The following is a 55396-nucleotide window of genomic DNA, read 5'->3' as shown; positions in this document are numbered from 1 at the left end:
AGGGCGTCGGTCTCGTGGGTGGCCGGTCCGCCACCCTGGACATCCACCGATCCCACGGTGCCCGGCGGCGGCAGGACCACCGTCACCCCGCTCAGCCAGCCGTCGCCGTTCTTCTGTACGTGGCCAACCCGGATCCCGGGCACATCGGTGATCGCTCCCATGGCACCCATTGTTCCGTGGAACCTACGGGATGGGCACCGGGGTGACGCCGAGAGGCACCAGGTGCTCCGCGCCGCCGTCGGGCGCTGAGAGGACCCAGATGCCCTTCTCGTGGACGGCCACTGAGTGCTCCCACTGGCAGGAGCGGGCGCCGTCGGTGGTGATGACCGTCCAGTCGTCCTCCAGGACCGCAGTTTCAATGCCGCCGCGGACCAGCATGGGCTCGATCGCCAGGCAGAGGCCCGGGCGGATCTTGGGGCCGCGGTGGCTGGTGCGGTAGTTCAGGACGTCCGGTGCCATGTGCATTTCGGAGCCGATGCCGTGGCCAACGTAGTCCTCGAGGATCCCCAGTGGTTTGCCGGGGACGGACGAGACGTAGTCGTCGATGGCGGCGCCGATATCGCCTACGTGCTTGCCGGTGGCCAGTGTCGCGATCCCCCGCCACAGGGCAGCGTGGGTGACGTCGGAAAGGCGCTTGTCCTCGGGGTCGGGCGTGCCCACAATGACTGTCCGGGCCGAGTCGGAGTGCCAGCCGTTCACGATGGCGCCGCCGTCGATCGAGATGATGTCGCCGTCGTTCAGGACGCGGCTGCCGGGGATGCCGTGGACCACTTCCTCGTTGACGGAGGTGCAGATGGTGGCCGGGAACCCGTGGTAGCCGAGGAAGTTGGACTTCGCGCCTGCCTCGTTCAAAACAGCGGCGAAGACGTCATCCAGGTGCTTGGTAGTGACGCCGGGAACGGCGGCTGCCACTGCGGCATCCAAGGCACGGCTCAGGACCAGTCCTGCCTCGTGCATGGTGCGCATCTGGGCGTTGGTCTTGTATTCGATGCGGGGCTGGCCGAAGGCCATGGTGTTTCCTTTCAAATGGCTGAGGCTCCTCCCGTGTACCGGGAGGAGCCTCGGAAAAGCTTGCCTGGATCAGGCGGCCTGTGCGGCCTTTATGGCCTGCATGACACGGTCCGTTACCTCGTCGATGGGGCCGATGCCGTCCACCTGGGTGAGGATGCCGCGCTCGGCATACTTGGCCACCACGGCTTCGGTCTGCTCGTGGTAGAGGTCAAGGCGGTGGCGGATGACGGCTTCGTTGTCGTCGCTCCGGCCCGTTTCCTTGGCCCGGCCGAGCAGCCGGTGGACCAGCTCCTCGTCGTCGGCAGTGAGCTGCAGGACGACGTCGAGCTTCTCTTCGCCCTTGGCCAGGATCTCATCGAGGTAGTCAACCTGCGCGGTGGTGCGCGGGTAACCGTCGAGCAGGAAGCCGTTTTCGACGTCGGGCTCGCTCAGGCGGTCACGCACCATCTTGTTGGTGACGCTGTCCGGAACGAAGTCCCCGTTGTCCATGTACTTCTTGGCCTCGATGCCAAGCGGGGTCTCGCCCTTTACATTGGCGCGGAAGATATCGCCGGTGGAGATGGCCACAACGCCAAGGCGCTCTGAAATCCGCTCCGCCTGCGTTCCTTTTCCGGAACCGGGAGGTCCAATAATCAGCATTCTCGTCATCGCAAAAGCCCTTCGTAGTGACGTTGTTGTAGCTGCGCATCAATCTGCTTGACGGTCTCCAGGCCAACGCCCACCATGATCAGGATCGAGGTGCCACCGAACGGGAAGTTCTGGTTTGCGTTGATCAGTACCAGTGCCACCAGCGGAATCAGCGCCACGAAGCCCAGGTAAAGGGCACCGGGCAGCGTGATCCGGGAAAGCACATACTGCAGGTAGTCAGCGGTCGGTTTACCGGCGCGGATACCTGGAATGAAGCCGCCGTACTTCTTCATGTTGTCCGAGACCTCTTCAGGGTTGAAGGTGATCGCGACGTAGAAGTAGGTAAAGAACACGATCAGGGCGAAATAGATCGCCATGTAGATCGGGTGGTCACCGCGGGTCAGGTTGTTGTTGATCCATTCGACCCACGGCTGGAACTGCTCGCCCGGCTTTGGCTGATTGAACTGGGAGATCAGTCCAGGCAGGTAAAGCATCGAGGAAGCAAAAATTACGGGGATAACGCCGGCCATGTTGACCTTGATGGGGATGTACGTGCTGGTACCCCCCACGGTGCGGCGGCCGATCATCCGCTTGGCATACTGCACCGGGATACGGCGCTGGGACTGCTCAACGAAGACCACCAGGGCAACCGTCAGCAGGCCCACGCCCAGGACGATGAAGAACGTTCCCGGGCCCTGCGACGTCCAGATGGCACCCAGCGAAGTGGGGAACTGCGCTGCGATCGAGGTGAAGATGAGCAGGGACATGCCGTTACCCACGCCCTTCTCGGTGACGAGCTCGCCCATCCACATGATCAGGCCGGTGCCGGCCGTCAGGGTGATGATGATCAGGATGGTGGTGATCACGCTGTCATCGGGGATGATCGGCAGGTTACAGCCGGGAAGCAGCTGGCCGGACCGCGCCAGGGACACCAGTGTGGTGGCGTTGAGCAGGCCCAGGGCGATTGTGAGGTAGCGGGTGTACTGGGTCAGCTTCGACTGCCCGGCCGCGCCCTCTTCGTAGAGCTCCTGGAACCGGGGAATTACCACCCGGAGCAGCTGGACGATGATGCTGGCCGTAATGTACGGCATAATGCCCAGCGCGAAGATGGACACCTGGAGCAACGCACCGCCGCTGAACAGGTTAACGAGCTGGTACAGGCCGCCTGCGGTCTGACCGTTCTGCAAGCATTGCTGGACATTCTGGTAGTTCACACCGGGCGAGGGAATGAAGGCACCCAAGCGGAAGATGGTGATGATTCCCAGCGTGAACAACAACTTGCGTCGCAGATCAGGCGTGCGAAAGGCCCGGCCAAATGCGCTAAGCAAGCGTCCTCCTGGTGGTGTGGATAAGAGTGTGTGATGGGGATCTAAGAATCCCAACAACCGAGTCTAACGGTTGGATGCGCCATGCGAACAATCCGGGGAAGCCCGCGTGCGCCCGGTGGCGGGAAAAACACGTCCGACGGATGTGAAAAACTCCCGGTACCGGGGCCTGGGCCCCGGTACCGGGAGTTCAACAACGGGCTTGGCGCCCACCGGCTCTAGAGAGCGGTGGTGCTTCCGCCTGCTGCAGCGATCTTTTCAGCAGCGCTGGCCGAGAATGCGTGGGCGGTGACGTCTACCTTGACGGTGATGTCGCCGGTGCCCAGCACCTTGACGGGCTGGTTCTTGCGAACGGCACCCTTTTCGACCAGGTTCTCGACGGTGACAGAGCCACCTTCCGGGAACAGCTCGTTGAGCTTGTCCAGGTTCACAACCTGGAACTCAACGCGGAACGGGTTCTTGAAGCCGCGCAGCTTGGGCAGGCGCATGTGCAGCGGCAGCTGGCCGCCGGCAAAGCCAGCCTTTACCTGGTAACGGGCTGCAGTACCCTTGGTACCGCGACCAGCGGTCTTACCCTTGGATGCTTCACCACGACCAACACGGGTCTTGGCGGTCTTTGCACCCGGGGCGGGACGCAGGTGGTGAACCTTCAGAGCGTTCTGCTTCTCAGCAGCGGCGTCCTGAGCCTTTGCAGGAGTGTTCTCTGCCATTGTTACTTCGCCTCCTCTACCTGAACCAGGTGCGGAACCGTGTTGAGCATTCCAACGGTCACGGCGTCGGCGGTGCGGACAACGGTGTGTCCGATCCGCTTCAGGCCGAGGGACCGCAGGGTGTCGCGCTGGTTCTGCTTGCCGCCAATGGCGGACTTGATCTGAGTGATCTCCAACTGTGCGTCGGAGGGGACCAGGTTCTTAGCCATGACTACGCACCTGCCTTCGGAGCCAGGAGGGCCTTCACCAGTGCCGCCGGAGCGATCTCGTCGAGGGGCAGGCCGCGGCGTGCTGCCACTGCTGCCGGCTCTTCGAGGCGCTTGAGGGCATCAACGGTCGCGTGAACGATGTTGATGGCGTTGGAGGAACCGAGCGACTTGGAGAGGATGTCGTGGATGCCCACGCACTCCAGTACTGCACGGACCGGGCCACCGGCGATAACACCGGTACCGGCGGAAGCCGGGCGCAGCATAACAACGCCTGCGGCGGCCTCACCCTGAACGCGGTGCGGGATGGTGTTGCCAACGCGGGGAACGCGGAAGAAGGACTTCTTGGCCTCTTCTACGCCCTTCGCGATTGCGGCAGGAACTTCCTTAGCCTTGCCGTAGCCAACGCCGACCATGCCGTTGCCGTCACCGACGACGACCAGGGCGGTGAAGCTGAAGCGACGACCACCCTTGACCACCTTGGAGACGCGGTTGATGGTGACAACGCGCTCTACGAACTGGCTCTTCTCGGCTTCGCGGCCGCCGTCGCGGCCACCACGGCCACCACGTTCGCCGCGGCCCTGGCCACGGTCGCCACGCTCGCCGCGACGAGCGCCGCCACGGCGGTCGTCGGCAGCTGCGGGGGCAGTGGTCTCAGCGGCAGCTACGGCTTCAGTAGCCTTCTGATCTGCAGACACAGTGTCCTTTTCCTTGTTTGCTTCCGTCACAGTGACAGCCCACCTTCACGTGCACCGTCAGCGACGGCGGCGATCCGGCCGTGGTACTTGTTACCACCGCGGTCGAAGACAACAGCTTCGATACCGGCAGCCTTGGCACGCTCTGCGACGAGTTCGCCAACGCGCTTGGCCTTGGCGGTCTTGTCGCCGTCGAATGCACGAAGGTCGGCTTCCAGAGTGGAGGCGCTCGCTACGGTCAGGCCCTTGGTGTCATCGACAACCTGGACGAATACGTGGCGTGCGGAACGGTTGACGACCAGACGAGGACGTACAGCCGTACCGGAGATGCGCTTACGGATACGAAGCTGGCGGCGGCTGCGCGAAGCAGACTTGCTCTTGTTCGTACGCTTCTTGTTAATTGAGATGGCCATGGTTACTTACCAGCCTTTCCGACCTTGCGGCGGATGACTTCGCCGGCGTAACGGATGCCCTTGCCCTTGTAGGGGTCCGGCTTCCGCAGCTTGCGAATGTTGGCAGCAACCTCGCCGACCTGCTGCTTGTTGATACCTGAAACAGAGAGCTTGGTCGGGGTCTCAACTGCAAAGGTGATGCCCTCCGGTGCGGAGACATTGACCGGGTGGCTGAAACCGAGAGCGAACTCAAGGTCAGATCCCTTGGCCTGAACGCGGTAACCGGTACCGACGATTTCAAGCTTCTTCTCGTAGCCCTTGGTAACGCCCTCGATCATGTTGGAGATCAGGGTGCGGGTCAGGCCGTGGAGTGAACGGGAGGCGCGCTCGTCGTTCGGGCGGGCGACAGTCAGGGTGTCTGCATCCAGGGTGACCTCGATCGGGCTGGCCACAGTGTGGTTCAGCTCTCCCTTGGATCCCTTGACGCTGACGACAGAGCCGTCAACCTTGACCTCAACGCCGGCAGGAACGGTGATGGGGAGACGTCCAATACGTGACATTATTCTCTTCCTTTCCCGTTACCAGACGTAAGCGAGGACTTCGCCGCCCACGCCCTTCTTGCCGGCCTGCTTGTCAGTCAGGAGGCCGGAAGAGGTGGACAGGATTGCGACACCCAGGCCACCCAGCACGTGCGGCAGGTTGGTGGACTTTGCGTAAACGCGCAGACCGGGCTTGGAAATACGGCGAACACCAGCGATTGAACGCTCGCGGTTCGGTCCGAACTTGAGCTCGATGGTCAGCTTCTTGCCAACCTCAGCGTCTTCTTCCTTCCAGCCGGCGATGAAGCCTTCTGCCTTGAGGATGTCAGCAACGCGTGCCTTGAGCTTGCTGTACGGCATGGACACGGAATCGTGGTATGCCGAGTTTGCATTGCGCAGACGCGTAAGCATGTCTGCGACAGGATCTGTCATTGTCATTGTGGGCTCTTGCCCTTCCTCATAACGGTTTCCGCGGTATCGCTTCGTTGCCGAAGCCGTACCGCCGGACCTTTTACGTAGTTAGATTAGTCTTCGGCCTTGAACGGGAAACCAAGCGCCTTGAGCAGCGCGCGGCCTTCGTCATCGGTCTTTGCAGTGGTAACAACCGTGATATCCATACCGCGGGTGCGGTCGATCTTGTCCTGGTCGATTTCGTGGAACATAACCTGCTCGGTCAGACCGAAGGTGTAGTTTCCGTTACCGTCGAACTGCTTGCCGGAGAGACCACGGAAGTCCCTGATGCGGGGCAGTGCGAGGGTGACCAGGCGGTCCAGGAATTCCCACATGCGGTCGCCACGCAGGGTAGCGTGTGCACCGATGGGCATGCCTTCGCGCAGCTTGAACTGTGCGATCGACTTGCGGGCCTTGGTTACCTGCGGCTTCTGGCCGGTGATCTGGGTGAGGTCGCGGACAGCGCCGTCGATCAGCTTGGAGTCCTTGGCGGCATCTCCAACACCCATGTTCACAACGACCTTCACCAGGCGGGGAACCTGGTTGACGTTTTCGTACTTGAATTCCTCAATGAGCGTGCTCTTGATGGATTCGGCGTACTTGGTCTTCAGACGAGGAACGATCTTCGTTGCCGGAGTCTCGAGAGTCTCAGTCATTAGATGTCCTTCCCTGAGCTCTTGGCCACGCGGATGCGCACTTCGCGCTGCTTGCCGTTGCGCTCAACGGTTTCAGTGCGGAAGCCGACGCGGGTGGGCTTCTTGGTGGAGGGGTCTACCAGAGCCACGTTGGAGATGTGGATCGGAGCTTCAACAACCTCGATGCCACCGGTCTTGGTGCCGCGCTGCGACTGACCGACCTTGGTGTGCTTGGTGACGCGGTTGATACCTTCAACCAGCACGCGGTTGGTGTCGGTGAACACGCGCAGGACCTTGCCCTGCTTGCCGCGGTCGCCGCCGCGCTCAGCCTTGGCGCCAGTGATGACCTGAACGAGGTCACCCTTCTTGATCTTTGCAGCCATGGACTAGAGCACCTCCGGAGCCAGAGAAACGATCTTCATGAACTTCTTGTCACGGAGTTCACGACCAACCGGTCCGAAGATACGGGTACCGCGGGGGTCACCGTCGCCCTTCAGGATCACAGCTGCGTTCTCGTCAAACTTGATGTAGGAACCATCCGCACGGCGGCGTTCCTTCTTGGTACGGACGATGACTGCCTTGACAACATCGCCCTTCTTTACGTTGCCGCCCGGGATTGCGTCCTTGACGGTGGCGACAATGACGTCACCGATGCCTGCGTAGCGACGGCCGGATCCACCGAGAACGCGAATGGTAAGGATTTCCTTAGCACCCGTGTTGTCGGCGACCTTGAGTCGCGACTCCTGCTGAATCACTATTTACTCCTTGCGTCGCGCCGGTTCTCAGACCGAAAATCTTCCTACGGAATGAGCCTTGCGGAACGGTTGATCGGGGTGTCTCTTGACCTGCCTGGATTTTGCCAGACCAGGCCTAAACGCCCGTGCCAGAAGCAGTTGCCTCCATCCGGTCCAGGACAGGTCCTGGGCGCAAGGGGGCACTATGCCGTGGCACGCTTGTTTACGAGTTTGATGACGGCGCGCGGAAGGCGCCATACAAACTCAATATCCTAGCACGTTTTCTGCCCATCCCCATATCACCGCTTGGGGCTCCCCCGCAAGACGGACGACGGCGTCACTGCACTGAAGTCTCCTGGCCCACCTTCGGTGCCACTCCCCCGGAAAGACGCGCCCCCGCCGTCGTCCGCCAGTACCGAACGCGCCCCATCACTTCCCGCACCATGGCACGCTCTCTCACTTAATGTGCCCTTTCTGCAGACGCTCTCTCACTTTCCTAAAAGAAGTGAGAGAGCGTCGGCCGGAAACACGCATTAAGTGAGAGAGCGTCTGAAGGGGGACGACGGCGGGACTGCTTAAACGAGGAAGCCCCCGCTCCGAGGAGCAGGGGCTTCCGGCTAAGCAGCAGCTGCTACTTGGCCTTCTCGAGGATTTCCACGAGCCGCCAGTTTTTGGTGGCGGACAGCGGACGGGTCTCGGCGATGACAACGAGGTCGCCGATGCCGGCGGTGTTCTCTTCGTCGTGTGCCTTGACCTTGGAGGTACGGCGGATGACCTTGCCGTACAGCGCGTGCTTCACGCGGTCTTCAACCTGGACAACGATGGTCTTTTCCATCTTGTCCGAGACCACGTAGCCACGACGCGTCTTGCGGTAACCGCGCTGCTCAGCCGTGGCTGCGGTAGCAGTTTCCGTCACGTTCTGGTCCTTTTCACTCACTTGGCATCCTCCTCGGTCTCAACCGTTTCAGCCTTCTCGGCCTTCTTGGTTGCAGCCTTCTTGGACTTCTTCTCTTCTTTGGCTTCCACAACAGGTGCGGCAACCTCAGCACGAATGCCCAGCTCGCGCTCACGGAGAACGGTGTAGATGCGGGCGATGTCCTTCTTTACCGCGCGCAGCCGACCGTGGTTCTCCAGCTGTCCGGTGGCGGACTGGAAACGCAGGTTGAACAGCTCTTCCTTGGCCTTGCGGAGTTCTTCAACGAGACGCTCGTTGTCGAAACCGTCCAGCTGTGCGGGAGCCAGATCCTTGGATCCTACTGCCATTTCTATTCACCACCTTCGCGACGCAGAATGCGTGCCTTCAACGGGAGCTTGTGGATTGCCAGGCGCAGTGCCTCGCGTGCTACCGATTCTTCGACGCCGGAGATCTCGAAGAGAACCCGGCCCGGCTTGACGTTTGCGACCCACCATTCCGGTGAACCCTTACCGGAACCCATGCGGGTTTCGGCAGGCTTCTTGGTGAGGGGACGGTCCGGGTAAATGTTGATCCAGACCTTACCGCCACGCTTGATGTGGCGGGTCATCGCGATACGGGCGGATTCGATCTGACGGTTGGTGACGTATGCCGGGCTCAGGGCCTGGATGCCGTACTCACCGAAAGTGACCTTAGTGCCGCCCGTGGCAGCGCCGGAACGACCCGGGTGGTGCTGCTTACGGTGCTTGACTCGACGTGGGATAAGCATTTAAGCCTGTCCTCCTTCTGCTGCGGGAGCAGCAGCTTCAGCTGCCGGAGCCTCTGCAGCAGGAGCTGCTTCAGCGGCCGGACGGTCGTTGCGACGGCGGCGGTCACCACGGTCAGCGCCACCCGGACGGCCCGGACGGTCGCCGGAGCGTCCGCGGGACGGGGCGGAAGCGGCCTGCTGGGCCAGTTCCTTGGCGGTGACGTCACCCTTGTAGATCCAGACCTTCACACCGATGCGGCCGAAGGTGGTCTTGGCTTCGTAGAAGCCGTAGTCGATGTTCGCGCGGAGGGTGTGCAGGGGCACACGGCCTTCGCGGTAGAACTCCGAGCGGGACATTTCAGCGCCACCCAGTCGACCCGAGCAGGCGATACGGATGCCCTTGGCACCGGCACGCTGCGCGGACTGCATGGCCTTCTTCATGGCGCGGCGGAATGCCACACGTGAAGTCAGCTGCTCAGCAACGCCCTGGGCAACAAGCTGTGCTTCCATCTCGGGGTTCTTGACCTCGAGGATGTTCAGCTGGACCTGCTTGCCGGTGAGCTTTTCGAGCTCGCCGCGGATGCGGTCTGCTTCTGCTCCACGGCGGCCGATGACGATGCCCGGGCGGGCCGTGTGGATGTCCACGCGGACACGGTCACGGGTGCGCTCGATCTCGACCTTGGCGATGCCGGCGCGCTCCATGCCCGTGGACATGAGCTGGCGGATGCGGATGTCTTCGCGAACGAAGTCCTTGTACCGCTGGCCTGCCTTGGTGCTGTCAGCGAACCAGTGCGATACGTGATCGGTGGTGATGCCGAGTCGGAACCCGTGCGGGTTTACTTTCTGTCCCACTTAGCGAGCCTCCTCTTTCTCCGGGGTAGCGACTACCACGGTGATGTGGCTGGTGCGCTTCTTGATCTGAAATGCACGACCCTGGGCACGCGGCTGGAACCGCTTCATGGTCGGGCCTTCATCAACAAACGCTTCGCTGATGATGAGGTCGCCTTCGTCAAACGCCACGCCGTCGCGGTCCGCGAGGACCCGGGCGTTGGAGATTGCCGACTGAACTACCTTGAATACCGGCTCCGAAGCTGCCTGGGGGGCAAACTTCAGAATTGCCAGAGCCTCATTCGCTTGCAAACCACGAACAAGGTTGACGACGCGCCGGGCCTTCATAGGCGTTACGCGGATGTGGCGCGCAATTGCCTTGGCTTCCATTGCTTTCCTTCTCTCGTCTTTGACGTAAGTGCAGGCGCCTAGCGGCGCTTGCCCTTACGGTCGTCCTTGACATGGCCGCGGAATGTCCGCGTGGGAGCGAATTCGCCGAGCTTGTGCCCGACCATCGACTCAGTGACAAACACCGGGATGTGCTTGCGTCCGTCGTGTACGGCGATCGTGTGCCCGAGCATGTCGGGGATGATCATCGAACGGCGGGACCAGGTCTTGATGACGTTCTTGGTGCCCTTTTCGTTTTCCCTGGCTACCTTCACAAAGAGGTGCTGGTCAACGAAAGGACCTTTTTTCAGGCTGCGTGGCATGTGTCCAGGCTCCTATCGCTTGTTCTTGCCAGTACGACGGCGACGAACAATAAGCTTGTCGCTCTCTTTGTTGGGGCGGCGCGTGCGGCCTTCACGCTGACCGTTCGGGTTGACGGGGTTACGTCCACCGGACGTCTTACCCTCACCACCACCGTGCGGGTGGTCAACCGGGTTCATGGCGACACCACGGACGGTCGGGCGGACGCCCTTCCAGCGCATACGGCCGGCCTTGCCCCAGTTGATGTTCGACTGCTCGGCGTTGCCGACCTCGCCGACGGTTGCGCGGCAGCGCACGTCAACGTTGCGGATTTCACCGGAGGGCAGACGCAGCTGGGCGAAGCGGCCTTCCTTGGCGACGAGCTGGATGGATGCGCCTGCGGAGCGGCCCATCTTGGCACCGCCGCCGGGACGCAGTTCCACCGCGTGAACAACGGTACCCACGGGGATGTTGCGCAGGGGCAGGTTGTTGCCAGGCTTGATGTCAGCGTTGGCGCCGGCCTCTACGAAGTCACCCTGGGACAGCTTGTTCGGGGCGATGATGTAACGCTTGGTGCCATCAACGTAGTGCAGGAGGGCGATGCGAGCCGTACGGTTCGGATCGTACTCAATTTCAGCAACGCGGGCGTCAACGCCGTCCTTGTCGTGGCGACGGAAGTCGATCAGACGGTACTGGCGCTTGTGTCCGCCACCCTTGTGACGGGTGGTGATCTTACCGGTGTTGTTACGGCCGCCCTTTTTGGGCAGTGGACGTACCAACGACTTTTCCGGCGTCGACCGCGTAATTTCGATGAAGTCCGCTACGCTCGAGCCACGACGGCCCGGGGTAGTCGGCTTGTATTTACGGATTCCCATAATTTATTTCCTCGTTAAAGTGGTCTCCGCTACGCGAGCGGACCGCCGAAGATGTCGATAGTGCCTTCTTTGAGGGTGACAATCGCACGCTTGGTGTTCTTGCGGGTACCCCATCCGAATTTGGTGCGCTTGCGCTTACCGGCACGGTTGATGGTGTTGATCGATTCGACCTTGACGGAGAAAATCTTCTCCACGGCCAGCTTGATCTCGGTCTTGTTCGAACGGGGGTCCACCAGGAAGGTGTACTTGCCCTCGTCGATCAGGCCGTAGCTCTTTTCCGACACGACGGGTGCAAGCACGACGTCGCGGGGATCCTTGATGGTGGCTGCACTCACTTGGCATCCTCCTCGTTCTTTGCCACTGCCTTGCCGGCAACGAATGCTTCGTAGGCAGCCTTGGTGAAGACAACGTCATCAGACACGAGAACGTCGTAGGTGTTCAGCTGGTCTGCGTACAGAACGTGAACACCGGCGAGGTTGCGCACGGACAGTGCAGCAACATCGTTGGCGCGCTCGATGACGACCAGCAGGTTCTTGCGGTCGGACACGCCGCGCAGCGTTGCCAGTGCGGTCTTGGCCGACGGCTTGTCGCCATCAACCAGTTCGGCGACAACGTGGATGCGGCCGTTGCGTGCCCGGTCAGACAGTGCGCCGCGCAGTGCAGCAGCAATCATCTTCTTGGGGGTGCGCTGGCTGTAGTCACGCGGGGTGGGACCGTGGACAACGCCACCGCCGGTCATGTGCGGAGCACGGATGGAACCCTGACGGGCGCGGCCGGTGCCCTTCTGCTTGAACGGCTTGCGTCCTGCACCGGAAACTTCAGCGCGGGTCTTGGTCTTGTGGGTACCCTGGCGAGCAGCAGCAAGCTGAGCAACGACAACCTGGTGCAGCAGCGGCACGTTGGTCTGAACGTCGAAGATTTCTGCAGGCAGGTCAACCTGGACAGTGTTAGCCATTGAACTAGGCTCCCTTCACGGCGGTGCGTACGAGGACGACCTGGCCGCGGGCGCCGGGAACGGCACCCTTGATAAGGAGCAGCGACTTCTCGACGTCAACCGCGTGGACCGTCAGGTTCAGCGTGGTGTGACGAACGGCGCCCATGCGGCCGGCCATTTTCATGCCCTTGAAGACGCGGCTCGGGGTGGATGCGCCACCGATTGAACCGGGCTTACGGTGGTTCTTGTGGGCACCGTGGGAAGCTCCAACGCCGTGGAAGCCGTGACGCTTCATAACACCGGCGAAGCCCTTACCCTTGGTGGTGCCGATGACGTCGATCTTCTGGCCGGCTTCGAAGACCTCTACGGAGAGCTCCTGGCCCAGCTCGTACTCAGCAGCATCTGCGGTACGGAGTTCGACGACGTGGCGGCGAGGCGTGACGCCTGCCTTTTCAAAGTGACCAGCCAGCGGCTTGGTGACCTTGCGGGGATCGATCTGGCCGTAGCCGATCTGAACGGCTACGTAGCCATCAGCTTCTGCGTTGCGCAGCTGGGTGATGACGTTCGAATCTGCCTGGACCACAGTGACGGGGATGAGCTTGTTGTTCTCGTCCCAGACCTGGGTCATGCCGAGCTTCGTGCCCAGCAGGCCCTTTACGTTACGGGTTGCGGTCATAGTCTCTCAGCACCTCCCTACAGCTTGATTTCGATGTTCACGTCAGCCGGCAGGTCGAGACGCATGAGCGAGTCAACAGCCTTCGGCGTGGGATCGATGATGTCGATAAGACGCTTGTGCGTGCGCATTTCGAAGTGCTCGCGGCTGTCCTTGTACTTGTGCGGAGAGCGGATCACGCAGTACACGTTCTTCTCCGTCGGCAGCGGCACGGGGCCCACTACCGTTGCGCCTGCGCGCGTGACCGTCTCAACGATCTTCCGTGCTGAAGTGTCAATGACCTCGTGGTCGTATGACTTCAGCCGGATGCGGATTTTTTGTCCCGCCATGTCGCCTGACTCTCTTTCAGTAAATGCTGCTCTGTTTACTTACGTGTTGTATGGCTGCCGAAGCATTTGAAGTCGTAACTACCACCCGCCGCACAAACTGAATCCGGATGAATCCGGGTTCCTCACCTTGCCGGCGCAACCGACCCCCGCGGTCGGGCGTGTCGCGCTTGGCACGCATACAAATCCGCAATTCCATGGGGGTGGGTTATGTTTGGTCTTCCACTTGGACCCTGGCACCCGGCATTATCCGGATCGGGACACGAAGAAGCGCTTGAACAACTCATCTAGTATGCCGGAATTTGGCTCCAGAAGCGAATTGGGCCCTTCCGGGCGGCCTCGGGCGGGATCATTGCCAACGGCTACGCCGGAACGGATGATAGGGGCATGACGCTGGAGAGCACTGAATCCGTGACCGAACTGGCCAGCCGCATGCCGCCGTCGTTCACCCTGGGGGTTGCCGCGGCTGCCTTCCAGATCGAAGGAGCCCTTACCGCAGGAGGCCGGGGACCGTCCGGCTGGGACGCGTTCGCGGAGAAGCCGGGGGCCATCATGGACGGACACTCCCCCGCCGTGGCCTGCGACCACTATAACCGCCTGCCGGAGGACATCGCCCTGCTGCAGGAGCTGGGCGTGGACTCCTACCGCTTTTCCCTGTCCTGGCCGAGGATCCAGCCGGAGGGCCGGGGAAGGTTCAACGCGGAAGGGCTGGATTTCTACGACCGGCTCATCGACCAGCTCCTTGAGGCCGGGATCTCCCCCATGGCCACCCTCTATCACTGGGACACTCCCCTGCCCCTGGAACACCGCGGCGGCTGGATGAACCGCGAAACAGCCGAGCGCTTCGGTGACTACGCGGCCGCCGCAGGGGAACGCTACGGGGACCGCGTGGCCCAGTGGGTCACGCTCAATGAACCGGTCTCCGTCACGTTGAACGGCTACGCGCTGGGAGTCCATGCCCCGGGCCACACCCTGATGTTTGACGCCCTTCCGTCCATCCACCACCAGCTCCTTGCCCACGGGCTCGGGGCGCAGGCCCTCCGTGCTGCCGGGGTCAAGGGGGATGTGGGTGTCACCAACCTGCATTCACCGATCCGGCCCGCCTCAGGGAAGCCCGGGGACAGGTTGGTGGCACGGATGTACGACCTGCTGATGAACAGGATCTATGCCGACCCCGTACTGCTGGGCCGTTACCCCAGCCTTCCGCTGTACGCCCGGCCGTGGCTGCGCTCCATCGGCCGGATCTCCGAAACCGACCTGCGGACCATCCACCAGCCGCTGGACTTCTACGGGCTCAATTACTACTTCCCGGTGAAGGTGGCGCTCGGCCGCGGGGTAACCCCTATTCCGGCGAACACGCATAAGGCCGTAGCCCGGCTGCCCTTCCATGAAGTGGGATATCCCGAATACAGCAGCACAGGGTTCGGCTGGCCGGTGGCACCCGAGCACCTGGGCGTCCTGCTAAAGGAACTGCACGACCGGTACGGGGAGGCGCTGCCGCCGGTATACATCACGGAAGGCGGAGCGAGCTTCCCCGAACCTGAACAGGTGTCCGGCCCCCTCCAGGATGAGGAGCGGGTGAACTACATTTCGTCGCACCTGAGGGCCGCGCTGGACGCAACGTCCCCCGGCGGCCCGGCGTCAGGCGTGGACCTGCGGGGATACTACGTGTGGACCCTGATGGACAATTTCGAATGGGCTGCGGGGTACTCGCAGCGGTTCGGCCTGGTCCATGTGGACTTCGAGACGCTTGAGCGGACGCCCAAGCAGTCGTTCTACTGGTACCAGGAACTGAGCAAGGCGCGGCGGGCACTACAAGGATAGCCGCCGCGCCCTTCTACTGGTTCTTGTTCGCCCGGTTGATCCGCTTTGCGCGGTCAATCTCGTGGCGGAAGTGCTTTTTGGCCCAGAACACGCCGGCCACCACCGCAACCGCGATGATCAGGAAGATAAGCCATCCCATGGTGAACTCCTTTCGGTCCAGCAACCTTATCAGGGGCCGCTTAACGCAAAAACAGCCCCGCTGCAGATGCAGCGGGGCTGTTCTTCAGTTCAACAAGAATTACTTGATGATCTTGGTAACACGTCCTGAACCAACGGTGCGGCCGCCTTCGCGGATTGCGAAGCCGAGGCCCTCTTCCATAGCGATGGGCTGGATGAGCGCAACGGTCATCTCAGTGTTGTCGCCAGGCATAACCATTTCCGTGCCCTCGGGCAGGGTGATAACGCCGGTTACGTCCGTGGTACGGAAGTAGAACTGCGGGCGGTAGTTGGAGTAGAACGGGTTGTGACGTCCGCCTTCGTCCTTGGAGAGGATGTAGACGTTAGCTTCGAAGTCGGTGTGCGGGGTGATGGAACCCGGCTTGACGACAACCTGGCCACGCTCTACGTCATCGCGCTTCAGACCGCGGAGCAGGAGGCCACAGTTCTCGCCGGCCCATGCTTCGTCGAGCTGCTTGTGGAACATCTCGATACCGGTAACCGTGGTCTTCTGGACCGGGCGGATGCCGACGATCTCGACCTCGGAGTTGATGGCGAGGGTTCCACGCTCGGCGCGGCCCGTAACAACGGTGCCACGGCCGGTGATGGTGAAGACGTCCTCGATAGGCATCAGGAACGGCTTGTCACGGTCACGTACGGGGTCCGGAACAGACTCGTCCACAGCAGCCATCAGGTCCTCAACGGACTTGACCCACTCGGGGTCGCCTTCCAGGGCCTTCAGGCCGGAAACGCGGACAACCGGTGCTTCGTCGCCATCGAAGCCCTGCGAGCTCAGGAGCTCACGAACTTCCATTTCAACGAGGTCCAGCAGTTCCTCATCGTCAACCATGTCGGACTTGTTCAGGGCGACCAGCAGGTAGGGAACACCAACCTGGCGGGCGAGCAGAACGTGCTCGCGGGTCTGTGCCATCGGGCCGTCAGTGGCGGCAACCACGAGGATTGCACCGTCCATCTGTGCAGCACCGGTGATCATGTTCTTGATGTAGTCAGCGTGACCCGGAGCGTCTACGTGTGCGTAGTGGCGCTTCTCGGTCTGGTACTCAACGTGGGAGATGTTGATGGTAATGCCGCGCTGACGCTCTTCGGGAGCAGAGTCAATCGACGCGAAGTCACGCTTCTCGTTGAGAGTCGGGTACTTGTCGTACAGCACCTTGGAAATGGCGGCCGTCAACGTCGTCTTACCGTGGTCAACGTGACCAATGGTGCCGATGTTAACGTGCGGCTTAGTCCGCTCGAACTTTGCCTTTGCCACAGGTTCCTCCTAGAACGTTTTCAAATGACATACCCTTCAACCGCGCTTGTCGCGGCAGAAACTCAGGTAAGTCTACTTGGGGGGCTTTGGATTGGTGAAATTGCAGATTCAGGAACTAATACTAGTCCCCAAAGCCTGTTCGTGCAGATGGCAGGAAACCGGCTTGACCGGATGAATCCGACCGTCTCCGGCCACCTGCACCGGCTGTGCTTTCCGAAACCGGCAAGCGCACCCGAATTTGTTCGCTGCGAAAGTCGGAAAGACTATTCGCCGCGGGTCTTCTGGATGATCTCGTCGGCAACAGCCTTCGGGACCTCGGCGTAGCTGTTGAACGTCATGGAGTACACAGCACGGCCCTGGGTCTTCGAACGCAGGTCACCGATGTAGCCGAACATGCCGGACAGCGGGACGTGCGCACGGATGACCTTGACGCCCTGTGCATCTTCCATGGACTGCATCTGGCCACGGCGGGAGTTGAGGTCACCGATAACTTCACCCATGTATTCCTCAGGGGTGCGGACCTCGACATCCATCAGCGGTTCGAGCAGAACCGGGTTCGCCTTGCGTGCGGCTTCCTTGAAAGCCATACGGCCGGCGATCTTGAACGCCATTTCCGAAGAGTCGACATCGTGGTAGGCGCCGTCAATCAGCGTTGCCTTGATGCCCACAACCGGGTAACCGGCTAGGACGCCGTCGTTCAGTGCATCCTGGATACCGGCGTCAACCGACGGGATGTACTCGCGCGGAACGCGGCCACCGGTGACCTTGTTCTCGAACTCGTACAGCTCGCCCTCGGCGGTGTCCAGCGGCTCGATCGCGATCTGGATCTTTGCGAACTGACCCGAACCACCGGTCTGCTTCTTGTGCGTGTAGTCGTGGCGTTCGACGGCGCGCTTGATGGTTTCGCGGTAAGCAACCTGGGGCTTGCCCACGTTGGCTTCGACCTTGAATTCGCGGCGCATGCGGTCCACCAGGATGTCCAGGTGGAGCTCGCCCATGCCGGCGATGATGGTCTGGCCGGTGTCTTCGTTGAGGGACACCTGGAAGGTGGGGTCCTCAGCGGAGAGCTTCTGGATGGCCGTGGAGAGCTTCTCCTGGTCACCCTTGGTGTTCGGCTCGATGGCAACCGAGATCACGGGCTCCGGGAAGCTCATGGACTCGAGCACGATCTGGTTGGCGGAGTCGCACAGGGTGTCACCCGTGGTGGTGTCCTTCAGACCGATGGCTGCGTAGATGTGGCCGGCGGTAGCGCCCTCGACGGGCATTTCCTTGTTGGCGTGCATCTGGAACAGCTTGCCAATGCGCTCCTTCTTGCCCTTGGTGGAGTTGACCACCTGGGCGCCTGCTTCCACGTGACCGGAGTACACGCGGATGAAGGTGAGCTGGCCGAAGAACGGGTGCGCAGCAATCTTGAAGGCCAGTGCGGAGAACGGCTCTTCGGAAGAAGGCTTGCGGGTCAGTTCCTTCTCTTCGTCGCGAGGATCGTGGCCGACCATCGGGGGGACGTCGAGCGGGTTCGGCAGGTAGTCCACAACGGCGTCGAGCATGGGCTGCACGCCGCGGTTCTTGAACGCGGAACCGCAGAAGATCGGGTAGAGCTCGGAGTTGATCGTCATCTTGCGGATGCCGGCCTTGAGCTCGTCGATCGAGATCTCTTCGCCCTCAAGGTACTTCTCCATGAGTTCCTCGGAGGACTCGGCGACCGTCTCAACGAGGTTCGCGCGGTACTCTTCGGCCTTTTCCTGGAGGTCAGCCGGGATCTCGCGGATCTCGTACTTGGCGCCCATGGTCACGTCACCCTTGGCATCGCCGGGCCACACCAGTGCGCGCATGTAGAGCAGGTCCACGACGCCGATGAAGTCGTTCTCGGCACCGATCGGCAGCTGCATAACGAGCGGCTTGGCACCGAGGCGGCTGATGATGGTGTCTACGGTGAAGTAGAAGTCGGCACCGAGCTTGTCCATCTTGTTGACGAAGCAGATGCGCGGAACGTTGTACTTGTCAGCCTGGCGCCAAACGGTCTCAGACTGCGGCTCAACGCCTTCCTTGCCATCGAAGACGGCAACAGCGCCGTCGAGGACGCGCAGGGAGCGCTCAACCTCAACGGTGAAGTCCACGTGGCCGGGGGTGTCGATGATGTTGATCTGGTTGTTTTCCCAGAAGCAGGTCACGGCGGCAGACGTGATGGTGATGCCGCGTTCCTTTTCCTGTTCCATCCAGTCGGTGGTCGAAGCGCCGTCGTGCGTTTCGCCGATCTTGTGGTTCACACCCGTGTAGAACAGGATGCGCTCGGTGGTGGTGGTCTTGCCGGCATCAATGTGGGCCATGATGCCGATGTTGCGGACCTTACTAAGGTCGGTAAGCACGTCCTGTGCCACGGGGTCTCCTTTTGGGATGGACTACACGTTCGCCGCCGGCTCGGTTGAGCCGGCGGCGCCCGGGGAGTATTACCAGCGGTAGTGTGCGAAGGCCTTGTTGGACTCGGCCATCTTGTGGGTGTCTTCGCGACGCTTCACAGCGGCACCGAGACCGTTGGAGGCATCCAGGATTTCGTTCTGGAGGCGCTCGGTCATGGTCTTTTCGCGGCGGGCCTTGGAGTAGCCAACCAGCCAGCGCAGAGCGAGTGCGGTGGAGCGGCCCGGCTTGACCTCAACCGGAACCTGGTAGGTGGCGCCGCCGACGCGGCGTGAGCGGACCTCGAGGGAAGGCTTGACGTTGTCCATGGCCTTCTTGAGTGCTGCTACGGGGTCGCCGCCGGACTTGGCGCGTGCGCCTTCGAGGGCACCGTAGACGATGCGCTCTGCCGTGGACTTCTTACCGTCAACGAGCACCTTGTTGATGAGCTGGGTGACCAGCGGGGAGCCGTAAACGGGATCTAGTACGAGCGGCCGCTTGGGGGCCGGACCCTTGCGAGGCATATTACTTCTTCTCCATCTTTGCGCCGTAGCGGCTGCGGGCCTGCTTACGGTTCTTCACACCCTGGGTATCGAGGGCGCCACGGACGATCTTGTAGCGGACACCCGGGAGGTCCTTCACACGACCACCGCGGACGAGCACAATGGAGTGCTCCTGCAGGTTGTGTCCCACACCGGGGATGTAGGCGGTAACTTCGACGCCGCCGTTGAGGCGCACGCGTGCCACCTTACGCAGAGCCGAGTTCGGCTTCTTCGGTGTGGTGGTGTAAACGCGGGTGCAAACACCGCGGCGCATGGGGCTGCCCTTAAGCGCGGGGGCCTTGGTCTTTGAGACCTTAGGCGTGCGGCCCTTGCGGACCAGCTGGTTAATCGTAGGCACTCTCGTGTTCTCCGTTGGTTTGATCTCTACCGGAGCATTCAGGCGTCAGCCGTCACTGCGTCGGTTTTGGCGTTGTCCCTGCAGCCTGGGTATCTCGAATCGTGCCTAGGCGTGCAAAAGAGTGGCATTCGTTGCGCACTTAGCCCGCAACCCGGAAACAAGCTCACACCCAACATCATGAGAACAAAACCAAAATGATGCTGCGGCGGCCTTCATCCACTGCCACACAGAACAATTACCAAAATTCTAGCACGGCTTGCTCCCGGGCCTTAATCGGGTGTATACGAAAGGCCCCGCCTCCCCCTGCCAAACTGCAGCAGGGAGAAACGGGGCCTTCCAGTCGACTATTACCGGAAGTCGTTGCCCAGGTCGTAGTCATCCAGCGGGATGGCGTGGAACTCAGGAGCTCCGTCGCCGCCCAGGGTGTCGTACGAGAAGTCACTGAACGCGCTGGGGCCGGTGAACAGGTTGGCCTTCGCTTCCTCAGTGGGCTCCACGGTGACCTCGGTGTAGCGCGGGAGGCCCGTGCCGGCCGGGATCAGCTTACCGATGATGACGTTCTCCTTGAGGCCGAGCAGCGGATCGCTCTTGCCTTCCATGGCCGCCTGCGTCAGGACGCGGGTGGTCTCCTGGAAGGAAGCTGCGGACAGCCAGGACTCGGTGGCCAGGGACGCCTTGGTGATACCCATGAGCTCGGGACGTCCGGAAGCCGGAGTCTTGCCCTCGGATACAACGCGGCGGTTGGCCTCCTCGAAGCGGCTGCGCTCGGCGAGCTCGCCGGGCAGCAGGTCCGATTCGCCGGACTCGATGACCGTGACGCGGCGCAGCATCTGGCGGACGATAACCTCGACGTGCTTGTCGTGGATACCGATGCCCTGGCTGCGGTACACGCCCTGGACTTCGTCCACCAGGAACTTCTGTGCCGCACGCGGACCCATGATGCGCAGGACCTGCTTGGGATCGACCGGTCCGTTGATCAGCTTCTGGCCGACGGTGACGTGGTCGCCATCCTCGATCAGCAGGCGTGAACGGCGCAGGACCGGGTAGGCGATCTCTTCGGTTCCGTCATCGGGAGTGATGACCAGGCGCATCTGGCGCTCGGACTCTTCGATGGTGATGCGGCCGGCTGCTTCTGCAATCGGGGCAACACCCTTCGGAGTACGGGCTTCGAAGAGCTCCTGGATACGGGGCAGACCCTGGGTGATGTCGTCGCCGCCGCTGGCGGAAACAGCACCACCGGTGTGGAACGTACGCATGGTCAGCTGCGTGCCGGGCTCACCGATGGACTGTGCGGCGATGATGCCCACGGCCTCGCCGATGTCCACAGTCTTGCCCGTGGCCAGCGAACGGCCGTAGCACAGGGCGCAGGTGCCGACGCTGGACTCACAGGTGAGTACAGAACGGACCTTGACCTCGGTGATGCCGGCCTTGAACAGCTCGTCAATCACCACGTCACCGCAGTCGGTGCCGGCAGCTGCGAGGACCTTGCCCTCGGAGTCCACGACGTCGACGGCGAGCGTACGTGCGTAGGCACTGTTCTCGACGTTCTCGTCCAGGACCAGCTCGCCATTGGAATCGGCGACGGCGATGGGCGTGACCAGGCCACGCTCGGTGCCGCAGTCCTCTTCGCGGACGATGACGTCCTGGGAGACGTCCACCAGACGACGGGTCAGGTAACCCGAGTTGGCGGTACGCAGAGCGGTGTCAGCCAGACCCTTACGGGCACCGTGGGTGGCGATGAAGTATTCCAGCACCGACAGGCCCTCGCGGTAGGAGGACTTGATGGGACGCGGGATAATTTCACCCTTCGGGTTGGCCACCAGGCCACGGATACCCGCGATCTGGCGGACCTGCATCCAGTTACCACGTGCACCGGAGGACACCATGCGGTTGATGGTGTTCATCGGCGACAGGCTGTCACGCATCGCCTGGGCGATCTCGTTGGTTGCCTTGTTCCAGATCTCGATCAGTTCCTGGCGACGCTCGTCGTCGTCGATCAGGCCCTTGTCGTACTGGCCCTGGATCTTGGCAGCCCGCTCCTCGTAACCGGCGAGGATCTGCGGCTTGGCGGCCGGAACCTCGATGTCGGAGATGGCGACGGTGACGCCTGAGCGGGTGGCCCAGTAGAAACCGGCATCCTTCAGGTTGTCCAGCGTTGCTGCGGTGACAACCTTCGGGTAGCGCTCAGCGAGGTCGTTGACGATGCGGGACAGTTCGCCCTTGTCGGCAACAGCCTCAACCCAGGGGTAGTCCTCGGGCAGGGTCTCGTTGAAGAGGACCTGGCCCAGGGAGGTCTGGACGAGCGCGGGCTGACCCTGCTCCCAGCCTTCCGGAGCTTCCCAGCCGGCGTACGGGACGAAACCTTCGAGGCGGATCTTGACCTGCGAGTTCAGGTGCAGCTCGCGGGCGTCGAACGCCATGATGGCCTCGGCAACCGAGCCGAAGACGCGGCCTTCGCCAGCCGAACCGACACGCTTGGTGGTCAGGTGGTAGAGGCCGATGATCATATCCTGCGAGGGCAGGGTGACCGGGCGTCCGTCGGAGGGCTTCAGGATGTTGTTCGAGGACAGCATCAGGATGCGGGCCTCGGCCTGGGCCTCCGGGCTCAGCGGCAGGTGCACTGCCATCTGGTCGCCGTCGAAGTCAGCGTTGAAGGCGCCACACACCAGCGGGTGAAGCTGGATGGCCTTGCCTTCAACAAGCTGCGGTTCGAACGCCTGGATACCGAGGCGGTGCAGGGTAGGTGCACGGTTGAGCAGCACCGGGTGTTCGGTGATGATCTCCTCGAGCACGTCCCAGACCTGCGGACGGTAACGCTCCACCATGCGCTTGGCCGACTTGATGTTCTGGGCGTGGTTGAGGTCAACCAGGCGCTTCATCACGAACGGCTTGAAGAGCTCCAGCGCCATCTGCTTGGGCAGGCCGCACTGGTGCAGCTTCAGCTGCGGGCCGACGACGATGACCGAACGGCCGGAGTAGTCGACGCGCTTGCCGAGGAGGTTCTGGCGGAAACGGCCCTGCTTGCCCTTGAGCATGTCGCTCAGGGACTTCAGCGGACGGTTGCCCGGTCCGGTGACCGGACGGCCGCGGCGGCCGTTGTCGAAGAGGCTGTCAACAGCTTCCTGAAGCATGCGCTTCTCGTTGTTGACGATGATCTCCGGAGCACCCAGGTCAAGCAGTCGCTTGAGTCGGTTGTTGCGGTTGATCACACGGCGGTACAGGTCGTTGAGGTCGGAGGTCGCGAAGCGGCCACCGTCCAGCTGGACCATGGGGCGCAGTTCCGGCGGGATCACCGGGACGGCGTCAAGGACCATGCCAAGCGGGCTGTTGTTGGTGGTCAGGAACGCGTTGACCACCTTCAGGCGCTTGAGGGCACGGGTCTTGCGCTGGCCCTTGCCGTTGGCAATGACGTCGCGCAGCAGGTCGGACTCGGCCTGCATGTCGAAGCTTTCAAGACGCTTCTTGATGGCTTCGGCACCCATGGAGCCTTCGAAGTACATGCCGTAGCGGTCGCGCAGCTCGCGGTACAGGCCTTCGTCACCTTCGAGGTCGGCGACCTTCAGGTTCTTGAAGCGGTCCCAGACCTGCTCGAGGCGCTCGATGTCGGCGTCGGCACGCTTGCGCACGTTGGCCATCTGGCGGTCGGCGGAGTCGCGGGCCTTCTTCTTGTCGGCAGCCTTGGCGCCTTCACCCTCGAGGCGGGCAATCTCGCCTTCGAGGTCGCGGGCGATCGCCGCGATGTCGGAGTCACGGTTGTCGATCAGCTGCTTCTTCTCGATGTCGTGCTCAACCTGCAGGTTGGGCAGTTCCTCGTGGCGGGCGGCCTCGTCAACGCTGGTGATCATGTAGGCGGCGAAGTAGATGACCTTTTCGAGGTCCTTCGGTGCCAGGTCAAGGAGGTAGCCCAGACGGGACGGAACACCCTTGAAGTACCAGATGTGCGTGACGGGAGCGGCGAGCTCGATGTGGCCCATGCGCTCACGGCGTACCTTTGCGCGGGTGACCTCAACGCCACAACGCTCACAGATGATGCCCTTGAAGCGCACGCGCTTGTACTTGCCGCAGTAGCATTCCCAGTCCCGGGAGGGGCCAAAGATCTTCTCGCAGAAGAGGCCGTCCTTCTCGGGCTTGAGCGTGCGGTAGTTGATGGTTTCCGGCTTCTTAACCTCGCCGTAAGACCAGCCGCGGATGTCTTCCGCGGTGGCGAGGCCGATCTGCATGAGGCCGAAGGAGGATTCGCTGGACATATGGTCCCTGTTCTCTCTTGTTCTCTAAATTCTGAAGTCTTGGGTGCGGGGAGGAGGGAGGCAAGGTACGACGGCGGGCGGTCACCCGCCGTCGTACCGCACCTGCTAGACCTCTTCTACGGAACTGGGCTCTGCACGGGACAGATCGATACCCAGTTCCTCCGCAGCCGTGAAGACTGCGTCATCAGAGTCACGCATTTCAATTGTGGTTCCGTCCGTGGAGAGGACTTCCACGTTCAGGCACAGCGACTGCATTTCCTTGATCAAGACCTTGAAGGACTCGGGAACACCCGGCTCGGGGATGTTCTCGCCCTTGACGATGGCTTCGTAGACCTTCACGCGGCCATGGATGTCATCGGACTTGATGGTGAGGAGTTCCTGGAGCGTGTAGGCGGCGCCGTAAGCTTCGAGCGCCCACACTTCCATTTCACCGAAGCGCTGGCCACCGAACTGTGCCTTACCACCCAGCGGCTGCTGCGTGATCATGGAGTACGGGCCGGTGGAGCGCGCGTGGATCTTGTCGTCCACCAGGTGGTGGAGCTTCAGGATGTACATGTAGCCGACCGAGATCGGATCCGGGAACGGCTCGCCGGAGCGGCCGTCAAACAGGCGGGTCTTGCCGGAGGAGTTGATCAGGCGTTCGCCGTCACGCGTCGGGTTGGTGGAGTCCAGCAGGCCCGTGATTTCCTCTTCGCGGGCACCGTCGAACACCGGCGTGGCAACAGTGGTCTGGCCACTCTCGCGCGGCAGGTTCGGCAGCTGCTTGACCCACTCGGGCTCGCCTTCGATCTTCCAACCGGTCTTGGCAACCCAGCCGAGGTGCGTCTCGAGCACCTGGCCCACGTTCATACGGCCCGGGACACCCAGCGGATTCAGGACGATATCAACGGGGGTGCCGTCGGCAAGGAAGGGCATGTCCTCAATGGGGAGGATCTTGGAGATAACACCCTTGTTGCCGTGGCGGCCGGCGAGCTTGTCGCCGTCGGTGATCTTGCGCTTGGCAGCGACGTAGACGCGGACCAGCTGGTTCACGCCCGGGGGCAGCTCGTCGTCGTTGTCGCGGTCGAAGACACGCACGCCGATGACCGTGCCGGACTCGCCGTGGGGCACCTTCAGCGAGGTGTCGCGCACTTCGCGGGACTTCTCACCGAAGATGGCGCGCAGCAGGCGCTCTTCCGGGGTCAGTTCGGTTTCACCCTTCGGGGTGACCTTTCCGACCAGGATGTCCCCTGCTTCAACCTCGGCACCGATGTGGATGATGCCGCGCTCGTCCAGGCCTGCCAGGACTTCCTCGGACACGTTGGGGATGTCACGGGTGATTTCCTCGGCACCAAGCTTGGTGTCGCGGGCATCGATCTCGTGCTCCTCGATGTGAATGGAGGAAAGAACGTCCTCGGCAACGATGCGCTGCGAGAGGATGATGGCGTCCTCGAAGTTGTGGCCTTCCCATGACATGAATGCCACGAGCAGGTTCTTGCCAAGGGCGAGCTCGCCCTGGTCCGTTGCCGGGCCGTCGGCAATGATGCCGCCAACTTCCAGGCGCTGGCCTTCGTTCACCAGGACACGGTGGTTATAGCAGTTGCCCTGGTTGGAGCGGGCGAACTTGTTGATGCGGTAGTTGGTCTCCGTGCCGTCGTCGTTAAGCATGATGACGAGCTCGGCGGAAACCTCGGTAACCACACCGGCCTTCTTCGCGATGACAACGTCACCGGCGTCGACAGCCGCGGCGCGCTCCATGCCGGTGCCCACGAAGGGAGCCTCGGAACGGACCAGCGGCACAGCCTGGCGCTGCATGTTGGCACCCATGAGTGCGCGGTTGGCGTCATCGTGCTCGAGGAACGGGATCAGGGCGGTAGCCACGGACACCATCTGGCGCGGGGAAACGTCCATGAACTCGACGTCCCCGGCGGGAACCAGAACCGGCTCGCCTCCACCACCACGGGCACGCACCAGGACGGTGTCCTCGGCGAACTTCTTGTTCTCGTCCAGCGGCGCGTTGGCCTGGGCGATCAGCACCTCGGCCTCGTCGTCGGCCGTCAGGTACTGGACGTCGTCGGAAACGACGCCGTTCTTGACCAGGCGGTACGGGGTCTCGATGAAGCCGAACGGGTTGATGCGTCCGTAGGATGCCAGCGAACCGATCAGACCAATGTTCGGGCCTTCAGGAGTTTCGATGGGGCACATACGTCCGTAGTGGGACGGGTGCACGTCACGGACTTCCATGCCGGCGCGGTCACGGGACAGACCACCGGGGCCAAGCGCCGACAGGCGGCGCTTGTGGGTCAGGCCCGAGAGCGGGTTGTTCTGGTCCATGAACTGCGACAGCTGGGAAGTTCCGAAGAACTCCTTGATGGCTGCCACTACGGGGCGGATGTTGATCAGGGTCTGCGGCGTGATGGCCTCGACGTCCTGGGTGGTCATACGCTCGCGGACAACGCGCTCCATACGGGACAGGCCGGTGCGGACCTGGTTCTCGATGAGCTCGCCGACGGCGCGGATGCGGCGGTTGCCGAAGTGGTCGATGTCGTCGATTTCGACGCGCAGGTCCACTTCCTGGCCATCGCGGGTGCCCTTGATGGTCTTCTCGCCAGCGTGCAGCGCAACGAGGAACTTGATCATCGCAACGATGTCTTCAACGTGCAGGACCGAAGCTTCCTTGTCGCCAAGGGAGCGGTCGATGCCAAGCTTGCGGTTGATCTTGTAGCGGCCAACCTTGGCCAGATCGTAGCGCTTGGAGTTGAAGTACAGGTTGTCCAGCAGCGACTGGGCAGCCTCGACGGTGGGCGGCTCGCCCGGGCGCAGCTTCCGGTAGATGTCCAGCAACGCGTCTTCGCGGGTCTCGGTGGCGTCCTTCTCCAGGGTTGCCCGCATGGAGTCGTACTGGCCGAACTCTTCGAGGATCTGGCCTTCGGTCCAGCCGAGGGCCTTCAGCAGCACGGTGACGGACTGCTTGCGCTTGCGGTCAAGGCGGACGCCCACCTGGTCGCGCTTGTCGATCTCGAGCTCGAACCAGGCGCCGCGGGACGGGATGATCTTCGCGGTGAAGATGTCCTTGTCGCTGGTCTTGTCAGCGGCACGCTCGAAGTAGGCGCCCGGGGAACGGACCAGCTGGGAGACGACGACACGCTCGGTGCCGTTGACCACGAAGGTGCCCTTCTCGGTCATCAGCGGGAAGTCGCCCATGAACACGGTCTGCTGCTTGATTTCGCCCGTGTTGTTGTTCATGAACTCGGCCTTGACGTACAGCGGAGCCGAGTACGTAGCGTCCCGGTCCTTGCACTCGGCCATGGTGTACTTGGGGTCAGCGAACTCCGGATCAGAGAAGCTCAGGGACATGGTGCCCTGGAAGTCCTCGATCGGGGAGATCTCTTCGAAGATGTCCGAGAGGCCGGACGTGGTGGCGACGCTAAGATCGTTTTCTTCAACGGCTTTCGCTACGCGGGCCTGCCAGCGCTCGTTTCCAACCAGCCAGTCGAAGCTGTCGGTCTGGAGGGCAAGCAGATTCGGAACGTCAAGAGGTTCGTGAATCTTTGCGAATGAAAGCCGGCGAGTGGCACCATCAGTGCTGTCGGCGGTGTTAGCGGTTTCGTTATTAGAGGTGCTCGAGGCGACCAAGAGGGATCCTTCCACAGACCTTCAGGCGTTTTCAGATCTCCCCCGCATGCACCCTGCGGAATGACTCCGCAGTGCTACCATCCGGTTCCGCTATATGACCCGGGGCCGGTGCTGACTATGCTGTGACGTTGTTGACGGCACGTTGATTGCCAGCTGCCAGGCGAAAGCCCACCGCTATATGAAGGCTGAAGGTAAACAGGGAAGACGCAAATATCTACGATACGGCAAAATAACCTACATGTCTACCCCACATCCGGCGCGATTGCAAGCACTGGTTTTCGCGGTCGCAGAGTGAGCCCGCGCGGCGTCGGCCTGAACGGACGGGAAATTTCGGGTGGTGCGGCAACCATCCTTCGGAATGCCTGCGGCGGCCCGGGCGTTTGAATAGTTGGGTGAGCAGCGTCACGGTAGCCTAGGTGGCCTACCACCGGAATCAGATCGGGAGAGATAACCATGGGCAACTCCACGGACAACACTGACGTTGTCATTATCGCAGCAGCGCGCACACCGCAGGGCCGGATCAACGGGCAACTGGCGAGCTTCACCGCCGTCGACCTCGGGGCGCATGCCATCAAGGCAGCGCTGAAGGCCAGCGGCGTGGACGCCGGCCAGGTGGAGGCCGTGATCATGGGGCAGGTGCTGCAGGCCGGTGCCGGGCAGAATCCGGCGCGGCAAAGCTCCATCGGGGCCGGCATCGGCTGGAATGTCCCGGCCGTGACCGTGAACAAGGTGTGCCTTTCGGGGCTGACGGCCGTGATCGACGCCGCCCGGATGATCCGCAGCGGCGAGGCGTCCGTGGTGGTGGCCGGCGGCCAGGAATCCATGACCCGGGCACCCCATCTGCTGCCGGGCTCCCGGCAGGGCTGGACCTATGGATCCATCCAGGCGCTCGACGCCGCCGCCCACGACGGACTGACCGACGCCTTCGACGGCCAGTCAATGGGCCTGTCCACCGAAACCCGCAACCTCGCGCTCGGCATCGACAGGACATCCCAGGACAACGTAGCCGCACAGTCCCATCAGCGGGCCGCGCTGGCCGCCAAGAACGGAACATTCGACGACGAAATTGCACCGATCAGCGTCAAGCAGCGTAAGGGTGATCCCCTGGTGGTTTCCACCGACGAGGGCGTCCGGCCCAACGCTTCCGTGGAATCACTGGCCGGGCTGCGGGCGGCCTTCGTCACCGACGGCACCATCACCGCCGGCAACTCCTCTCCCCTGTCCGACGGGGCAGCGGCCTTGGTCCTCTCCTCCCGGGCTTACGCCGAAGAACACGGACTGGAATACCTGGCAGTAGTGGGCAAGCCCGGGCAGGTTGCGGGGCCGGACAACTCGCTGCACTCCCAGCCGTCCAACGCCATCCAGAATGCCCTGGGCCGTGCGGGCTGGTCCACCGCTGACCTTGACTTCATCGAGATCAACGAAGCATTCGGTTCCGTGGCGGTGCAATCGCTGAAGGACCTGGACTACCCACTGGAGCAGTGCAACATCCATGGCGGGGCCATCGCCCTGGGCCATCCCATCGGGGCATCCGGTGCGCGCCTGGCAGGGCACGCGGCGCACGAGCTCAAGCGGCGCGGGAAGGGCAAGGCCGCGGTATCCCTGTGCGGGGGCGGCGGGCAGGGCGAAGCGCTCCTGCTGTACCGCGACTGATGGCGGACGCAGCAGCCGGCGCCGGCAGGGAGAGATTCCTTGCCGACGCCGCGGCCCGCGGACTGCAAGTCGAAGTAGTGGAAAGGCCCGCCGCCAAAAGCCTGGAGGAAGCCGCCGGCATCCTGGGGATCACGCCGTCGGACATCGTGAAATCCCTGGTGGTCAAGCACAAGGACGGCTCCTTCCTGTTCGCCCTCGTTCCGGGCGACCGCCAGATTTCCTGGCCGAAGCTCCGCAACCTGGTGGGCGTCAACAAGCTCTCCCTACCTCCCGCTGACGTGGCGTTGGACGCCACCGGCTACGAACGGGGCACCATCACTCCGCTCGGCAGCACCAACAGCTGGCCTGTCTACGCGGACGCAACGATCACCGGTCGGAGGATCTCGATGGGCGCCGGGGCCCACGGCTACAGCGCGTTCGTGGACGCCGATGCACTCACCGGTGCGTTGGGTGCCGTCGTGGCGGACATCAGCGACCCAGCCTGACCCTGTCGAAAGAGGACAGCAAAAAGCCCCGCCCACAAACGTGGACGGGGCTTTTTGCGGAAAAGCGCTGTTACTTGAGGGTAACGGTGGCGCCTGCAGCCTCGAGCTGCTCCTTGGCCTTCTCGGCAGCTTCCTTGGTAGCACCTTCGAGGACAGCCTTGGGAGCGCTGTCAACCAGGTCCTTTGCTTCCTTGAGGCCCAGGGAAGTGATGGCGCGAACTTCCTTGATCACTGCGATCTTCTTGTCGCCGGCTGCTTCGAGGACGACGTCGAAGTCAGTCTTCTCTTCAACCTCTTCAGCAGCTGCGCCACCGGCGGGGCCGGCAACTGCAACAGCAGCAGCGGTAACTTCGAAGGTCTCTTCGAAGAGCTTGACGAACTCGGAGAGCTCGATGATGGTCAGTTCCTTGAAAGCTTCAATGAGCTCTTCGTTGCTGAGCTTCGCCATGGTAGGCGTCCTTCCTGTTGTGGTGTCCGCACGGCACGAAGCCTTGCATCACACCGGAGTCTGGTGGGGTAAAGAGAATTAGTTCTCTTCGGCAGCCGGAGCTTCGGCCGGGGCCTCTGCTTCAGCGGCGGGAGCTTCTTCAGCGGCAGGCGCTTCGGCAGCTGCCGGTGCACCGTTCTCTTCTTCAAGCTTGAGGCGCAGTGCGTCAATGATGCGTGCAGCGGCGGCGGCAGGTGCCTTGAGGACGCCTGCAACCTTGGCGAGCTGCAGCTCACGGGACTCGAGCGCTGCCAGTGCGGCAACCTCGCTGGCGTTCAGTGCCTTGCCCTCGAAGTAACCGGTCTTGATGACCAGCTGCTTGTTGGCCTTGGCAAAATCCGTCAGGCTCTTGGCAGCGGCAACTGCGTCACCCTTGATGAACGCGATTGCAGTGGGGCCGGCAAGCTGGCCGTCGAATGCTTCGACACCGGCTTCCTTGGCTGCAATGGCGGTCAGGGTGTTCTTGACGACCGCGAACTTGGTGTCCTGGCCGAGAGAAACACGCAGTTGCTTGAGCTGTGCAACGGTGAGCCCGCGGTATTCGGTCAGGACAGCGGCGTTCGATTCCTTGAAATCGTTAGTGATCTCAGCTACTGCTGTGACCTTGGTAGGCGTTGCCATAACCCTCCTTCCGGGGATAGTGCCGGTATGCGACGGTCCCCGCTCAAGAGAGCTAAAACTAAAAACGCCCCGCGCAGATGCACGGGGCTTGGCTCAACACAGATCATTCCATGGAGCTTTGCTTCGTTCACCTGCGCCGGCCGCCCTGTGTAGAGGGTCCTTCGTCCAGAAAGCCACTGCATCTCCCGCGCACAACTGCAGAGTTGAGCCATGTTCGAGAGAGTGGATTTCCAACAACCGACGGTCTTTGGTCATCCCAGTCTACGGGAGAGCCCCGGAGACCGCCAAATCGAGGCCCTAGCTGGTACTGGTGTGCAGGTGCGGGAGCTCTTTTTGCCAGATCCCCGTGACTCCGGCCGTCTGAAACCCCAGCTGTTTGTTGACGGTCAGGAGGTACCGGTTCTCCGGGGCATTCCAGGTGTAGATGATCCGCGCGTCCGGGAACTGCTCGGTGAGCCGCTCCATGTTGGCCACCTTGATCAGCAGCCCGAGCTTATTGCCGCGGTGTTCCTGCAGGACCAGGGTGTCGTCCTGGAAAACGACGTCGGCGCGGTGCGCCAGCACGGTGATGGTGGTCAGGCCCACCAACGTTCCGGTGGCGAGATGTTCCACGGCGGTGACCACGGTCCGCCGGCCCTGAGCAATGGCGACCTCTTCGGCCTCCCGGAGGATGGCGCCGTCGAACACCATCTCCTGCTCAACGGGCGCATCCAGGGCGGGATCGACGTCGGCGCCCGCCTGGTTCTCCAAGGCAGCGACAGCTTCCAGCCACTGGTCCGGGCAGCGGTCCGTCCAGTGGTGCAGCCGGTACCGCCCGTTGTTGGCCTCGTTCGCTTCCGCCTGGAGGTCGGCCACCAGCTTGGTGTCCAGCGGCAACGTGCAGGAGCTGAACTGTTCGATGTGCTGCAGCGTGTAACCGGTGCGCTGTGCGAACTCGACCTCGCGGCTTTCCAGCGGCACGAAGCCCTGTCCCGTCCCGGGGACCAGCTGGGCGCGCTCAAATTCGTGCAGGGATGCGCCCGGGTGGTTGGTGTCCACGAGGATCATGGTGCGGCCCTCCTCGCGGGCCAGCTGTTCCGCTGCCTGCAGCAGCCGCCGGCCAACACCCTGGCGCTGGAATTCGGGGAGGATGTCGAGGGTGAACTCCGCCAGGTCCAGGTTGTCGGTGAGGGGCAGGGCAATATCGACGGTGCCCACGATCTCCCCGTCCACCTTTGCCACGAGAATGAGCTGCCGTTCGTAGGGGTCCTGGAACTCGAGCAGCTTCTCCAGCGGACCGTAGGCGAGGTCGTCACTGCCCCAGGTCTGCATCCGGACTTTCCGTCCCACCTCGACGGCGGCCAGGAAGTCAGCTGCGTCCGGCGCGTCCACTGAATCGGGAATCCAAAGCTGCTCGATCTTTACGTCTCTTGCCATAGGCGCATCATCCCAGCCGTTTCTGCCACTCGCCTTCATAACCTGCGGGCTTGAATCCAAGTGCAATATTTATGGCCAGCATATGTTGGTTTTCGTTGGCATTCCATGTCAGGACCGATCGTGCCGCCGGCCACCTGTCGTGCGCCCTTCGCAGATTGGCCACTTTCATCAGCATGCCGAGGCGCCGGCCGCGGTGTCCCGACGTCACCAGGGTGTCCTGCTGCGCGATTGATTCGGGGACCGCCGGGCGCCAGTTCAGCACCGTGTAGCCCGCAAGTTCCCCTGTGCTGCCGTGGACTGCTGCCGTCACGGCCGATTGGACCCCGCTCCGCATCAAAGCCTGTTCCTCCTCGCGGACCCGGGCTGTGTCCCAGTCCTCGCGTTCCCAGTCCAGTCCGGCGATGGGAACGTCTGTGCTCATGGTTGCCTTAAGCCGGGCATAGGCCTCAACAAGGTCCTCGGGGCAGGTGTCATCCCAGCCTGTAATGGTGTACCCCGCGGCTTTCGGTGAAGCTTCGGCGTCGAGGCGGTCCAGCACGTCCGCTGGCACGGGCAGCTCCAGACGGCTGGACCGTTCCACCTGCTCCAGCTCATAGCCGGTTGCAACAGCGAAGGCCACGGCAGGGTCATCCAGCGGCAGGCCGCCTGCCCCGGACTTGGCCGGAAGCAGTGCGCCGCCGTCACTGCCGTCCAGCGGAACCTCGTGGTAGGCGTCCAAGGAGGTCCTGCCGCGTGCCCTCGCAACGCCTTCGGCGTAGGCCACGAGGGCGCGGCCCAGACCTTGTCGGCGACGGCCAGGGGTGATCAGGACGTCGATGCCGGCCGTGTGGGTGTTCTCGCGCAACGGGAGCGTTACGGAGCACGTGCCCACCGTTTCCGGTCCGAGCCTGGCCCGGTAGAGCTGCCGTTCCTCATACTCGTTGCCGCGCCAGTACTCCAAGGCTTCCGGCAAGGTAGGGCAGCGGTCCAGGTTGCCCCACACCGAAAGCTCGTGCGCCACCCGCAGGTTGTGGCACTCCCGGAACCCGGCACCGGGTTGCGCTCCCCCGGGTCCGGGCCCGCCGGCCGGCGGCACCTCCACGGCCTCTATGGACAGCGCTGCGATTTCGCGTGCGGAGGGATCCGGTTCGGCCATTTCCCCAGCTTAGGCAGCAATCTGCACTTCCGGGATGGTTCCTGTGGCTTAAAAACGAAACCGCCCGGCAGGTGCCGGGCGGTTTTGTTTGCCGCGGAAATCCGCAGCAGGAGCTTCACGCGAGGATTTAGGCCTCGACCAGAACCTTGGTGACGTTCGGGTCGACGGAGATGCCGGGACCGAACGTGGTGGCAACGGTGGCCTTCTGGATGTAGCGGCCCTTGGAAGCGGACGGCTTCAGGCGAAGCACCTCTTCCAGGGCTGCTGCGTAGTTCTCAGCCAGCTTGACGGCGTCGAAAGACACCTTGCCGATGATGAAGTGCAGGTTGGAGTGCTTGTCGACGCGGAAGTCGATCTTTCCACCCTTGATGTCGTTGACGGCCTTGGTGACGTCGGGGGTCACGGTGCCCGTCTTCGGGTTCGGCATCAGGTTACGCGGGCCCAGGACCTTACCGAGGCGGCCAACCTTGCCCATGAGGTCAGGGGTGGCGACGGCGGCGTCGAAGTCGGTCCAGCCGCCGGCGATCTTTTCGATCAGGTCATCGGAACCAACGAAGTCGGCGCCGGCAGCGATTGCTGCCTCAGCCTTGTCACCCGTGGCGAAAACCAGGACGCGGGCAGTCTTACCGGTGCCGTGGGGCAGGTTGACGGTGCCGCGGACCATCTGGTCAGCCTTGCGGGGGTCGACGCCGAGGCGGAATGCAACCTCAACGGTGGCGTCGAACTTGGACGGGTTGGTGTCCTTGGCCAGCGTTACTGCCTCGAACGGCGCGTAGAACTTCTCCGCGTCGATCTTGGCGGCTGCTGCCTCATATGCTTTGCTGCGCTTTGCCATGCTGCTTATTTCTCCTTGTGCAGTTGTGGTCTGCGGACCGCGCTGGGCCCTGCCACAGTCGAGGATCCGGCGTGGATCCTGCGACAATTCAATGTTTTTGTTGACCGGTTGCCCGGTGGTGGAAGGCTGTTATTAGCCTTCGACCGTGATGCCCATGGAGCGGGCGGTGCCGGCGATGATCTTCGCTGCGCCTTCGAGGCTGGTGGCGTTGAGGTCTTCCATCTTGGTGGAGGCGATCTCGTTAACCTGGGCCTGGGTCAGCTTGGCAACCTTGACGGTGTGCGGGGTAGCTGAACCCTTGGCGACGCCTGCAGCCTTCTTGATGAGCTCTGCAGCCGGCGGGGTCTTGGTGATGAACGTGAAGGAACGGTCCTCGTAGACCGTGATTTCCACGGGGATGACGTTTCCGCGCTGGGCTTCCGTCGCAGCGTTGTACGCCTTGCAGAATTCCATGATGTTGACACCGTGCTGGCCAAGCGCAGGACCGATCGGCGGAGCCGGGTTAGCGGCACCTGCCTGGATCTGCAGCTTGATGAGGCCGGTGACCTTCTTCTTGGGAGCCAATGTAGGGTCCTTCTCTCAATAACGTCCTGGGGCACAGGAGCGTGCCTCAGGTTTTTGGCCGCCATGGCAAGGCGGCCGGCCGTTCCGGTGCTGCTAAAGCGGGCAGCGCCGGGACGAATTCTTTGGGTTGTCAGATCTTGGTGACCTGGTTGAACGCCAGGGTGACAGGCGTTTCGCGCTCGAAGATCGAAACCAGCACCACAAGGGTCTGGGACTCGGGCTTGATCTCGGAGATCGTGGCCGGAAGTGTCTCGAAGGGGCCTTCCTTGACGATGACGGACTCGCCGACTTCGAAGTCGACAGCCACCGGGGCCTGGTTCTGCTTGTTGACGGGCTTGCCCTTCTCGGCCTGCTCTTCTTCGAAGACCGGCGCGAGCATGGAAAAGACCTCGTCCAGGCGCAGCGGCACGGGGTTGTGGGCGTTGCCCACGAAGCCGGTGACGCCGGGGGTGTGGCGGACGGCGCCCCAGGAGGCGTCGGTCAGGTCCATGCGGACCAGGACGTAACCGGGGATGCGGACGCGGTTGATGACCTTACGCTGGGCGTTCTTGATCTCAACGACTTCTTCCATGGGCACCTGGATTTCGAAGATGTAATCTTCCATGTCCAGGGTCTGGATGCGGGTCTCCAGGTTGGCCTTCACGCGGTTTTCGTAACCGGCGTAGGAGTGGATGACGTACCAGTCACCTTCCTGGCGGCGCAGCTTGGCCTTGAACTCCTCGGCGGGGTCGACGTCGGCCTTGGCTGCTGCAGCGGCGAGGGCGTCGGCGGACTCTTCCTCAGAGCCGGCCTCGTCATCGGACTCTGCGTCAAAGTCGTTCACGTCAGCGGCTTCGGCGTCGTCATCGGAATCGGCGTCGCTGGCTTCGGGCGCGGAGGACTCAACCTCAGACTCGTCACCGGCTTCTGCCGTGATGTCCGCGGACTCTTCCAGCTCAGTCTCGGTTACCTCGAGCTCCTGCTCAGACACTTGGTCTCCTGCTTCCTCATTGCCTAACATGCCTATTTAAATGGCTCAATTCCGCACACCGGTGTTTCCCTCCGGTTTTCCCGGACGGAACACTCAGCTGCGGATGGTTCAGCCTTAGCTGTCCGTGGGGCCGGTACCGCCGAAGATCCAACCGACAGCAGTTCCGAAACCGATGTCCAGCAGGCTGACGATGACCATCATGATGGCCACGAACACCAGCACCACGAGCGTGTAATTGATCAGTTCCTTGCGGGTTGGTGCAACAACCTTCTTCAGTTCGCCGATGATCTGGCGGACAAAGAGTGCAATGCGGGCGAAGAAGTTTGCCTTGGCGTCCTTCTTAGCTGGGCGGCCCTTGGAGCTGCTGGCAGCTGTTTCGGTCACCTGGTCCTCGCTCATCTTTGCAATGTCGGATTACCCGGCCCTGATCAGAACCATGGTTGCTGCGCGTGCCCCGGGCCTTAGCCCGGGGCAGCTTGCGCAGGGCAGACAGGACTCGAACCTGCAACCTGCGGTTTTGGAGACCGCTGCGCTACCAATTGCGCCACTACCCTATGGAGTGAATCTCACCCTGACCATAACGAACCGCCAGCTTGAACTGGGGCGCACGTCATCATCCGTGTTTTCAACACCGGTGAACCAGTCTACGCAACAACTTCGCGTTCGTCGAACCGGCCCGATTCCGGCCCTTCAAGCTGCCTCGTCATAACGGTGGCTGCAGGGCAGTCACATTCAAAACCGGCAACCCGGAGGGTCCGGTGAACAGCATAGAGTAGAACTCGTCGAATCCCACATTCCAGCCTTCGGGCTGCAAGCGAAGAACGGACCTGCCATGTCTGCCGCCCGCGTTTCCCAGCGCATATCCGCAATTGCCGAATCCGCAACCCTTGCCGTTGACGCCAAGGCTAAGGCGCTGAAGGCAGCAGGACGGCCGGTTATTGGATTCGGCGCCGGTGAACCGGATTTTCCCACCCCGGACTACATCGTCCAGGCTGCCATCGAGGCGGCAAGCCAGCCGAAGTACCACCGCTACTCCCCCGCCGGCGGGCTGCCCGAGCTGAAGAAAGCCATTGCTGAGAAGACGCTCCGGGACTCCGGCTACGCCGTCGACCCTTCCCAGGTCCTGGTGACCAACGGCGGCAAGCAGGCCGTCTACAACACGTTCGCCACCCTCGTGGACCCGGGGGACGAAGTCATCGTCCCCACCCCGTTCTGGACCACCTACCCGGAAGCCATCAGGCTCGCCGGAGGTGTGCCCGTTGAGGTTTTTGCCGGCCCGGAGCAGGACTACCTGGTAACCATCGAGCAGCTTGAGGCCGCCGTTACCGACAAAACCAAGATCCTGCTGTTCGTCTCCCCGTCCAACCCCACCGGCTCGGTCTACTCGCCGGAGCAGGTGGCGGAAATCGGCAAGTGGGCCGCCGCCAAGGGCCTGTGGGTGGTCACGGACGAGATCTACGAGCACCTGACCTACGACGGCGTTCCCTTCACGTCAATCGCCACCGCCGCCCCTGAGCTGGGCGACAAGGTGGTCATCCTCAACGGTGTGGCCAAGACCTATGCAATGACCGGCTGGCGCGTGGGCTGGATGATCGGCCCGGCCGACGTCATCAAGGCCGCCACCAACCTCCAGTCCCACGCCACGTCCAACGTCTCCAACATCCCGCAGGTGGCAGCTCTCGCTGCCGTGTCCGGGCCGCTGACCGCCGTCGATGAGATGAAGGTTGCTTTCGACCGCCGCCGCAAGGCCATCGTCGCCGGGCTCAACGCCATCGAAGGCGTGGAATGCCCGACGCCGAAGGGCGCCTTCTACGTGTACGCGGACGTCCGCGCGCTGCTGGGTAAGGAATTCCCGACCGCGTCCGGCACCTCCACGCCGAAGACCTCCGCCGAGTTGGCTGCCTTGATCCTCGACGAGGTTGAGGTGGCAGTGGTGCCGGGTGAAGCATTCGGGCCGTCCGGCTACCTGCGCCTTTCCTACGCCCTGGGCGACGAGGACCTCGCCACCGGCGTGCAGCGGCTGCAGGACTTCCTCGGCAAGGCCCAGTAGGACGCTCTCTCACTTAACGCTGGAAAATCCAGGACGCTCTCTCACTTAACGCTGGAAATATCGGAACGCTCTATCACTCTCTTTAGGAGAGTGATAGAGCGTTCCGCGTTAGGGCGCATCAACTGATAGAGCGTCCGGGAAAAAGCCGCGTTAAGTGATAGAGCGTCGGGGAAAAAGCCGCGTTAAGTGATAGAGCGTCGGGGAAAAATGCGCGTTAAGTGAGAGAGCGTTGGGGGGTCTAGAGGAGGCGGCGCTCAGCGGCCCACTTGGTGAGTTCGTGGCGGCTGGAGAGCTGGAGTTTGCGGAGGACCGCGGACACGTGGGTCTCCACTGTCTTGATGCTGATGAAGAGCTCCTTGGCCACCTCCTTGTAGCTGTAGCCACGGGCAATCAGCCGCATCACCTCGAGTTCGCGGGCTGAGAGCCTGTCCAGTTCGTCGTCGGCGATGTCGGCCGGGGCAGTTCCGAAGGCGTCCAGCACGAAACCTGCAAGGCGCGGGGAGAAGACGGCGTCTCCCCCGGCCACCCGGTAGACGGCATCCGTGATTTCCGCCCCGGATATGGTCTTGGTGACATACCCGCGGGCTCCTGCCCGGATAACAGCCACCACATCCTCGGCGGCGTCCGAGACGCTGAGCGCGAGAAACCTGGTGGTGGACAGCAGCGGGGCCGAACCGGCGATGACTTCCCGCCCTCCGCCGCCGAGGCCGCCGGGCAGGTGGACGTCCAGCAGCACCACCTCGGGCCGTTCCCGGGCGATTACGGCAATGGCCTGCTCCACCGTTGCTGCTTCCCCCACCACGTGGATGCTTGGATCCAGGTCTGCCTTCAGGCCGGAGCGGAAAATCGCGTGGTCGTCGACGATCACCACCCGGACGGGTGTTGCGGGCCGGATGGGGCCCGTACCAGATCCTTGCGTGGTGTTCATGGTTTGCCTTCCGTGCTCTGTGATGGCTTGTCGGCAGGAGCGGCGGCCGGGTAGCCGAGCCGCACTTCCGTGCCGTCTGTGGTGCTGGTGATGGTGGCTGTGCCTCCATGGCGGTTCATCCGGCCGATGATGGATTCCCGGACACCCAGCCGGTCCTCGGGGACGTGCTGCAGTTCGAAGCCAGGGCCACGGTCCTTGATGAACACTTCGGCGCGTCCGCCCGAAACCTCCAGGTAAACCGAGACGGTCCCGCCGCCGTGCCGGGACGCGTTCAACATTGCCTCACGGCTGGCCTGGATCAGGGCCTCGTGGCCCTCAGCGACTGCGGTGTCCCCCACGCTCACCACCTCCACGGCATTGCCCAGCAGGTCCTCCACCTCGGCCGCAACAGCCTTGATCCGGTCCGAAAGCTGCCCGGCATCCTTCTCCGGATCGGCAAACAGCCAGCCCCGCAGCTCCCGCTCCTGGGCACGGGCCAGCCTGACGACGTCGTGCTCATTGGCCGCCCGCCGCTGGATCAGTGCCAGGGTCTGCAGCACCGAGTCGTGGAGATGGGCTGCGATTTCCGCACGCTCGGTTTCCCGGATCCGGCCGGCACGCTCCGCTTCAAGGTCACGCCAGAATTTCAGCGCCCACGGAAGCAGGACCAGCACCACGCCGCCAAGGACGGCCACGGAAGCCAGCAGCGCCAGCCAGGTCTGTTCCCAGGAGCCGGAACCGGACACCATCACCAGGACACCCGCCACCACCAGCGCCAGGCCAGCGGCGAGCCGGGCCCAGCCGCCGGCCTGGTCCGCCTTGGTCTTGTCCACGAGGCCGGCGCGCCGGCTCTCATCGAGCTGCATCCATGCGATGGAGGCTCCGCCAAGAACTGCTGCCGCCGGAATCAGGGTGCCCAGCGGCACGTCCACGCCGAGGAGCTGGGCGATCAGGATGCCCGCCACGAGCAGCAGACCGGCGCCGAGCAGGATTTCCTTGCCGTACCGCATGTCCCGGAACCAGGGCCGCGCTGCTGCAGATACGTTCCCTGCGCCGTCCCCCGGCCCGTAGGACGGGCCGTCCGGGGAAGGCGGCAAGGTGCCGGGGCCCGCCGTCGGGACACTGCCTGGAGGTTGAAGACCCGGCCCGGCCGCCCGGACGGAAGCAGGGACGCCGTGCGGGACATCGGTCCGGCCAGGGGCGTGGACCGGATCCTGGCTCACGGCGGGCGCAATGGGCGACGCCGGGCGGCGGGCCTGCCGCCGCGCGCTTTCGTCCGCGGTGGGCACCATGATCCACAGCCAGGCATAAAAGACGACGCCGGCCCCGCCGGCAAGCGTAGCCAGCACCATGCCCACCCGCACGTTGCGGACGGGCCAGCCCAGGTGCGCGGCAAGGCCGGAGCATACGCCCGCGATGAAGCGGTCGCTGCGCCGGACCAGCGGGGGCCGGATGGGGGCGGTTGTCATGGATCAATCCAAACACGGATCAGGGTTGCCCGGACCGTGTTCCGGCCTGAACCGGGGGCCACTCAGGGGCCGTTCAGGGTGTCCCCCAGTAGAGCGGAAGCGCCGCGGACGGAAGGATCGAGGTATGAACTCGCAAACCCCCACCCCTGATGACGGCCATCCAACGGAGCCCCTCCCCGAACGGGACACCACACACCCCACGGAGCCCCTGCCGCCGGCCTCCCCGTCCCCGCAAGACCAGGAGCCGGCGCGGGAATCCAGCAGCGGTTCCACCAGCGAATCCGGCCCCCGCTCCGCCAGCGGGCCCCGCGAGGACGCATCCAGCGGCCCGTACGCAGGCCCCTATACCGGTCCCTCGGCCGGATCCTACTCGGCACCGAACGCCGGCAGCTACGCCTACGCCGGAATGCCCGGCCGGCAGGCAGACTTCTTCAGCTGGGTCCGCAGCCACGGCATCAGCCGCGGCCAGGACCGCTGGATCGGCGGCGTCTCCAGCGGCATTGCCCACCGCATGGGCATCGACCCGCTGATTGTCCGCGGCGTCTTCATCGTCCTCACCCTCTTCGCCGGCATCGGCGTACTCCTCTACGGCCTGGCATGGGCATTCCTTCCGGAGCCCGACGGCAGGATCCACGTCCAGGAAGCCGGAGCAGGGCGCTGGACCAGCGGCATGACCGGTTCCCTGATCGCCACCATCCTCGGCTTCAGCGGGCTCGGCGGCGGATTCTGGGGCTGGGGCAACCACGGCTTCGGAGCCTTCCTCTGGACCATCTTCTGGGTAGGCGGCGCCATCTACCTGATCTACTACCTGGTCCAGCGCAACAAGGCCGCAACCGGCATCCCGGCCGGCGCAGCAGCGGCAGGCACCACCGCCTACGCAGCGGGTTCCTCCACCGCAACAACTCCGCCCTACTCTGACGTTGCCGGTACCGGTCCTTTCACCGGAAGCCCCTATGGCGGCACCGCCTCCGGCACCCCGTCCGCCAGCGGCTATGACGGGAGCGGCTACCCCAGCGGTGCCTACGGAGGCAGCGGATCCGGCGGCAGCGGCTGGGACAACGGCCGGTCCGGCGGTGCCCTGCCGCCCCAAGGTCCGCCACCGAAGGTGCGTCCCGCCGGTCCGGGCGCTCCCGCCGTCGCAATAATTGCCGGCAGCGCGCTGCTGGTGGGTGCCGGGCTCAAGGCGCTGGATGTCACCAACATCATCAACCTCGGCGACTCCACCAACGCCATCGCCTGGGCCAGCGCGGCCGCGGTCCTGGGCCTGGGCATCCTCCTCATGGGCCTCCGCGGCAGGACGGCCGGCATCCTGTCATTCTTCGCAGTGGCGGCACTCATCGTAGGCGGCATCTTCAACGTGGTCGGCAACAACGGTGACCGGATGCGGTTCCAGCAGCTGAACTGGAGCCCGGCGAGCATCGAGGACGCCCGCAACGGCCTCGATGTAGCAGGCAGCCGCGGCACTGTGGACCTTACCCAACTGGACGCCAACGCCCCGCTGACGTCCGACGTCGTGGTTCCGCTCGACATTGCGGCAAGCAACGTGACGATCGTTATCCCTGACAAAGTGCCCGTGGACATCAAGGCGGACATGGCCATGGGGAACATCCACGAAACCGGCGGCAACCGCGGCGGTATCACCACCAGGGAAAGCAGCTACAACAGCGACGAACCGGGCAGCCACCTGATCATCCAGATCGACGGCGCCTTCAGCAACGTCACCATTGAGGAAGGCAACTGAGATGAGCACCAACAATCCGGCACCGGACCCGCATGTTCCGGATCCCTACGTCCCGGGAAGCACGACGGCGGCAGGCGCCTCTGGTGCCCCGGCAGCAAGTGCGAGGGTGGGCACCATAGTGTGGGGCCTGATCGTCCTGGCCCTCGCCGCACTGATCATCATCGCCCAGCTGGGCATCGTCACGCTGAACGGGACCTACGTCCTGATCGGCCTGATGATCGGGGCCGGCGCGGCCCTGGTGGTCGGCGGACTTCTCTCCGCCAGGAAACGTGACAACAGCCCCTCAACACGGAAGGCTTAACGCCATGGACAAGTTTTTCAGCATCGTCAGGGGCCTTGGCCTGAAACGCGGACCGGAACGGTGGCTCGGAGGGGTGCTGGGAGGAATCGCGGCCAAACTCAACGTGGATGTCGCATTCGTCCGGATTGCCTTCCTGATCTTCTGCCTCCTCCCGGGTCCGGCCGTCATCTTCTACCTCCTGGCGTGGGTTGTCCTGCCGGACCAGCGCAACAGCATCCCGCTCCAGACCTTCCTGGACCGGCGGTCCATCAACCGTCCGTAACCGCACAGTAAAAGACTCCCGCTCCTCCTTTGGAGCGGGAGTCTTTGCGCGGTGAAGTGGAAGGGGATCTGGCCAAGGAACCCTGCCCGGACCGGGGCCCCAATGTAACCGGTTTGTGTCGTACCCCACACCCCGCACTAGACTCTATGTGAGCTCAGCGTGGCGCTCTGCCTGTATAACTTCTCCCCAGGATTTGAGCCAGAGACATGAAAATTGGAATTCTCACCAGCGGTGGCGACTGCCCCGGACTGAACGCCGTGATCCGCGGAGCCGTCCTCAAAGGTATTGCCATCCACGGTCACGAATTCGTGGGTTTCCTTGACGGCTGGCGCGGCGTGGTGGAGGGCGACATCATCGATATCCCCCGCACCATGGTCCGCGGCATCGCCAAACAGGGCGGCACCATCCTTGGCACCTCCCGCACCAACCCGTTCGAGAACGGCGGCGGGCCCGAGGTCATCAAAGCCCACATGGACCGCCTCGGCATCGACGCGATCATCGCCATCGGCGGTGAGGGAACCCTGGCGGCGGCCAAGCGTCTGACCGACGCCGGGCTGAAGATCGTGGGCGTCCCCAAGACAGTGGACAACGACCTCGACGCCACCGACTACACGTTCGGTTTCGACACCGCCGTCCAGATTGCCACCGAAGCCATCGACCGGCTCCGCACCACCGGCGAATCACACCACCGCTGCATGATCGCCGAAGTGATGGGCCGGCACGTTGGCTGGATCGCCCTCCACGCCGGCATGGCAGCCGGCGCGCACGCCATCCTCATCCCGGAGCAAAAGGTCAGCATCGACCAGATCACCGAATGGGTGAAGGAAGCCCACGCCCGCGGCCGTGCGCCGCTGGTAGTGGTCGCCGAAGGTTTCGTGCCCGAGCACATGGAAACCCCGCACTCCGAACGAGGCCTGGATACCTTTGGCCGGCCGCGCCTGGGCGGCATCGCCGACCAGCTCGCCCCGGAACTGGAAGCCCGCACCGGCATCGAAACCCGCGCCACCATCCTGGGCCACATCCAGCGCGGCGGCGTGCCGTCGGCCTTCGACCGCGTCCTCGCCACCCGGCTGGGCATGGCTGCCATCGACTCCGTGGTGGAAGGCTACTGGGGCACCATGGTGGCGCTGAAGGGCACGGACATCGAGCACGTGGGCTTCCAGGAAGCCCTGGGCCAGCTCAAGACCGTCCCGCAGAAGCGCTACGACGAAGCCGCTGTCCTCTTCGGCTGAGGTGTCCCGCTTAGCTGAAGTGTCCTGCCCGACGGCGCCGCTTGCCCGCCCTAGGCTGGGGTTATGACACTTGACCCCGGTTCTGCCGCCATCATCCAGCTTGCGTGGGCACGGCGCCTGGGACTCGACGACGACGCTTTCGCTTCGGCCCTGGCCTCCGGCGAGCGGATTGTCAGGGCCGACGAATCAGCCCGGACCGTGGAGTTCGTCCGGCTCTTTGGCAGTTCGGCGCTGGTGGGTCCGCAGTGGGTGATTGACGCCGCTGCGGGCATCCCGGATGAGGAGATGGCCCAGCACGTCACGCTCCTGACGCTGACCCGCTCCCACGGCGGCCACGGCCTGGGTGCGGCGGCGCTGTTTTTCGCGGACGACCTGCCGCTGAAGCAGCCCTCGGAAGAGATGACGGTCTCGCACGGCAATCCGGAGGCCATTGAGCTGGAGGGACGCTGCCCGCCGGACGACGTCAACGAGGTGGGCCTGTCAGACCTCGAGAACCGCTACACGATCGTCCACGAAGTGGAAGGCCGCCGCGTGCCGCTGGCCTGCGGCGCCTACTCCGAATGGGTGGGCCTGCTGGCGCACCTCGGGGTACTGGTTGACCCGGAATGGCGGCGCCGCGGCCTGGGCTCGCTCGCCGTGTCCATCGCCGCGCACGAAGCCCTGGCGGCAGGGCTGACGCTGCAGTGGCGCACCGACGTCAGCAACACCGGATCCCTGGCGCTGGCCCGGAAGCTCGGCCTGTCAGCCGGCGGAATCCAGACCAGCGTCCACCTTGGCTGACGGGGTGGCGCCGCCCCAGCCCTGAACCGGCTGGGGCTTGGCAAAGAACAATGCCACGGCCGCGCCAACCAGGATCACTCCGGCGGGCAGCAGGATGGACTGGCCCATCGCCGTCGCAAATCCACCGTGCAGGGCTTCCGGCAGGCTCCCCGAGAAACCCATGCCCTCACCGGCGGCTCCGCCGGGGCCGCCCGAGGGAAGCTCAGCAGCCAGCCGGGACTGGATCAGCACGGCGATGGCAGCGCTGCCCAGGACCGCCCCGAACTGCCGGGTGGTGTTGTAGACCCCCGAACCGGCACCGGCCTGGCGCGGCGGCAGGTTGCGGGTGGCGGTGGTGCTCAGCGGCGCCCAAATGCCGGCGTTGGCAAGTCCGAGGACGGCACTGGGCAGCAGGAACATCCAAATGGGTGTATCCGGCTGCATCAGGGCGGAGTTCCACACCAGCGACACAGCCATCAGGGTCAAACCGCCGGCTGCAAGATACTTCGGGTTGACGCGGTCCACGATCTTCCCCACCACCGGCGCCAGGCCCCCGGAGATCAGCGCCATGGGCACCATCAGGAGGGCCGACTGGGTGGGCGTGAGGCCGCGGACCAGCTGGTAATAGAAAATCAGCGGCAGGGTGAAGGCAGTCACCGTAAAGCCCACCAGGGTGATTCCAAGGTTGGCGAGGGAGAAGTTACGGTCCCGGAACAGGGCCAGCGGCAACAGCGGTTCGCCCTTGTTGAAGCGCTGCCAGAGGACAAACAGGACCAGGACGCCGATTCCCGCAATGATCAGGCCCCATACGCTGATGGGCCCGGTGATGGTGCCCCAGTTGTAGGTCTCGCCCTCCTGGATGCCGAAAACCAGCAGGAAGAGTCCGACGGCGCTGAGCAGGACGCCAGGGATATCGAACCGGTGCGGGTGGGTGCGGAGGGCCGGAACGTTGCGCCAGGCGAGGATAAAGCCCACAACGCCGACCGGGACGTTGATAAAGAAGATCCATTCCCAGCCAAGGCCGTCCACCAGGACGCCGCCCAGGATGGGCCCCACCAGAGTCGCCATGCCGGCAGTTGCTCCCCAGATGGACATTGCCGCGCCGCGCCGGTCCGGCGGGAAGATCCGCGTAATGACTGCCATGGTCTGCGGGGTCATGATGGCAGCACCCAGACCCTGCAGCACCCGCGCCGCAATGAGGGTCTCGACATCGGCGGAGAGTCCGCACCACAGCGAGGCCAGCGTGAACACCACAAGGCCCAGCAGATAGAGCTTCTTGGGCCCGAACCGGTCACCCAGCCTGCCCGTAATCAGCAGCGGGACGGCATAGGCCAGGAGGTAGGCGCTGGTCACCCAGATCACCGAGTTGATGTCGGCGTCCAGGCTTTCCATGATCCGCGGGTTGGCCACGGACACGATGGTGCTGTCGATCAGGATCATAAAGAAACCGATCACCAGCGACCAAAGGGCCGCCCAGGGCTTCGCTACGTTTTCCACTGGGTCATCCTTCGTCAGGTTGCTGCTGCCGGGCGGGACCCGGTGATCCTAGCCCAGGAGATGCAGGATCTCCGTACGGGCGAACATTTGGGCGGCGGCACGGGCCGAGGGTGACCCAGCGTCCGGGTCCGCGCCGGCGTCCAGCAGGACACGGGCAACATCGGTGTACCCCTTGAACGCGGCTCCGGCAAGGGGAGTCTGTCCCCGGTCGTTGGCCCCGTTGGCCTCGGCGCCGTGTTTCAGGATCAGCTGCACAGCCTCTGCGTGGCCGTGGTAGGCGGCCAGCATCAGCAGAGAGTCGCCGGCGGCGTTGGTCAAGGTGGCGGGAGCGCCGGCGTCGAGGTACGCACCCAGCAAAGCCGAGTCCCCCTCCCTCGCGGCCTGGAAGAGCGTGTGCGCCAGGGCCACCGCATCATCGTCGGGGGTGGAGGGTACGTCGGCGTTATTGGACGGTACGGCGGCGTTGTCAGTCATCAGCGTGGCCCCTTGAGGAATCCGGTCTGGCGCCCCACTACCTGGCCGGCATCCGGGGCAACGATAAGTTCCTGGACGGCAGGGTACGGCTCGTCCCCGTCCAGGACTGTCAGTATTTCATCCGCAGCCACGGAACGCTTTATGACCGCCAGGGCTACCGGTCCCATCTCGTAATGCTGGGCCACGGAGGTCACCGCCCCCACCTTCCGCTCCCCCACCAGCACCGGGCTGCCGGCTTCGGGCAGGGTGTGCTGTGAGCCGTCGAGCTGGAGGAAAACGAGCCGCCGCGGCGGGTGGCCCAGGTTGTGCACGCGCGCGATGGTTTCCTGGCCCTTGTAGCAGCCCTTGGCCAGGTGGACTGCGGTGCGGAGGAGGTCCAGTTCGTGCGGGATGGTCTTGTCATCCGTTTCGGCACCAATGCGGGGACGCCAGGCAGCAACGCGGAGGGCTTCTGCGGCGAGCACCCCGGCCAGGGGGCGTCCCTCTACAGCCTCTTCCAGCTCGGCGGCAGGAACCAGGTACTCAAACCACGGGCGTTCGAGGCCGGGATGGTTTTCCTCCGCAACCGTTGCGTAGGAGTACCCGCCTGCGGATACATGCGGCCACGGGTCCTGCCAGGCAAGGTAGGAGGACCACTCGGGGACGGCCTTGGTGCTTCCCAGCACAGTCCAGTCGGCTGAGCGGTCCGCGATCTCCACCCGCAGCATGAACTTCATCCTGTTGAGGAACTCCGCCAGCGGGGCAGCTTCGGCGGCCTCAACGATCAGCCAGGCGGTCCCGCCGTCGTCAATGACCCTGGCGTCGAAATCGATCCTGCCCTGCACGCTCAGGAGGAGCAGTTCGCTGGACTCCCCTGGCTGCAGGCCGGTGACCTGCTGCGAGGACAGCGTGTTGAGCCAGCTCAGGCGGTCCGGCCCGGTGACCGTCACCACGCCGCGGGAGGAGAGATCGACGACGGCGGTTCCGGCCGCGAGGGCGCGCTGCTCGCGCAGGGGCTCGCCGTAGTGGGCCGCGACGCCGGCATCCGCACCAGCCGCCTCAACGGCTCCGGGGCGCGACAACAGAGGGCTGGGAGTAGTCATACTGGGGGCAACGTCCTTAAGTCAGTGAGTATTCCATGCCCGTTAGGTCCGGCTGGGCAGTGGGGCCACGCCCGCCGGGTTCCCTGGCCGTGGAACCGCTCCGGCGAGGGCCCCGGCCCGAGCTTGCGAGGGCAGGGAGCCGGTGCGGCCTTGCGAGGCCAGGGTGCGGGTGGGGATTAGCGGTATTCCGGGTTTTCAAAATCGAAGCGGATTCCGGCGGCCCATTCGTTGGGAAGGTTTCCGTAGGCAGGGTACCCGCCGGCGTCTTTAAGGATGCGGGCCAGGTGCAGGAGGTTCCAGGTCATAAACGTGACGTTCCGGTTGGTGAAGTCCGTCTCGGGACCGCCGGAACCCTCGTCCAGGTAGCTCGGTCCCGGACCAACCGGACCGATCCAGCCGGCGTCCGCCTGCGGTGGAACGCTGAAGCCGATGTGCTGCAGGCTGTACAGGACGTTCATGGAGCAGTGCTTGATGCCGTCCTCGTTGCCCGTGATCAGGCAGCCGCCCACCTTCGGATAGAACGCCCATTGGCCCTTGCTGTTGAGTTCACCGGAATGGGCATAGAGGCGCTCGATGAGCTTCTTGGTCTGGGAGGAGTTGTCGCCCAGCCAGATGGGCCCGGCCACCACCACGATGTCCGCTTCCTGCACCGCCGGGTACAGCTGGGGCCATTCGTCGGTGGGCCAGCCGTACTGGGTCATGTCCGGGTAGACGCCGCTGGCAATATCGTGGTCCACGGTGCGGATGACCCGGGTGCTGACACCCTGTTTTTCCATGATGAGCCGGCTGATGGTGATCAGCCCGTCCGTGTTGGACGTCTGCGGCGACCGCTTCAGCGTGCCGTTGAAAAAGAGGGCTTTGAGGCCGCTGTAGTCCAGCCCGTTCGGCGACGCCTGCAGGTTCCGGGGATCTTCCATGGCCGCGCGCCTCTTTTCGTTCCTCCGGACCTGGTGCGGTCAGGAAACTTTTTTGAGGAAGGCAGATGCGTGGGCTTCGAGCCCCTTGCCTTCCTTGCCCCCGACTGCCACATCCCAGCGCCACAGCAGGTTGCCGTCCACCAGGCCGAAGATCCGGGTGGCAGCACTGTAGTCCTTGGAGTGGCTCCCGCGCATCACCATGTCCGTGGTGAGCTGGATCTGCGGGCCCTTAATCTGCCCGTAGTACAGCTCGGAGATTCCCCCGGGATGGGAGATGGACACGGAGATATCGAAGCCGCCCTCACTGTTGCGCAGGGCCTCCACCTCGTCTGCGCTCTTCAGTGCAGGCACAATGTCTGCCGGGATCAGGCCGGGGCCGCCGTCGGCATCCAGCTGTTTGCGCTCCAGTGCCCAGAAGCCGGTCTCGACCGTCAGCGGCCGCAGGCGCGTGCCGTCGTCGTCCGTCAGCCAGCTCTCCGCACGGTACTGCAGGTACGGCAGCCCGTTGTGCGTGAACGATACGTGCTGCAGGAAGTGCTCCGAGTCCTCGTCCCCGCTGCCCAGCCGGCCGCGGCCCTCCCACTCACCAATGAGCCAGGAAAGCGGGACAAGTTCTGGAGTCAGGTCTGTGGGAATGTCAATCGGCACAGCAATTACCTCGGAAAACGGCTAGCTCCGGAAAGGGTCTACTTCTGGCCTTTGAATAGGCGGTAGACCACAAAGCCGGCAAACCACGCCATGGACAGGCTGGCGATGCCGAGCAGGACAAGGAAGAAAATTTCAAAAGCAAGTACGGACATGATGCCATCCTAACCGTTAGTAGATGAGTAGTTTGTCTATGAAGTAGGCCAGCGAACCCACCGCGGAGACAGGCGCCAGCCCCATGCTAAGGGCTGCGGGAACATTTAACGGAGCCCCGCGGAGCGTTACAAGGCGGCGGAAGCTCACCAGCACTGCACCCACCACCACTCCGAAGATCGCGGCCGGGAGCACGGCGATGTCGGAGAGCACCAGCCCGGCCAGCGGACCCGCAAGTCCGGCCAGGATAATCCCCAGGGGCGCTACGATGCTGTCCGGCCAGCGGATCAGTCCCGCCAGAAGGGCAACAGCGGCGCTGATGGCGGCCACGAGCAGCATCTCGCGGACCCCGTTGAACCTGGCGCCTGCGATCCACCCGGCGCCCAGGCAGGACAGCAGCACGCCCACCGAACATCCGAGGGTGGACTCCAGCCGCTGCGCCTGCCCGGTCCCGCGGATGAGCTGCACCACAAAAACGGCCATGATCCCAAGGGCGATAAACGGCGGCGTCCAGTCCAGGAACCCTGGTGCGGGTGCGTAGGCGGCGGCCACGGCTGCCCCGGCTCCGGCGAGGCCGATCACCGCGGCGAGGGTCTTTTTGGCGGGAATGCGGAGGAAGTGCGGCCAGCCGATGCCAACAGCAGCGGCGATGAGCACGGCAACGGCCACCAAAGCTTCGCGGGACGCATACACCCCGCCGATGATCGCCGCCAGCCCTGCGATGCCCACCACACCGATGGTCCACGAGCCCAGGGAGCGCACGGGTGCCTGAAGTTCCGCCGTCATTCGGATCCCGGCCGGGGCCTAGTTTGTGCACTCACTGCGCTGCATCCCATCCTGCGTTGACGTTGGAAGGCGGCGCCCGCCCTCAGTGCCAGGGCAATCCAGCCCTGCCCCCAATCCTGCCTTATGTGAACGGCATATGTCGCAAAACGTACGTTGGCCCGAGGCTAATCCATGCCACTTTGAGGCCTGCCGGGTATACTCGAGGCTCAGCTAAGTTCCCGGCTGAGGTGGCCGGACCGCTGCAGTTGGCAGTGGCCCGAAAACCTCGGCAGGGAGCCAGTACCGGCCGGTGAGAATCCGGTTCAGTCGCCCAATGATGCGCGGACGGCCCTTGGAGGAACAATGTCGCACATCCTGTTATTGACGAACAGCACCGGATCCTCGGTGGACATCCTTCCTGCCTTGGAACTGCTGAACCACCGGGTGCACATCCTCCCCGCCGAACCAACTGCCCTCCTGGAGACCGATCCCTGCGACATCGTGCTGCTGGATGCACGCAAAGACCTCGTGGGCGCCCGGTCCCTCACCCAGCTCCTCAAGGCCACCGGCCTGAGCGCCCCGCTGGTGCTCATCCTGACTGAAGGCGGCATGGCTGCTGTTTCCTCCGCCTGGGCCGTTGACGACATCGTTCTCGAGTCAGCCGGCCCGGCCGAGGTGGAAGCCCGCATCCGGCTCTCCGTCGCCCGCGCCGTTCCTGAGCAGGATGACGCCCCGTCCGAAATCCGCGCCGCAGGCGTTGTCATCGACGAAGCAAGCTACACGGCCCGGGTCAACGGTGCACCGCTGAACCTGACCTTCAAGGAATTCGAGCTCCTGAAGTACCTGGCCCAGCACCCGGGCCGGGTCTTCACACGGCAGCAGCTGCTTACCGAGGTGTGGGGCTACGACTACTACGGCGGCACGCGCACCGTGGACGTCCACGTCCGGCGGCTGCGCGCCAAGCTGGGCGCCGACCACGAGAACCTCATCAGCACAGTCCGCAACGTGGGCTACCGCCTGACACTCGTCCGGCAGGTCGAAGACGAGCTCACCGAAGCCTGAGCCGGTTCCGCTGCGGGCCGTATCCGTCCTTCCCGTATAGCCTTGCTTCATGACTCCAGCGCACCCTGAGAAGTGGCCCGTCCATGCAGTCCAAGGCGCGGTTGACGAGCAGCTCCTGAAGGACTGCCGCGACCTCCTGGCCGCAGCCGAAGAGTCGGACGGAAACCCGTCCATCTCCGAGCAGACGCTGATCAGCATGCGCGCCGGGGATACCCCCGACCACAAGCTGCTGACCCTGGCCCTGTACGCGCCGGACGAGGATTCCGATCCTTCCTCCGGCCAGGACCTTGCCGGGTTCGCCGCTGTGGTGGAAGAGCCGGACGGCACCGGCGTGGTGGAGATCGCGGTGCACCCCAGCTACCGCAACCAGGGCGTAGCAGACCGCCTGGTGGGCGCCCTCCAGGACCGCCGCGGGTTCTCCGGATTGAGGGCCTGGTCCCACGGCAACCACGAAGCGGCCGCTGACCTTGCCGCCCGCTACGGCTACGTCCCCGTGCGTGAGCTGTGGAAGATGCGGATGACGACGGCGGCGGCGGACCTTCCCGACGTCGTCCTTCCGGACGGGGTGACCATCCGCGCGTTTGTGCCGGGGCAGGATGAGGACGCCTGGCTGGCGGCTAACCGCGCGGCCTTCGCGCACCACCCGGAGCAGGGCAGCCTCACCCGCGCGGACCTCGACGCACGCATGGCCGAATCCTGGTTCGACGCTGCAGGCTTCCTCCTGGCAGTCGATGGGGACGGCCGGCTGCTGGGGTACCACTGGACCAAGGTCCATCCCCGCCACGGCGCCCACCCCGCCATCGGCGAGATCTACGTGGTGGGCATTACCCCGGAAGCGCAGGGATCAGGCTTGGGCAAGGCGCTGACCGTGGCGGGCATCAAACACCTGCAGGCACTGGGGCTGCACGCCGTCATGCTGTACGTGGACGCCGATAACGCACCGGCGGTTGCCCTGTACCGGCGCCTGGGCTTTTCCCGTTGGGACATGGACGTGATGTATGGCCCGGCAGCGGGTTAGTCCAGTCCCCTGACGCAGGGGGCCCCGGGCGCTAAATCAAGGGCCGCCGCCCGCTGAATGCTTGTAAGGTTGAAACAGAACCGCGCCGGCCGGAAACGGCAGCATCAAGCGCCAGGTAAAGGAGATGCCATGAACCCGGAACCTTCCGGAGCAGCCACGTCCCAAGAGGCTCCAGTCCCGGTGCGCGCGCGCTTCGGCTCCTCGGAGGTTCCGGCGTCGCGGGCCACACAGGACCGGATAGACATCCCGGACTTCGCGCCCAACCTCGAGCCCGAAGGGGATATCCGGCCGGACCGCTTCCTGGACCGCGAACTGAGCTGGCTCAGCTTCAACTCCCGGGTCCTGGAGCTGGCCGAGGACCCCACCCTGCACCTGCTGGAACGCGTCAGCTTCCTGTCCATCTTTGCGTCCAACCTGGACGAGTTCTTTATGGTCCGCGTGGCGGGCCTGAAGCGGCGCATCGCCACGGGACTGGCCGTCCCCTCCCCTGCCGGGCTGAGCCCGGTGGAGGTGCTGGAAAAGATCGGTGAGGAAGCGCACCGGCTCCAGCAGCGCCACGCCCAGGTCTTCGCGGACCAGATCCGCCCGGCCCTGGCCTATGAGCACATCCACCTCATGCACTGGGATGAACTCGATGACGCCGCCAAGCAGCAGCTCAGCCAGATGTTTGCCGAAAAAGTGTTCCCCATCCTGACGCCCCTGGCGGTGGACCCGGCGCACCCGTTCCCCTACATCTCGGGGCTTTCGCTGAACCTGGCCGTGGTGGTCCGGAACCCGGTGAGCGACAAGGAGCTCTTCGCCCGCGTCAAGGTCCCCGATCAGCTGCCGCGTCTCATCTCCATCGACGGCCCGCGCGCCGGTGCGGTGGCTGGCCGGGTGGCCCGCTTCATCGCGCTCGAGGAAGTTATTGCCGTCCACCTGGACAAACTGTTTGCCGGCATGGAAGTCCTGGAGCACCACACCTTCCGCGTGACCCGGAACGAGGACGTGGAGGTCGAAGAGGACGACGCCGAGAACCTGCTGCAGGCGCTGGAGAAGGAACTCCTGCGCCGGCGTTTTGGCCCTCCGGTCCGCCTTGAAGTCACCAACGACATCAACCCCAACATCCGGGCGCTGCTGATCCGCGAACTGGGTGTTGAGGAATCCGAGGTCTACTCCGTCCCAGCACCGCTGGACCTTCGCGGCCTGTCAGTCATTGCGGGCATTGACCGCGCGGACCTGCACTACCCCAAGCACGTCCCGCACACCTCCCGTTATCTCAACGAGTCCGAGACGTCCAAGGCAGCCAACGTTTTCGCGGCCATGCGCCGCCGGGACATCCTGCTCCACCACCCCTACGACTCGTTCTCCACCTCTGTGCAGGCGTTCCTGGAACAGGCAGCTGCCGACCCCAAGGTGCAGGCCATCAAACAGACCCTGTACCGCACGTCGGGCGACTCCCCCATCGTCGACGCCCTGATTGATGCGGCCGAGGCCGGTAAGCAGGTCCTTGCCCTCGTGGAGATCAAGGCCCGGTTTGATGAGCAGGCGAACATCTCCTGGGCACGCAAGCTGGAGCAGGCCGGAGTGCACGTGGTGTACGGCATCGTGGGCCTGAAAACGCACTGCAAGCTCTCACTGGTGGTACGCCAGGAAGTGGACGGGCTGCGCCGTTACTGCCACATCGGTACCGGCAACTACCACCCCCGGACTGCCCGCTACTACGAGGACCTCGGCCTCCTCACCGCCGACGAGCAGGTGGGCGAGGACCTGTCCAAGCTCTTCAACCAGCTCTCCGGCTACGCACCCAAATCAACGTTCAAGCGCCTCCTGGTGGCCCCGCGTTCGGTGCGCTCCGGCCTGATCGACAGGATTGAGACGGAGATCCGCAACGCCCGGGCCGGCCTCCCGGGCCGGGTCCAGATCAAGGTCAACTCCATGGTGGACGAGGCCATTATCGACTCGCTGTACCGGGCGTCGCAGGCGGGCGTGAAGGTGGACGTGGTGGTGCGCGGCATCTGCTCGCTGCGCCCGGGCGTGCCGGGGCTCAGTGACAACATCACCGTGCGTTCGGTCCTGGGCAGGTTCCTGGAGCACTCCCGCGTGTTTGCCTTCGCCAACGGCGGTGATCCGGTGGTGTACATCGGCTCGGCGGACATGATGCACCGTAACCTGGACCGCAGGGTGGAGGCCCTGGTCCAGCTGGCGAGTGCTGACGACATCCAGTATGTCCTGGACCTGATGGCCAGGTACATGGCGCCCGAGACCGCCAGCTGGCACCTGGACAACGAGGGACGGTGGACGCGCCATCACCTGGCGGATGACGGCCGGCCGCTTGAGGATGTCCAGTCCTTCCTGCTGGCGTCACGGCCACGGCAACGCAGCCTGAGCCGACGGTAAGGGCCGCGGTTTTGTCCAGCGACGCACTCGTAGCAGACCAGACAGACCATCCAGGCGAACCGGTAGCCGTCACGGCTGCCGGCGCGCTGCCCTGGCGTCTGAACAAAGACCAGCTTGAGGTCCTGCTGATCCACCGGCCCCGCTATGACGACTGGTCCTGGCCCAAGGGAAAGATTGACGACGGCGAAACCATCCCTGAGTGCGCTGTCCGGGAGGTGTGGGAAGAGATCGGGCTGACGGGCGCGCTGGGCATTCCGTTGCCCCCGATCCATTACCACGTGGCTTCAGGCCTGAAAGTGGTTTACTACTGGGCGGTCAGGGTCAATGGTGACAAGTTGGTGCCCGACGGCAAGGAGGTGGACAGCGTGATGTGGTGCGCTCCCGACAAGGCCGCCCGGCTGCTGTCCAACCCGTCCGACGTCGCGCCGCTGGAATACCTGCAGGATGCCCATAAACGCGGCGAGCTGAACACCTGGCCGCTCCTGGTGCTCCGCCACGCCAAGGCGAAGCCCCGCTCGTCCTGGTCCAAGGCCGAAGGGGAACGCCCGCTCGCGGCCACGGGAAACCGCCAGGCAAAGGCTGTGGGCCGGCTGCTCCAGGCGTGGAAACCGCCCCGGGTGGTCACCAGCCCGTGGCTCCGGTGCGTGGCCACGGTGGCGCCTTACGCGAAGGCTGCCGGGGCCAAGGTAAAACTCTCGGAAGCCCTGACCGAACACCGGCATGAGCGGAATCCGAAGAAGACCGCGGCAGTCGTTGAGGGGCTGTTTGATAAGCAGCGGCCGGTGGTCGTTTGCACCCAC

The 55396-nt window shown here is 63.8% G+C and carries 60 protein-coding genes and 1 tRNA gene (2 of these 61 only partly in view); 13 read left to right on the top strand and 48 right to left on the bottom strand.

All coding sequences use genetic code 11. The features are described from left to right. The 24 genes from AC3A4Z_RS04695 to rpsJ form a co-directional block, all read right to left on the bottom strand. Positions 1-161, bottom strand: partial view of a P1 family peptidase gene (locus tag AC3A4Z_RS04695; protein ID WP_498710401.1) — the 5' end (the start) only. The gene continues 787 nt to the left of window position 1, outside the view; only the first 161 of its 948 coding nucleotides appear in the window; its start codon is at positions 159-161; its stop codon lies beyond the left edge, outside the window. Between the two features lie 22 nt (positions 162-183). Next, positions 184-1011 (bottom strand): type I methionyl aminopeptidase, encoded by an 828-nt coding sequence (gene map / locus AC3A4Z_RS04690; protein ID WP_498710399.1) that lies wholly within the window; start codon positions 1009-1011, stop codon positions 184-186. Positions 1012-1080: 69 nt separating this feature from the next. Next, a complete protein-coding gene (locus tag AC3A4Z_RS04685; protein WP_498710398.1) occupies positions 1081-1650 on the bottom strand; it encodes an adenylate kinase in 570 nt (189 codons plus the stop codon). A gap of 5 nt (positions 1651-1655) precedes the next feature. Further along, the gene (secY, locus tag AC3A4Z_RS04680) at positions 1656-2966 is read right to left on the bottom strand and encodes a preprotein translocase subunit SecY (RefSeq protein WP_498710397.1); all 1311 of its coding nucleotides are present in this window, start codon (positions 2964-2966) and stop codon (positions 1656-1658) included. A gap of 215 nt (positions 2967-3181) precedes the next feature. Continuing rightward, positions 3182-3673: a 50S ribosomal protein L15 gene (gene rplO / locus AC3A4Z_RS04675; protein ID WP_142057503.1), complete on the bottom strand. Its 492-nt coding sequence runs from the start codon at positions 3671-3673 to the stop codon at positions 3182-3184. 2 nt (positions 3674-3675) lie between these two features. Beyond that, positions 3676-3882 (bottom strand): 50S ribosomal protein L30, encoded by a 207-nt coding sequence (gene rpmD / locus AC3A4Z_RS04670; RefSeq protein ID WP_050054322.1) that lies wholly within the window; start codon positions 3880-3882, stop codon positions 3676-3678. Positions 3883-3884: 2 nt separating this feature from the next. Then, positions 3885-4607 carry a 30S ribosomal protein S5 gene (rpsE, locus tag AC3A4Z_RS04665; protein ID WP_050054321.1) on the bottom strand — a complete coding sequence of 241 codons (723 nt, stop codon included), beginning with the start codon at positions 4605-4607 and terminating at the stop codon, positions 3885-3887. Next, the gene (gene rplR, locus AC3A4Z_RS04660; protein ID WP_079596676.1) at positions 4604-4987 is read right to left on the bottom strand and encodes a 50S ribosomal protein L18; all 384 of its coding nucleotides are present in this window, start codon (positions 4985-4987) and stop codon (positions 4604-4606) included. Before rplR ends, rpsE begins: the two co-directional genes overlap by 4 nt. Before the next feature lie 2 nt (positions 4988-4989). Beyond that, entirely contained in the window at positions 4990-5526 is a 537-nt protein-coding gene (gene rplF / locus AC3A4Z_RS04655; RefSeq protein ID WP_050054319.1) for a 50S ribosomal protein L6, read from the bottom strand. An 18-nt stretch (positions 5527-5544) separates the two neighbouring features. Beyond that, positions 5545-5943 (bottom strand): 30S ribosomal protein S8, encoded by a 399-nt coding sequence (gene rpsH / locus AC3A4Z_RS04650; RefSeq protein ID WP_050054318.1) that lies wholly within the window; start codon positions 5941-5943, stop codon positions 5545-5547. Positions 5944-6029: 86 nt separating this feature from the next. Beyond that, positions 6030-6611 (bottom strand): 50S ribosomal protein L5, encoded by a 582-nt coding sequence (rplE, locus tag AC3A4Z_RS04645; protein ID WP_050054317.1) that lies wholly within the window; start codon positions 6609-6611, stop codon positions 6030-6032. Beyond that, entirely contained in the window at positions 6611-6973 is a 363-nt protein-coding gene (rplX, locus tag AC3A4Z_RS04640; RefSeq protein ID WP_013601824.1) for a 50S ribosomal protein L24, read from the bottom strand. Before rplX ends, rplE begins: the two co-directional genes overlap by 1 nt. A gap of 3 nt (positions 6974-6976) precedes the next feature. After that, positions 6977-7345 carry a 50S ribosomal protein L14 gene (gene rplN, locus AC3A4Z_RS04635; RefSeq protein WP_009358299.1) on the bottom strand — a complete coding sequence of 123 codons (369 nt, stop codon included), beginning with the start codon at positions 7343-7345 and terminating at the stop codon, positions 6977-6979. Between the two features lie 610 nt (positions 7346-7955). Further along, on the bottom strand, positions 7956-8261 hold the full coding sequence (gene rpsQ / locus AC3A4Z_RS04630) for a 30S ribosomal protein S17 (RefSeq protein ID WP_091415064.1): 306 nt from the start codon (positions 8259-8261) through the stop codon (positions 7956-7958). Beyond that, positions 8258-8587, bottom strand: coding sequence for a 50S ribosomal protein L29 (gene rpmC, locus AC3A4Z_RS04625; protein ID WP_018760452.1), 330 nt, complete (start codon positions 8585-8587; stop codon positions 8258-8260). Before rpmC ends, rpsQ begins: the two co-directional genes overlap by 4 nt. Before the next feature lie 2 nt (positions 8588-8589). After that, positions 8590-9006: a 50S ribosomal protein L16 gene (rplP, locus tag AC3A4Z_RS04620; RefSeq protein ID WP_050054315.1), complete on the bottom strand. Its 417-nt coding sequence runs from the start codon at positions 9004-9006 to the stop codon at positions 8590-8592. Then, complete coding sequence (gene rpsC / locus AC3A4Z_RS04615; RefSeq protein ID WP_050054314.1) at positions 9007-9837, bottom strand: 30S ribosomal protein S3; 831 nt, start codon at positions 9835-9837, stop codon at positions 9007-9009. It lies immediately after the preceding gene. Beyond that, positions 9838-10203, bottom strand: coding sequence for a 50S ribosomal protein L22 (rplV, locus tag AC3A4Z_RS04610; protein ID WP_009358304.1), 366 nt, complete (start codon positions 10201-10203; stop codon positions 9838-9840). A gap of 38 nt (positions 10204-10241) precedes the next feature. Further along, entirely contained in the window at positions 10242-10523 is a 282-nt protein-coding gene (gene rpsS / locus AC3A4Z_RS04605) for a 30S ribosomal protein S19 (protein ID WP_003803803.1), read from the bottom strand. A gap of 12 nt (positions 10524-10535) precedes the next feature. Next, complete coding sequence (rplB, locus tag AC3A4Z_RS04600; protein ID WP_493973414.1) at positions 10536-11375, bottom strand: 50S ribosomal protein L2; 840 nt, start codon at positions 11373-11375, stop codon at positions 10536-10538. A gap of 29 nt (positions 11376-11404) precedes the next feature. Beyond that, entirely contained in the window at positions 11405-11710 is a 306-nt protein-coding gene (gene rplW / locus AC3A4Z_RS04595; RefSeq protein ID WP_011692807.1) for a 50S ribosomal protein L23, read from the bottom strand. Then, positions 11707-12330, bottom strand: coding sequence for a 50S ribosomal protein L4 (rplD, locus tag AC3A4Z_RS04590; protein WP_498710392.1), 624 nt, complete (start codon positions 12328-12330; stop codon positions 11707-11709). Before rplD ends, rplW begins: the two co-directional genes overlap by 4 nt. A 4-nt stretch (positions 12331-12334) precedes the next feature. Further along, positions 12335-12985, bottom strand: a complete 651-nt coding sequence (gene rplC / locus AC3A4Z_RS04585) for a 50S ribosomal protein L3 (RefSeq protein WP_013601833.1) — start codon at positions 12983-12985, stop codon at positions 12335-12337. A gap of 17 nt (positions 12986-13002) precedes the next feature. Continuing rightward, the gene (gene rpsJ, locus AC3A4Z_RS04580) at positions 13003-13311 is read right to left on the bottom strand and encodes a 30S ribosomal protein S10 (RefSeq protein ID WP_043119398.1); all 309 of its coding nucleotides are present in this window, start codon (positions 13309-13311) and stop codon (positions 13003-13005) included. A 384-nt stretch (positions 13312-13695) separates the two neighbouring features. Here rpsJ and AC3A4Z_RS04575 point away from each other — a divergent pair, with 384 nt between their 5' ends. Beyond that, on the top strand, positions 13696-15132 hold the full coding sequence (locus tag AC3A4Z_RS04575) for a GH1 family beta-glucosidase (RefSeq protein WP_498710391.1): 1437 nt from the start codon (positions 13696-13698) through the stop codon (positions 15130-15132). Between the two features lie 13 nt (positions 15133-15145). On the opposite strand, the gene AC3A4Z_RS04570 is transcribed toward AC3A4Z_RS04575, so the two are convergent. From AC3A4Z_RS04570 to rpoB, 7 genes are all read right to left on the bottom strand, one after another. Beyond that, positions 15146-15271 (bottom strand): hypothetical protein, encoded by a 126-nt coding sequence (locus AC3A4Z_RS04570; RefSeq protein WP_255470686.1) that lies wholly within the window; start codon positions 15269-15271, stop codon positions 15146-15148. A 99-nt stretch (positions 15272-15370) separates the two neighbouring features. Further along, positions 15371-16561, bottom strand: a complete 1191-nt coding sequence (gene tuf, locus AC3A4Z_RS04565; protein WP_050054308.1) for an elongation factor Tu — start codon at positions 16559-16561, stop codon at positions 15371-15373. Between the two features lie 263 nt (positions 16562-16824). Beyond that, complete coding sequence (gene fusA / locus AC3A4Z_RS04560) at positions 16825-18939, bottom strand: elongation factor G (RefSeq protein ID WP_091415057.1); 2115 nt, start codon at positions 18937-18939, stop codon at positions 16825-16827. A 69-nt stretch (positions 18940-19008) separates the two neighbouring features. Further along, positions 19009-19479 carry a 30S ribosomal protein S7 gene (gene rpsG, locus AC3A4Z_RS04555; RefSeq protein WP_026531948.1) on the bottom strand — a complete coding sequence of 157 codons (471 nt, stop codon included), beginning with the start codon at positions 19477-19479 and terminating at the stop codon, positions 19009-19011. A 1-nt stretch (position 19480) separates the two neighbouring features. Continuing rightward, positions 19481-19855, bottom strand: a complete 375-nt coding sequence (rpsL, locus tag AC3A4Z_RS04550) for a 30S ribosomal protein S12 (RefSeq protein WP_009358312.1) — start codon at positions 19853-19855, stop codon at positions 19481-19483. A gap of 347 nt (positions 19856-20202) precedes the next feature. After that, a complete protein-coding gene (locus AC3A4Z_RS04545; protein WP_050054306.1) occupies positions 20203-24102 on the bottom strand; it encodes a DNA-directed RNA polymerase subunit beta' in 3900 nt (1299 codons plus the stop codon). 105 nt (positions 24103-24207) lie between these two features. Beyond that, positions 24208-27717: a DNA-directed RNA polymerase subunit beta gene (rpoB, locus tag AC3A4Z_RS04540; protein WP_498710388.1), complete on the bottom strand. Its 3510-nt coding sequence runs from the start codon at positions 27715-27717 to the stop codon at positions 24208-24210. 453 nt (positions 27718-28170) lie between these two features. Here rpoB and AC3A4Z_RS04535 point away from each other — a divergent pair, with 453 nt between their 5' ends. Together AC3A4Z_RS04535 and AC3A4Z_RS04530 are read left to right on the top strand one after the other, a co-directional pair. After that, positions 28171-29370 carry an acetyl-CoA C-acetyltransferase gene (locus tag AC3A4Z_RS04535; protein ID WP_498710387.1) on the top strand — a complete coding sequence of 400 codons (1200 nt, stop codon included), beginning with the start codon at positions 28171-28173 and terminating at the stop codon, positions 29368-29370. Continuing rightward, positions 29370-29855, top strand: a complete 486-nt coding sequence (locus AC3A4Z_RS04530) for an aminoacyl-tRNA deacylase (protein WP_498710386.1) — start codon at positions 29370-29372, stop codon at positions 29853-29855. The genes AC3A4Z_RS04535 and AC3A4Z_RS04530 overlap by 1 nt, the downstream gene beginning before the upstream one ends. A 70-nt stretch (positions 29856-29925) precedes the next feature. On the opposite strand, the gene rplL is transcribed toward AC3A4Z_RS04530, so the two are convergent. The 9 genes from rplL to AC3A4Z_RS04485 form a co-directional block, all read right to left on the bottom strand. After that, positions 29926-30303 (bottom strand): 50S ribosomal protein L7/L12, encoded by a 378-nt coding sequence (gene rplL / locus AC3A4Z_RS04525; RefSeq protein WP_013601842.1) that lies wholly within the window; start codon positions 30301-30303, stop codon positions 29926-29928. Between the two features lie 78 nt (positions 30304-30381). Next, on the bottom strand, positions 30382-30963 hold the full coding sequence (gene rplJ / locus AC3A4Z_RS04520; RefSeq protein WP_493970615.1) for a 50S ribosomal protein L10: 582 nt from the start codon (positions 30961-30963) through the stop codon (positions 30382-30384). Between the two features lie 297 nt (positions 30964-31260). Beyond that, on the bottom strand, positions 31261-32379 hold the full coding sequence (locus tag AC3A4Z_RS04515; RefSeq protein ID WP_498710385.1) for a GNAT family N-acetyltransferase: 1119 nt from the start codon (positions 32377-32379) through the stop codon (positions 31261-31263). Between the two features lie 7 nt (positions 32380-32386). Next, positions 32387-33514, bottom strand: a complete 1128-nt coding sequence (locus AC3A4Z_RS04510) for a GNAT family N-acetyltransferase (RefSeq protein ID WP_498710384.1) — start codon at positions 33512-33514, stop codon at positions 32387-32389. A gap of 127 nt (positions 33515-33641) precedes the next feature. Then, entirely contained in the window at positions 33642-34349 is a 708-nt protein-coding gene (gene rplA, locus AC3A4Z_RS04505) for a 50S ribosomal protein L1 (RefSeq protein ID WP_050054298.1), read from the bottom strand. Between the two features lie 132 nt (positions 34350-34481). Then, a complete protein-coding gene (gene rplK, locus AC3A4Z_RS04500) occupies positions 34482-34913 on the bottom strand; it encodes a 50S ribosomal protein L11 (RefSeq protein WP_003803853.1) in 432 nt (143 codons plus the stop codon). Positions 34914-35043: 130 nt separating this feature from the next. Next, positions 35044-35883, bottom strand: coding sequence for a transcription termination/antitermination protein NusG (nusG, locus tag AC3A4Z_RS04495; RefSeq protein ID WP_498710382.1), 840 nt, complete (start codon positions 35881-35883; stop codon positions 35044-35046). 114 nt (positions 35884-35997) lie between these two features. Then, a complete protein-coding gene (gene secE, locus AC3A4Z_RS04490; RefSeq protein ID WP_307609227.1) occupies positions 35998-36282 on the bottom strand; it encodes a preprotein translocase subunit SecE in 285 nt (94 codons plus the stop codon). 82 nt (positions 36283-36364) lie between these two features. Then, a tRNA-Trp gene (locus tag AC3A4Z_RS04485) sits at positions 36365-36437 on the bottom strand. Between the two features lie 278 nt (positions 36438-36715). Between AC3A4Z_RS04485 and AC3A4Z_RS04480 the strand changes: the two genes are divergently transcribed. Continuing rightward, the gene (locus AC3A4Z_RS04480; RefSeq protein ID WP_498710380.1) at positions 36716-37933 is read left to right on the top strand and encodes a pyridoxal phosphate-dependent aminotransferase; all 1218 of its coding nucleotides are present in this window, start codon (positions 36716-36718) and stop codon (positions 37931-37933) included. A gap of 238 nt (positions 37934-38171) precedes the next feature. Here the strand turns inward: AC3A4Z_RS04480 and AC3A4Z_RS04475 are convergent, their stop codons facing one another. Continuing rightward, positions 38172-38861, bottom strand: a complete 690-nt coding sequence (locus AC3A4Z_RS04475; protein ID WP_498710378.1) for a LuxR C-terminal-related transcriptional regulator — start codon at positions 38859-38861, stop codon at positions 38172-38174. After that, positions 38858-40309 (bottom strand): ATP-binding protein, encoded by a 1452-nt coding sequence (locus AC3A4Z_RS04470; protein ID WP_498710376.1) that lies wholly within the window; start codon positions 40307-40309, stop codon positions 38858-38860. The genes AC3A4Z_RS04475 and AC3A4Z_RS04470 overlap by 4 nt, the downstream gene beginning before the upstream one ends. 124 nt (positions 40310-40433) lie before the next feature. On the opposite strand from AC3A4Z_RS04470, the gene AC3A4Z_RS04465 reads away from it, so the two are divergent. The 5 genes from AC3A4Z_RS04465 (at position 40434) to AC3A4Z_RS04445 (ending at position 44625) form a co-directional block, all read left to right on the top strand. Next, a complete protein-coding gene (locus AC3A4Z_RS04465) occupies positions 40434-42050 on the top strand; it encodes a PspC domain-containing protein (RefSeq protein ID WP_498710374.1) in 1617 nt (538 codons plus the stop codon). 1 nt (position 42051) lies between these two features. Continuing rightward, positions 42052-42351, top strand: coding sequence for a hypothetical protein (locus AC3A4Z_RS04460; RefSeq protein ID WP_498710372.1), 300 nt, complete (start codon positions 42052-42054; stop codon positions 42349-42351). Between the two features lie 4 nt (positions 42352-42355). Beyond that, positions 42356-42613 (top strand): PspC domain-containing protein, encoded by a 258-nt coding sequence (locus tag AC3A4Z_RS04455; RefSeq protein WP_493970624.1) that lies wholly within the window; start codon positions 42356-42358, stop codon positions 42611-42613. 206 nt (positions 42614-42819) lie between these two features. Then, entirely contained in the window at positions 42820-43845 is a 1026-nt protein-coding gene (locus AC3A4Z_RS04450; protein ID WP_050054289.1) for an ATP-dependent 6-phosphofructokinase, read from the top strand. 63 nt (positions 43846-43908) lie between these two features. After that, complete coding sequence (locus AC3A4Z_RS04445; protein ID WP_498710369.1) at positions 43909-44625, top strand: GNAT family N-acetyltransferase; 717 nt, start codon at positions 43909-43911, stop codon at positions 44623-44625. On the opposite strand, the gene AC3A4Z_RS04440 is transcribed toward AC3A4Z_RS04445, so the two are convergent. From AC3A4Z_RS04440 to AC3A4Z_RS04415, 6 genes are all read right to left on the bottom strand, one after another. Then, the gene (locus AC3A4Z_RS04440; RefSeq protein WP_498710367.1) at positions 44587-46101 is read right to left on the bottom strand and encodes a DHA2 family efflux MFS transporter permease subunit; all 1515 of its coding nucleotides are present in this window, start codon (positions 46099-46101) and stop codon (positions 44587-44589) included. The genes AC3A4Z_RS04445 and AC3A4Z_RS04440 overlap by 39 nt on opposite strands. A 48-nt stretch (positions 46102-46149) precedes the next feature. Beyond that, positions 46150-46575 carry an ankyrin repeat domain-containing protein gene (locus tag AC3A4Z_RS04435; RefSeq protein WP_498710365.1) on the bottom strand — a complete coding sequence of 142 codons (426 nt, stop codon included), beginning with the start codon at positions 46573-46575 and terminating at the stop codon, positions 46150-46152. Further along, positions 46575-47657 (bottom strand): CAF17-like 4Fe-4S cluster assembly/insertion protein YgfZ, encoded by a 1083-nt coding sequence (gene ygfZ / locus AC3A4Z_RS04430; protein WP_498710364.1) that lies wholly within the window; start codon positions 47655-47657, stop codon positions 46575-46577. Before ygfZ ends, AC3A4Z_RS04435 begins: the two co-directional genes overlap by 1 nt. Before the next feature lie 176 nt (positions 47658-47833). Then, the gene (locus AC3A4Z_RS04425) at positions 47834-48574 is read right to left on the bottom strand and encodes a flavodoxin family protein (protein WP_498710362.1); all 741 of its coding nucleotides are present in this window, start codon (positions 48572-48574) and stop codon (positions 47834-47836) included. A gap of 39 nt (positions 48575-48613) precedes the next feature. Then, complete coding sequence (locus AC3A4Z_RS04420; RefSeq protein WP_050054283.1) at positions 48614-49222, bottom strand: nitrobindin family protein; 609 nt, start codon at positions 49220-49222, stop codon at positions 48614-48616. Positions 49223-49390: 168 nt separating this feature from the next. Then, positions 49391-50158 carry a permease gene (locus AC3A4Z_RS04415; protein WP_498710360.1) on the bottom strand — a complete coding sequence of 256 codons (768 nt, stop codon included), beginning with the start codon at positions 50156-50158 and terminating at the stop codon, positions 49391-49393. 342 nt (positions 50159-50500) lie between these two features. Between AC3A4Z_RS04415 and AC3A4Z_RS04410 the strand changes: the two genes are divergently transcribed. The 4 genes from AC3A4Z_RS04410 to AC3A4Z_RS04395 all read left to right on the top strand — a co-directional run. Further along, complete coding sequence (locus AC3A4Z_RS04410; RefSeq protein WP_493970632.1) at positions 50501-51199, top strand: winged helix-turn-helix domain-containing protein; 699 nt, start codon at positions 50501-50503, stop codon at positions 51197-51199. A gap of 49 nt (positions 51200-51248) precedes the next feature. Beyond that, positions 51249-52217: a mycothiol synthase gene (mshD, locus tag AC3A4Z_RS04405; RefSeq protein WP_498710359.1), complete on the top strand. Its 969-nt coding sequence runs from the start codon at positions 51249-51251 to the stop codon at positions 52215-52217. Between the two features lie 129 nt (positions 52218-52346). After that, positions 52347-54596, top strand: coding sequence for an RNA degradosome polyphosphate kinase (locus AC3A4Z_RS04400; protein WP_498710357.1), 2250 nt, complete (start codon positions 52347-52349; stop codon positions 54594-54596). A gap of 11 nt (positions 54597-54607) precedes the next feature. After that, on the top strand, positions 54608-55396 hold the 5' portion of the coding sequence (locus AC3A4Z_RS04395) for an NUDIX hydrolase (protein WP_498710356.1). Its footprint extends 180 nt past the window's final position; 789 of the gene's 969 nt are visible here — the first part of the coding sequence; its start codon is at positions 54608-54610; the stop codon falls past the right edge of the window.

The organism is Arthrobacter sp. Soil_C_49 (assembly GCF_057656635.1).
This window is presented reverse-complemented; position numbering and strand designations above follow the sequence as displayed.

Bases quoted from the DNA above. Each gene is read 5' to 3' on its own strand.
- rplR (WP_079596676.1), bottom strand. From the start codon at position 4,987: ATGGCCATCTCAATTAACAAGAAGCGTACGAACAAGAGCAAGTCTGCT.
- AC3A4Z_RS04450 (WP_050054289.1), top strand. From the start codon at position 42,820: ATGAAAATTGGAATTCTCACCAGCGGTGGCGACTGCCCCGGACTGAAC.
- AC3A4Z_RS04470 (WP_498710376.1), bottom strand. From the start codon at position 40,309: ATGACAACCGCCCCCATCCGGCCCCCGCTGGTCCGGCGCAGCGACCGC.
- rplV (WP_009358304.1), bottom strand. From the start codon at position 10,203: ATGGAAGCCAAGGCAATTGCGCGCCACATCCGCGTAACGCCTATGAAG.
- AC3A4Z_RS04510 (WP_498710384.1), bottom strand. From the start codon at position 33,514: ATGGCCGAACCGGATCCCTCCGCACGCGAAATCGCAGCGCTGTCCATA.
- AC3A4Z_RS04465 (WP_498710374.1), top strand. From the start codon at position 40,434: ATGAACTCGCAAACCCCCACCCCTGATGACGGCCATCCAACGGAGCCC.
- rplO (WP_142057503.1), bottom strand. From the start codon at position 3,673: ATGGCAGAGAACACTCCTGCAAAGGCTCAGGACGCCGCTGCTGAGAAG.
- rplA (WP_050054298.1), bottom strand. From the start codon at position 34,349: ATGGCAAAGCGCAGCAAAGCATATGAGGCAGCAGCCGCCAAGATCGAC.
- rpsG (WP_026531948.1), bottom strand. From the start codon at position 19,479: ATGCCTCGCAAGGGTCCGGCCCCCAAGCGGCCGCTCGTACTAGATCCC.
- AC3A4Z_RS04400 (WP_498710357.1), top strand. From the start codon at position 52,347: ATGAACCCGGAACCTTCCGGAGCAGCCACGTCCCAAGAGGCTCCAGTC.
- AC3A4Z_RS04530 (WP_498710386.1), top strand. From the start codon at position 29,370: ATGGCGGACGCAGCAGCCGGCGCCGGCAGGGAGAGATTCCTTGCCGAC.
- AC3A4Z_RS04685 (WP_498710398.1), bottom strand. From the start codon at position 1,650: ATGCTGATTATTGGACCTCCCGGTTCCGGAAAAGGAACGCAGGCGGAG.
- AC3A4Z_RS04575 (WP_498710391.1), top strand. From the start codon at position 13,696: ATGACGCTGGAGAGCACTGAATCCGTGACCGAACTGGCCAGCCGCATG.
- AC3A4Z_RS04570 (WP_255470686.1), bottom strand. From the start codon at position 15,271: ATGGGATGGCTTATCTTCCTGATCATCGCGGTTGCGGTGGTGGCCGGC.
- secE (WP_307609227.1), bottom strand. From the start codon at position 36,282: ATGAGCGAGGACCAGGTGACCGAAACAGCTGCCAGCAGCTCCAAGGGC.
- AC3A4Z_RS04435 (WP_498710365.1), bottom strand. From the start codon at position 46,575: ATGACTGACAACGCCGCCGTACCGTCCAATAACGCCGACGTACCCTCC.
- AC3A4Z_RS04535 (WP_498710387.1), top strand. From the start codon at position 28,171: ATGGGCAACTCCACGGACAACACTGACGTTGTCATTATCGCAGCAGCG.
- rpmD (WP_050054322.1), bottom strand. From the start codon at position 3,882: ATGGCTAAGAACCTGGTCCCCTCCGACGCACAGTTGGAGATCACTCAG.
- rplJ (WP_493970615.1), bottom strand. From the start codon at position 30,963: ATGGCAACGCCTACCAAGGTCACAGCAGTAGCTGAGATCACTAACGAT.
- rplF (WP_050054319.1), bottom strand. From the start codon at position 5,526: ATGTCACGTATTGGACGTCTCCCCATCACCGTTCCTGCCGGCGTTGAG.
- AC3A4Z_RS04445 (WP_498710369.1), top strand. From the start codon at position 43,909: ATGACACTTGACCCCGGTTCTGCCGCCATCATCCAGCTTGCGTGGGCA.
- mshD (WP_498710359.1), top strand. From the start codon at position 51,249: ATGACTCCAGCGCACCCTGAGAAGTGGCCCGTCCATGCAGTCCAAGGC.
- map (WP_498710399.1), bottom strand. From the start codon at position 1,011: ATGGCCTTCGGCCAGCCCCGCATCGAATACAAGACCAACGCCCAGATG.
- rpsJ (WP_043119398.1), bottom strand. From the start codon at position 13,311: ATGGCGGGACAAAAAATCCGCATCCGGCTGAAGTCATACGACCACGAG.
- rplP (WP_050054315.1), bottom strand. From the start codon at position 9,006: ATGCTTATCCCACGTCGAGTCAAGCACCGTAAGCAGCACCACCCGGGT.
- rplX (WP_013601824.1), bottom strand. From the start codon at position 6,973: ATGGCTGCAAAGATCAAGAAGGGTGACCTCGTTCAGGTCATCACTGGC.
- rpsH (WP_050054318.1), bottom strand. From the start codon at position 5,943: ATGACAATGACAGATCCTGTCGCAGACATGCTTACGCGTCTGCGCAAT.
- AC3A4Z_RS04480 (WP_498710380.1), top strand. From the start codon at position 36,716: ATGTCTGCCGCCCGCGTTTCCCAGCGCATATCCGCAATTGCCGAATCC.
- AC3A4Z_RS04460 (WP_498710372.1), top strand. From the start codon at position 42,052: ATGAGCACCAACAATCCGGCACCGGACCCGCATGTTCCGGATCCCTAC.
- rplL (WP_013601842.1), bottom strand. From the start codon at position 30,303: ATGGCGAAGCTCAGCAACGAAGAGCTCATTGAAGCTTTCAAGGAACTG.
- rplB (WP_493973414.1), bottom strand. From the start codon at position 11,375: ATGGGAATCCGTAAATACAAGCCGACTACCCCGGGCCGTCGTGGCTCG.
- rplE (WP_050054317.1), bottom strand. From the start codon at position 6,611: ATGACTGAGACTCTCGAGACTCCGGCAACGAAGATCGTTCCTCGTCTG.
- AC3A4Z_RS04515 (WP_498710385.1), bottom strand. From the start codon at position 32,379: ATGGCAAGAGACGTAAAGATCGAGCAGCTTTGGATTCCCGATTCAGTG.
- rpsS (WP_003803803.1), bottom strand. From the start codon at position 10,523: ATGCCACGCAGCCTGAAAAAAGGTCCTTTCGTTGACCAGCACCTCTTT.
- ygfZ (WP_498710364.1), bottom strand. From the start codon at position 47,657: ATGACTACTCCCAGCCCTCTGTTGTCGCGCCCCGGAGCCGTTGAGGCG.
- rplD (WP_498710392.1), bottom strand. From the start codon at position 12,330: ATGGCTAACACTGTCCAGGTTGACCTGCCTGCAGAAATCTTCGACGTT.
- AC3A4Z_RS04475 (WP_498710378.1), bottom strand. From the start codon at position 38,861: ATGAACACCACGCAAGGATCTGGTACGGGCCCCATCCGGCCCGCAACA.
- rpmC (WP_018760452.1), bottom strand. From the start codon at position 8,587: ATGGCAGTAGGATCCAAGGATCTGGCTCCCGCACAGCTGGACGGTTTC.
- AC3A4Z_RS04410 (WP_493970632.1), top strand. From the start codon at position 50,501: ATGTCGCACATCCTGTTATTGACGAACAGCACCGGATCCTCGGTGGAC.
- AC3A4Z_RS04425 (WP_498710362.1), bottom strand. From the start codon at position 48,574: ATGGAAGATCCCCGGAACCTGCAGGCGTCGCCGAACGGGCTGGACTAC.
- AC3A4Z_RS04545 (WP_050054306.1), bottom strand. From the start codon at position 24,102: ATGTCCAGCGAATCCTCCTTCGGCCTCATGCAGATCGGCCTCGCCACC.
- AC3A4Z_RS04455 (WP_493970624.1), top strand. From the start codon at position 42,356: ATGGACAAGTTTTTCAGCATCGTCAGGGGCCTTGGCCTGAAACGCGGA.
- rplC (WP_013601833.1), bottom strand. From the start codon at position 12,985: ATGACCGCAACCCGTAACGTAAAGGGCCTGCTGGGCACGAAGCTCGGC.
- AC3A4Z_RS04415 (WP_498710360.1), bottom strand. From the start codon at position 50,158: ATGACGGCGGAACTTCAGGCACCCGTGCGCTCCCTGGGCTCGTGGACC.